Origin of the sequence: Rheinheimera faecalis (assembly GCF_021290965.1) — a bacterium.
Taxonomy (GTDB): Bacteria; Pseudomonadota; Gammaproteobacteria; order Enterobacterales; family Alteromonadaceae; genus Pararheinheimera; species Pararheinheimera faecalis.
Map to the genome: position 1 here is coordinate 1 of NZ_JAJOYT010000016.1, position 57671 is coordinate 57671.

Consider the following 57671-nt stretch of genomic DNA (forward strand, 5'->3'; position numbering starts at 1 on the left):
ACTTTCGCTGCGACCTGGGGTCGCCTTTTCTTTGGATAGCTTTCTTTTGGCGAAGCAAAAGAAAGTATCTCGCCAAAGGCGAAACGCTTTTAACGGAATTTCTGCAGATAGGACGTCAAGCAGTGATAAAAAAGAAAATAGGGCGCAGTAGCTTTCCCGCGCCCGGAGAAAATACCCGGCAAGCCGGGCAACGACAGGGTTCGGGAGGCCTATCTGAACAACACTAAATTCACCTGGTTTTCCAGCAATTCCTGACGGCCGCTGACGGCTTTCGGGCTTAACTGTTCGCGCTCAACCATAGCAGCCAGAGTTTGCAGTGAATGCTCGCTGCTCTGAATTGCTTTACCTAAAGAACCATTCCAGCCGGCATAACGCTCTGCTACGGCCTTACCTAAAAAGTCTTTTTCAACCAGAACTGCTGCACGTTTCAGTGCCATAGCCAGGTGATCCATACCACCAATATGACCATGGAACATGTCGGCGCGATCCATACTCTGACGGCGTAATTTGGCGTCAAAGTTGAAACCACCAGTAGTAAAACCACCAGCTTTTAGAATTTCGTACATCACCAGACTCAGCTCTTCTACGCTGTTCGGGAATTGGTCTGTATCCCAGCCGTTTTGTGCATCACCACGGTTCGCATCAATGCTGCCAAAAATGCCAAGAGAAATAGCAGTAGCCACTTCATGATGGAACGAATGACCAGCCAAAGTCGCGTGGTTGGCTTCAATGTTTACCGCGAATTCTTTTTCCAGACCAAATTGCTTCAGGAAACCATACACTGTCGCAGAGTCGTAATCGTACTGGTGCTTGGTGGGTTCCTGTGGCTTAGGTTCGATCAGTAAAGTGCCTTTGAAACCGATTTTATGCTTGTGCTCAACTACCATTTGCATAAAGCGGCCCAGTTGCTCACGCTCCTGACGCAGGTCAGTGTTCAGCAAGGTTTCGTAACCTTCACGACCGCCCCACAATACGTAGTTTTCACCACCTAAACGCTGAGTTGCGTTCATCGCATGGAAAACTTGCGTAGCGCCGTAGCTGAAAATTTCCGGATTTGGATTGGTAGCAGCACCTGCAGCGTAACGTGGGTTACTGAATAAATTCGCTGTGCCCCACAACAGTTTCACGCCAGTTTCAGCTTGCTTTTGCTCAAGCACATCCACCATAGCAGCGAAGTTGTTGATGTATTCTTTGATGCTGTTACCTTCAGGCGATACATCGATGTCATGGAAGCAATAATAAGGAATGCTCAGCTTGCTGAAGAATTCAAAAGCCACGTCGGCTTTAGCTTTGGCTTGCGCCATAGCGTCACCGGCTTCTAACCATGGACGGCCAAAAGTGCCCTGACCAAATACATCCTGACCATTCCAGCAGAAGTTGTGCCAGTAGCAGGCAGCCATACGCAAATGCTCTGCCATGGTTTTGCCCAGCACTACTTCACTGGCGTTGTAATGTTTAAAAGCTAAAGGGTTAGTGCTGTCGGCACCTTCATACGCGATTTTGTTAATCTGATCGAAATACTGAGCCATTTTGCTCTCCTGTGTTACATCAATTCCAATGCTGCTAATGGTGGGCATTGCTGGCTTTAATCACAATTATGTTTTTTCAGAGCAACCTTATTTATTCCCGTCGTCTTTGCAGCCGTGGCGTTGTTGGCTCGACACTCACCCCAGTCACATAGGTAAACTATGCTCCTGGGGTCTCGCTTACTTGCCGCCTAGCCACAACTGTAAATCCATAGGGAATATCCCAGATGCAGCTTTGTTGGCTCGAATTGCAATGACGCGGGGAAATAGTTGCAAGTTTAAAAATGCTCAGCCAATGACTGATACAAAGCTTTAAATTTGCTGTAGCGTTTGGCCAAAGCGGCGTGACGTTTAGCGTCCGGTTGATGCTGGCTGACCACTGGAGGTGGCGGACAAAGCACATTCAGTGCTGTATCAGGCTCCATAGCTAAGCGAGCAAGACGGGCGGCACCTAAGGCAGGCCCTACTTCACCGCCTTCTCTGAAAGTCAGTGGTTGGTTCATCACATCAGCCAGCAACTGCCGCCAATACGAGCTTCTGGCACCACCACCAATCAGATTAATTTCGGTAGGCATCAGGCCGCTGGCATGCAGCGCTTCTGCGCCCTGGAACAACGCAAAACTGACACCTTCAAGCACTGAATAGGTCAGGGCTTTTTGGTCTGTGTTGTAGTCCAGACCAAACCAGACACCTTTAGCATTGGGGTTGTTATGAGGCGTGCGCTCACCAGACAGGTAAGGTAAAAACAGCGGCATATCTTCAATAGCGCCAAGCCCCTGCTCCAAATCTGCCAGCAAAGTAGCAACAGGGGTTTTCACTAAATGTTCGGCGTACCATTGCAAACAACTGGCCGCACTTAATGTCACAGACATCAAATGCCAGGTATCCGGCAAAGCGTGGCAGAAACTATGAACTGCAGATTCAGGGTTCGCCAGAAAGCCATCACTGACAGCAAAATACACACCCGAAGTACCAAGGGATAACATGGCCTGACCCGGGCGCACTATGCCAGCACCCACAGCACCAGCGGCATTGTCACCACCGCCTGCAATTAAAGGCACAGCAGATAAACCCCAGCGTTTCGCAAGGTCTGGTAATAAGGTTCCGGTGATCTGATTGCCTTCATAAAGTCTTGGCATTTGGTCGCGGCTTAAACCACAAGCACACAACAGCTCGTCGTTCCAGTCCCGTTTGGCTACGTCCAGCCATAAAGTACCGGCAGAGTCCGACATATCGGAAGCAAAGTCGCCGCTTAAGCAAAAACGTAAATAATCTTTTGGCAGCAGTACTTTGGCTATTCTGGCAAAAGCTGTTGGTTCCTGTTGGCGTACCCAGAGTAATTTAGGTGCGGTAAAACCAGGCATCGCCAGATTGCCGGTGATCTGTGGCAAATCGGCAACTTTCAATTCCAGCTGCTGGCATTGCTCAAAAGAGCGGCCATCGTTCCATAAAATAGCTGGGCGAATAATCTGGTTCTGATCGTCCAGTAAAGTAGCACCGTGCATCTGACCCGCTAAACCTATAGCTTTAACCGAAGCTAAAGATTGACGCTGACTAAGCTGATCCATACAAGACTGCAGCCCAAGCCACCAGTGCTCCGGGTTTTGCTCTGACCATAAAGGCTGGGGCCGGCTGACTAACAACTCAGCACTGGCGCTATCTATTACTTTGCCGTTCTCGCCAAGCAAAATCACCTTGATGCCCGAAGTGCCTAAATCTATGCCTATGTACATAATCTGAAATCTGTTCTGACTTTTGGTGAGCTAATACTTGGCGACGGATTGCTGAGCAGCAATTACGAAAATTCATAATTAGCTGCTGAATTATGATTTATCGTTTGCCAAAAAAGCCTGACTGGCTAATATTTAACCCGCTTAACCAAAAAAACAAAAAAAGATAACTATAAATACCCAAAGTAAATGAGGTTGCAGTCAACACCATCGCAGCTCCAGCTACAAAGAGTATAAAAATTGACAAGACGGGGATAGGAAATATGTTTAAGGCCAAACACAGCATTACACTTCTGTTTAATGCCAACAAGGTTTTCGACAGGCAAGTGATCGAAGGCATAGGTCATTACCTGCAATCATCTAAAGTCGACTGGGATGTCTATCTTGAGGAAGATTTCCTCTGTCGTCTCGAACATATTCATGAATGGGGTGGCGACGGTATTATCGCCGACTTCGATGATATGAATATTCAACGCGCTTTGGCCGGGACCACCAAACCTATAGTTGGAGTGGGTGGTTCTTACAGCAAAGCGGCAGATTACCCTGAAGTTCCTTATGTCGCCACAGACAACTATGCGCTGATGCAAGCCGCTTATGAGCACCTGAAACGCAAAGGTTTAGACCGTTTTGCCTTTTACAGTGTGCCTACCGATGAACAACACCGCTGGGCCAGCGAGCGCGAAAGTGCGGTGAAAAAATTAACAGCTCAGGATGGTTACGACTGTCAGATTTATCAGGGGCACTGCACCAGACCTGAAACCTGGCAATATGCGATGAACCGCCTGACCGACTGGATCCAAAGCTTACCTAAACCTATTGGCATTATTGCCGTCACAGATTCCCGCGCCCGTCATCTGCTGCAAGCCTGTGAACATTTGGGTGTGGTAGTACCGGATAATATTTCCATCATTGGCATAGATGACGACGATATAGCCCGCTTCCTGAATAGAATCAGCTTAAGCTCGGTGACTCAGGGTTGTTTTGAAATGGGTTATAAAGCCGCCAAGCTGCTGCATACCCAACTGAATAATATCGAAGTAGGCCAAAAACGTATTTTGGTACCGCCTGTGGGCGTGGCCTCACGCCAATCGACAGACTTTAAAGCCTTGCGTGACCCTTATGTGATTCAGGCCATGCACTATATCCGCCGTCATGCGACTCGGGGTGCAAAAGTAGAACAGGTCACTGATTTTGTGGGGATTTCACGCTCTAACCTGGAACAGCGTTTCAGAGCAGAACGTGGCCATTCAATCCATACCGAACTGCATAACCAAAAACTGGTAAAAGCCTGCAAAATGCTGGTCGATACTCAGGTCAACCCTATCGCCATCGCCAATATCTGTGGTTATCCGTCGCTGCAATATATGTATGCGGTGTTTAAACGCCATTTTGGCCAGACGCCAAAAGAATACCGTGAAGCACGGGGTGAAATGCTGAATAACGTGGCGGTCAACGACTAAATAACAAACAAATTTGTAGGGGCGGGTCTTGTACCCGCCCGTCGTGACGATACCCCGATGGACGGGCCGGGACAAGCCGCGGCCCCTACAACCCGTCCTTCTAAATGCCAATCCAATACCAGGGCGCGGTTAATCCGCGCCCTTATCGTTTTTAAAGCCTTACCTCCGAAAAAACGCACAAAGCTGACGTATTTTCATAAAGCCGAAGCCTTTGATGGTCATGGTATTTTTCTGTTCAGACCTGACGCAACCAGTCAAAGGAACAGATAAAAATGAAGACAATCTACGCTTCTGCGCTGATGGGCTTGAGCCTGTTGTTCAGCGGATGTCAGCCGGAAAAACCAACGGATGAAATCAGCACCATAGCGACTTTTCACTGGTTTGATTATCAGGGGCAAGACGCTGTTTTTGCCGAACCTTTAGCCAAAGGAAGCTATCAAAACCCTGTCGCAGCAGGCTTTTTCCCTGATCCCAGTATTACCCGCCGTGGCGATGACTATTACATGGTGTTGTCTTCGTTTTCCTATACACCTGGCTTACCGATTTTACACAGCACTGATCTGGTGAACTGGCAATTAGTTGGCCATGCACTCAGCCGCGCCTCGCAGGTCGATATGTCAGGTATGCAGGTGTCGCGTGGTATTTTTGCCCCTACGATCCGCTATCACGACGGTACTTTTTACATCATCACCACTGTAGTGGATAAAGGCGGTAACTTTATTCTGACCGCGACAGACCCTGCCGGGCCATGGTCTGATCCGATCTGGTTGCCGGAAGTGGAAGGCATAGACCCGGATATGTTTTTTGATGACGACGGCAAGGTCTATATCAGCCATAACGGCGAAGCGCCGGGTGAGGCTTTGTATGAAGGTCACAGAGCCATTTGGATGTGGCAATACGATCCGGTGAAAAAAGCCGTGTTGCCAGAGTCAAAAAAACTTCTGGTGAATGGTGGCGTCGATTTAAGCACCAAGCCGATCTGGATTGAAGCTCCGCATATTTACAAGCATAACGGCTGGTATTATCTGGTCTGTGCTGAAGGCGGCACTGCTGATCAACATTCAGCCGTGGTATTCAGAACCCGTAGCCTGAAACAACCTTTTGTGCCTTACAGCGATAACCCTATTCTGACGCAACGTGATTTACCAGCCGACAGAGCCAACGCCATCACCACAGCTGGCCATGCCGATTTAGTGCAGTTACCGGACGGTCAATGGTGGGCGGTATTCCTAGCCACCCGCACCTACGACCAAACTTTTTTTAATACAGGCCGCGAAACCTTTTTGCTGCCCGTCAGCTGGAAAGACGAATGGCCAACAATTCTGCCTAAAGGACAAGAAATACCTTATCGCCATCCGGCCCCGACAGGCTTAATCAGTAGCTCTGGGGCAATGACACAAACAGGCAATTTTAACTGGCGTGATGAATTTGATAGCCAAAGCTTAAAGCCCGACTGGAACCTGTTGCGTGAATTTGATCAAAGCTGGCTCACTTTGGATGGACAAAACCTGCTGCTGAATGCCAAAGCTGTCGGCATGGATTCCTTATCTCAACCTGCTTTTATGGGGCGTCGCCAGCAACATACCAGCTTTGAAACCAGCACCAGCCTGGTGGTGCCAAAAGGCAAAATTTCAGCTGGTTTGGTGGCTTTTCAGAACGAGCAATATCACTACTATCTGGGCGTAAAAACTGCTGCTGGTAAAACAACTGTATTTCTTGAGCAAGCCAAAGGTGCTAAACCCAACTTGATTAGCAGCCAGGACTTAGCCACAAATACAGAGCAACTTCGGCTCAGGATCCAAGGCAAAGCAGGAGAAATCAGCTTTTATTACGCCGATCAAACTGGCGAATGGCAACAGTTGGGTGAGGTTCAGGATGCCAAAATCTTAAGTACTCAAGTTGCGGGTGGATTTGTTGGCACCACGCTAGGTGTGCATGCACGACAGGAAAAAGAGACCATCCCATGAACAGCCAGGCCATGAAAACCGCTTTTACTTTCTTGTTCGCACTGTTAAGCACAGCAGCGCTAGCTTTACCTGGTGATTATCTGGCGCAACAACCAACCAAAGGCGACTTTGCTTTGGTTGGTAAAAGTTCTGTGGCAACCATTCTGCTGGATGAAAAGGACCACAAAGGCTTAAAACGTGCCGTACAAAGCCTGCAACAGGATATTCAAAAAGTCAGCGGCAAAAGTTTAAGCATCAGCCCCAAAGCGGATGCCAAACAACTGCTGATTATCGGCAGTCTGGGTAACAATAGGGTACTGGACCAACTGATAACCACAGGAAAGCTGGATGTAAGCGCCATTCAGGGTCGCTGGGAAGCCTATTTAATTCAGGTGATTGAACAGCCTTTGCCAGGTGTAGAGCAAGCATTGGTCATCGCTGGCAGCGATAAAAGAGGCGCTATTTTTGGGGTTTATGATCTGGCCGAAACCATAGGGGTATCGCCCTGGAGCTGGTGGGCCGATGTGCCGGTGAAAAAGCAGGAGCAGCTTTATATCAAAGCGGGCACCCGCCTGACTGATGCGCCCAAAGTAAAATACCGTGGCATCTTTTTAAATGATGAACATCCGGCTTTAACCAATTGGACCAGCGAAAAATTTGGCGGCTACAACAGCCAGTTTTATCAGCATGTGTTTGAGCTTTTACTGCGGCTGAAGTCGAATTTCCTCTGGCCTGCGATGTGGAATAACGCCTTTGCCGATGACGATCCACAAAACGCTATTTTGGCCGATGAAATGGGCATAGTGATGAGCAACAGCCACCACGAACCTATGATGCGCGCCGACAAAGAATGGAACAGATACGGCAAAGGACCATGGGAATACTCCAGCAACCGCGACAATATTTATAAGTTCTGGCAAGAAGGCGCGAAGCGGCATAAAAACCTGGAAAGCATTTATACCCTCGGCATGCGTGGCCAGGAAGATGAGCCGATGAGCGAAGGCGAAAACATCGGCTTGCTGGAGCAAGTCGTAGCCGATCAACGCCAGATACTAACAGAGACCTTTAAAGACAAACCAATAAGCCAAGTGCCACAAGTCTGGGCTTTGTACAAAGAAGTACAAGGCTTTTATGAGCGCGGCATGAGAGTGCCGGACGATGTCACTTTGCTTTGGGCTGATGATAATTACGGCAATATCCGCCGCCTACCAACAGCAGAAGAACGCGGCCGGGCCGGTGGCGCTGGTGTGTATTATCACTTTGATTATGTCGGTAGCCCCCGTTCTTACCGCTGGATCAATACTGTGCCTATGGCAAAAATCTGGGAGCAGATGAATTTAGCCTGGCAATTTCAGGCTGATCGTATCTGGATAGTGAATGTTGGGGATTTAAAACCGATGGAGTTTCCTATCGACTTTTTCCTGCGTATGGCCTGGAACCCACCGGCTTTTAAAGCCGATAACTTAGAGCAATTTGCCGTCAGTTGGGCCACACAACAATTCAGTGCAGGGCATGCGGCGACTATAGCTGAGCTAATCCAGGGCTACACCACACACAACGGCCGTCGTAAACCTGAAGCTGTGGAACCTCATACCTACAGCATTTTCCATTATCAGGAAGCAGAGCGCGTCAGTCAGGAGCTTGCTGCTTTAGTGAAAAAATCCGACGAGTTGTTCCGTCAACTACCGACTGAACAAAGGGATGCTTATATCCAGCTGGTCTCGCATCCACTGAAAGCCAGTCAGGCTGTGTATGAATTAAACCGTGCTGTGGCGATGAATAAATTGCATGGCGAACAAGGCCGGGTCACCACCACGTATTGGGCAGAGCAGGTGCGCTTCTGGTTTAAACAGGATGCAGAGCTGACCAACATTTATCACAACCTGGGCGATGGCCGCTGGAACCATATGATGTCGCAGCCTCATATTGGTTTTACCTACTGGCGTAACCCACCGGCTAACTTAATGCCTGTGGTCTCAGTCGCAGAACCTATGCCAGTGGCCGATATGGGTGTGGCGCCTGAAGGCTCGGCTTTTTCATGGCCTATCAGCGAATACAAAGGTCAGCCGCTGGAGCTGGACCCTTTTTACCCGCACGGCCAAAAACAGCGCGCTATTGAAGTATTTAACAAAGGCAGTTTGCCCTTTGAATTCAATGCCAAAGCATCAGCCGACTGGATTCAGTTAAGCCAAACGAAAGGCCAGATTGAGGTTGCTCAGACCATTCAGGTCAAAATCGACTGGAGCAAAGTGAAAACAGGGCTGAATGTCGGTGAAGTGCATGTGCAAGGCACAGGCTGGGGCGGCGCAAAAATTAAAGTGTCGGCCGTTAAACCTAAAACAGAGCCGACTTCAGGCTTTGTTGAAGCGGATGGTTATATAGCGCTGGACGCCGCCAGTGCAAAGGTACAAGGCAATAATAAACACAGCTGGTGGCAACTGATCCCGGGGCATGGTCGTGGTGTTGCCTCAATGGCAGCTATGACTGAACTGGATTATCAAATCAAAGATATCGGCAAAGCTCCTTATCTGGAATACCCGCTGTATTTCCATTCCACTGGCGAGTTCATTTTACATAGTGTGATAGCCCCTACTTTGGATCTGGTGCCTGGCCGTGGTTTGCGTTTTGCCGTCGCGCTGAACAATGACGCCCCCAAACTTGTAGACAGTCTGGCAAATAAAAACCCTGCTGTGTGGGATAACGCAGTGTTGGATGGGGTGCGGGTGATCAAAACTGCTATCAGAGTGAAAAAGCCTGGCGAACACAAACTACGAATTTATTTGGTCGACCCGGCCTTAGTGCTGCAAAAACTGATGATTGATACAGGCGGCCTGAAACCTAGTTACTTAGGGCCAGAGCAAAGCCAGCGTATACCCGTCGTCCTTGAAGCTGCAGCTTTGTTGACTGCGCCATTCGCCCCAGTCACATAGGTTAACTATGCTCCTGGGGTCTCACTGGCTTGTCGCCTCGCCGCAACTCCAAGTGACTTGGGTATAAAAAATGAATAGATAAAACCTAAACGGATACAGATGATATGAATCAGCTCGAACAACTCAGCAAACTAACCACAGTAGTGGCTGATAGCGGTGATATTGCCGCTATACAGCAGCTTCAACCTACAGAAGCGACCACTAACCCATCGCTTATATTGCAGGCCAGTCAGCAGGCGGATTATCAGCATTTATTGCACAGCGCACTAAAAGGCAATGAGCAGGACATTGCGGCAGCTTGTGAACAAGTCACGGTGAATTTTGGCTGCGAAATTTTGCGCCATATACCGGGTCGGGTATCGACTGAAATTGACGCCCGCTTGTCTTTTGATACCGAAGCCAGTGTCACCAAAGCTTTGAGTATTATTGGTCGTTATCGCGCAGCAGGTGTGGACTCCAACAGAGTGCTGATCAAACTGGCGGCCACCTGGCAAGGTATTCAGGCTGCAGCCCGGCTGGAGAAGTTAGGTATTCACTGCAACCTGACGCTGATTTTTAGTCTGGCTCAGGCCAAAGCCTGCGCAGATGCTGGTGTGACGCTAATTTCACCTTTTGTTGGCCGCATTCTGGACTGGTACAAACAAAATCAGCCAGAGCAGGATTTTTCCGGCGACAAAGACCCTGGCGTGCTGTCAGTCAAAACTATTTATAACCATTACAAAAACCATGGTATTCCGACCGTAGTGATGGGTGCGAGCTTTCGCAATGTCGATCAAATCCACCAACTGGCAGGGTGCGATCTGCTGACCATAGCTCCTAACTTGTTACTGCAATTAAAAGACTCGATTGACCCTTTACCAGCAGCCTTGCAGCCAGTGAGCACCCAAAGCTCTGCCACGCCAAAAGCTCTGAGTCAGGCTGAATTTTTATGGCAACTGAATGAAGACGCCATGGCTACTGAAAAGCTGGCCGAAGGTATTCGCAAATTTGCAGTGGATCAGCGCAAGCTGGAACAACTGTTACAAAACCTGAACCAACAGTCTTAGGATATTGCCATGCATTCTAATCATCAAACTGATCATAAAACCCGCGCTAATGCCATTCGCGCTTTAGCTATGGATGCAGTACAAAAAGCCAATTCAGGCCACCCGGGCGCACCTATGGGCATGGCCGATATTGCCGAAGTACTCTGGCTGCAATTCTTAAAACATAACCCGGCTAATCCGTCGTTCAGCAACAGAGACCGTTTTGTTTTGAGTAACGGCCATGCTTCTATGTTGTTGTATTCCTTGCTGCATTTAACAGGTTATGACTTGTCCATTGAGGATTTAAAGTCTTTCCGTCAGCTGCATTCCAAAACTCCTGGTCACCCTGAATTGGGTTACACCCCAGGCGTCGAAACCACCACTGGTCCTTTGGGTGCTGGTATTGCCAATGCCGTGGGGATGGCAATCGCCGAAAAAACTCTGGCGGCACAATTTAACCGGCCTGATTACCCTGTAGTGGATCATTTTACTTATTGTTTCCTCGGTGACGGCTGCCTGATGGAAGGTTTATCCCATGAAGCCTGTTCACTGGCTGGCACTTTAGGTTTGGGTAAGCTGATCGCCTTTTGGGATGACAATGGTATTTCTATTGATGGTCATGTCGAAGGCTGGTTTACCGATGACACGCCAGCTCGTTTTCACTCTTATGGCTGGCAAGTGATCCGGGTGGATGGCCATAACCCAGCTCAAATTGCCGATGCCATCACACAAGCTCAGGCAGAAACAGACAGACCCACGCTGATTTGCTGTAAAACTATTATAGGTTTTGGTAGCCCGAATAAATCCGGCTCTCATGACTCTCATGGCTCGCCACTAGGCGACAGCGAAATAGCTAAAACCCGTGAATTCCTGTTGTGGTCGCATCTTCCTTTTGAAATTCCGGCCGACATTTACTCAGCCTGGGACAGCAAAACTAAAGGCGCAGCGCTTGAACAGCACTGGACAGAACTATTTGCCGCGTACAAAAACGAGTACCCGGAACTGGCCGCTGAATACCAACGCCGTGTGATAGATCGGGTGTTACCAGCCAACTTTGAAGCTGCCACTCAAAGCTTTATCGAAAATTGCCAAAACCAACAACAGGATATTGCCAGTCGCAAAGCATCACAGCTTTGTATCGCTCACTTTGCTGCATTAGTTCCTGAAGTTTTAGGTGGCTCAGCCGATTTGGCAGGTTCTAACCTGACCTTATGGTCGGGCAGCAAAGGCCTGACCAAAGACGATAGCTCCGGCAACTATATTTATTACGGTGTACGCGAATTTGGTATGGTCGCCATAATGAACGGCATTACAGCTCATGGTGGTTTCCGCTGTTACGGTGCTACTTTCCTGATGTTTATGGAATACGCCCGCAACGCAGTGCGGATGTCGGCCTTAATGAAGCTACCCAATATTTATGTTTTTACTCATGATTCTATAGGTCAGGGCGAAGATGGCCCAACGCACCAGCCGATAGAACAGCTGACGAACTTACGGACCACGCCAAATCTGGTGACCTGGCGGCCTGCTGATTTAACTGAAACCGCAGTAGCCTGGAAAACAGCCTTAACCACCACAACGTCGCCTACAGCTTTGGTCTTCAGCCGGCAAAATCTGCGTCAGTTCCAGCGTAATTCGGAGCAAATCAGGTTAATCAGCAAAGGCGGTTATATTTTAAAAGACTGTGGCGCAGCGCCTGACATAGTGCTGGTCGCTACAGGTTCTGAACTGCAACTAGCCTGTGATACAGCCGACAAACTGAGTGCCGCCGGTAAAAAAGTGAATGTGGTGTCTATGCCAAGCACCACTTTATTTGACCAGCAATCCGAGTTTTACCGTGATTCGGTGCTGCCTGATCAGGCACAAATTGTTGCAATAGAAGCTGCTCACCCAGACTTCTGGTACAAATACGTCGGTAAAAAAGGCCTGATTATTGGTATCAGTAGTTTTGGTGAATCAGCGCCTGGCCCTGCCTTGCTGGATTATTTTGGCTTTAATGCAGAGGTCATAGCAGCTAAGATTCTGGCTTAACCCCATAAATCTAAAAACAAAGACTTCAGCCTTATCAACACAGCAAGGTTGAAGTCTGACTCCCTGAAAAAGGATTTTGTTATGCGCCTGGCTTTTTCTGTGCTTTGTCTTGTCTCTGCCGCCAGCTCCTACGCGGCAGAGCCAGCAGCTTTGCTTAAAGTGAATCAAAGTGGCTACCTCAGCCAAGGCCAAAAACTGGCGGTGATCCCCGGAAAAAGCCAACAATCCTTTCAACTGGTCGCCTTGCCATCAGGCCAGATTGTGTTTAAGGGCCAAAGTTCGGAAGCACAACTTTGGGCTCCGGCAGGCGAAACCGTCAGTATTGCTGATTTCACGAAAGTACAAAGCAATGGCCGTTACCGGCTGGAAGTCGCAGGCTATACGCCAGTTGAACTGCAGATTGCAGCCCAACCTTATGCCCAATTGCATGATGCGGCTATCAAAGCCTATTACTTTAATCGCGCCTCACAGCAACTGGACACTGCTTATGCAGGCGTCTGGGCACGCCCTGCCGGACACCCGGATAACAAGGTTAAAATACATGCCTCTGCAGCCTCGGCCAGCAGACCCACAGGCACTGTAGTTCAGTCAGCCAAAGGCTGGTACGACGCTGGTGATTACAATAAATACATAGTGAATTCCGGCATCAGTACTTTTACCTTGTTAGATGCCTGGACAGATTTCAAAGACTTTTACCGCCAGCGGCAATGGACTATCCCAGAATCTGGCAACAGCATGCCGGACTTACTGGATGAAGTGGTATGGAATCTGGACTGGATGAGCAGTATGCAAGATCCGGCGGACGGTGGTGTTTACCATAAACTGACAACACTGAATTTTGAAGGCGCCGTTATGCCACACCAGGCAGTAGCACCACGTTATCTGGTGCAAAAAACCACGGCAGCAGCGTTAAACTTTGCCGCGGTAATGGCCAAAGCCAGCAGAGTCATGGCCGAATTTGGCAAAGAACAGCCAGGTAAAGCAGCTTTGTTCAGGCAACAAGCGATACAGGCTTGGCAATGGGCCAGCAAAAATCCGGCTATTTATTATCAACAACCTGCAGATGTCAGTACGGGCGCTTATGGCGATAAAGAACTGGCGGATGAATTTGCCTGGGCTGCCGCAGAGCTTTATTTACTCACGGGTGAACAGCCTTATCTGCAGCAGTTTTTCCAGCTGGCTCAGCCAATGCAAACCGCTTCATGGGCTTCGGTCGCCGCTTTGGGTTATTTTTCTTTGGCAAAAGAAGCAAACCGGCTGACACCAGAGCAACGCCAGTTAGTGTTCAGCGCTATTACAGCAGTGGCTGATCAGTTTGTAGCTCAACATCAGGCTTCAGCTTACAAAGTGGCTATGGTGCCGGAAGATTTTGTCTGGGGCAGTAATGCGGTGGCGATGAATAAAGCCATCTTGTTGTATAAAGCCAATCAAATTACGGAAAAAGCCAGTTACATGGAGGCAATGCAAGGCCTGCTGGATTATGTGCTGGGCCGCAATCCACTCGATTTGTCTTATGTCACAGGCTTTGGCGTTAAAAGCCCACAACATATCCATCATCGCCCTTCTGAAGCTGACAGTATAAAAGCACCAGTGCCGGGTTGGTTGGCAGGGGGAGCACAACCTGGACAGCAGGATAAATGTAAGTACAACAGCAAATTACCAGCCAAATCTTATGCCGATGACTGGTGCAGCTATGCCAGCAACGAAGTCACCATCAACTGGAACGCGCCTCTGGTGTATATGCTGGCCGCTTTTTCTCAGCCTGTTGTAAAGCCTTGATAAAACAAAGCAGCCTGAGTTATCAGGCTGTTTGATCTAAGGCTAACAGGAGTCATTGACCAACTTCCATCGCATTAAGCAACAGCAGGAAAGTCGAGCACTGTATCGTTGATACGATTCACCAGATTGGTAAAGGTAATGGCCGAGATCACAAAGGAAATTTCAACCACTTGTTTTTGCGTGAAGCCGGCACTGAGAAATTCAGCCAGATCTTCGGCTGCCAAAGTACCGACAGAAAACTGGATCTTACGGACAAATGTCACTAAAGCGTCACGTTTGGCATCACCGCTAGGAACACCCAAACGGATTTGTTTAGTTACGTCTAAAGACAGACCAGCCATTTTGCCAATCATGGTATGTGCAGCAACACAGTAGTCACAACCTGCAATCTCACTGACCACCAACTTAATGGTTTCAATCTCAGCTTTAGTTAAAGTGCCTTTGCCTATGGTTTGATCCATCGACAACAACGCCAGCAAAGCGTCTGGACTTTGGCTTCCGATTGTCGCGTATGCATTAGGTACCATGCCTACCGCTTTTTTGATGTTTGAGAAAATACCGGCCAGATCACCTGTTGCTTCTGTTACTTGTAAAGTGTGTAAACGAGTCATAATTGTAGCTCCTGAATGAATGTTGTTGATGGCTGGCTGATTCGCTGCCATGTGGTTATAGTAAGACAGGAAACTGACATCATTAATGCTCTAAAGTGTGACTAAAATGCTCAAAAGTACCATATGGATATAATTTCACATTTACTCTCAGTAACCCCTGTTCGTGGCAGTCTGGATATTCGTTGCCAGTTTGGCCCTGCATGGCAAATTGAACAGAGCAATGCCCCGGAACAGGTGATGCAATACCATATTGTGCTCAAAGGTCAGGCGCAGCTCGACGTGGAAGGCGTTAGCTCACACCAGTTGTTCGAAGGGGACATAGTGATGTTTCCGGCAGGGCAAGCCCATAAGTTGTATGACGGTAATCCGGCTTTGAAAGCTGAAACTATTCAGCAGGGTGCTGGAGGCATCACCATCATTACAAACGATAGCCATTATTCGGTAGAGATATTATGTGGGCGCTTCACCTTGCCACGTTTATCTTACCGTTTGATCAGCAACTATTTGCCGACGACCGTGGTTCTGCATACGGATATCACAAAAAACGAGGCGGTAACGGACGACGCCATTCGGCTGCATAAACTTATTCAACTGATGCATGAAGAAACTGCGGATCAAAAAGCGGGCAGCAAAATCATACTGGACCATTTATCAGGCGCACTTTTTGGGCTGGTGATCCGTAATACCTATCACAAACCAGCGCAGGAACCAGGTCTGTTAAAACTTTCGCAAAACTCAAGGCTCAAACCAGCGCTGATGGCGATACTGGACCAGCCAGAACAGCCCTTTTCTTTGCCTCAGCTGGCGTCTTTATGTTTTATGTCCAGAACCACCTTCGTCAGACAATTTCAGCAAGCTATGGGTAAAACTGCAGCCGAATTTATTCTTGAAATCCGCATGTTAAAGGCAGCAAAAAGCCTGGAAGAAACAGATTTATCTGTCGATGCCGTAGCAGAACAATCAGGTTATCAGTCTGTTGCTGCATTTCAGCGCATCTTTAAAAAGGTAACTGGCTTATCTCCCGCCTTATGGAGAAAGCAGCTGCAAAAAACCTGAAGTGACACAGGTAAAGATTCTGAGCTCAAATCCGTGGTCTTACCCAGAGGTACTACAGCTGGAAGTAGCTGCGGTACCTCCGGTATCGGTTTTCTAGCAAGCAGGAACCGGGCTTTGTTGGCGTCGTTGCTGACGACTACGCATAAACCAGAACACCATAATAAGTCCAAGCAGAGCTGTACCGGCGCCCGCCAAAGGCACATAACCTAAGCCTAAACCTGTTTTGATAATGGCAGCACCCAAGACTGCGCCCAAAGCATTACCCAGATTAAAAGCACCTATATTCATAGCAGCGGCTAAATTTGGTGCGGCTTTGGCTTCTTGTACCACCAGGGATTGCAATGGCGGCACCAGCGCAAAACTGGCAATTCCCCATAAAAAAATCAAAGGCGCAACCAGCAACTGTGATGACAGCACCATGGAGAACACAGCTAACAACAGAGTCACAGCCACTAAAGAACTGATCAGGGTTAAGTTCAGCGAGCGGTCGGCAAAACGGCCACCTAAATAATTCCCTACCGCTAAACCTATACCGTACAACACCAGCATAGAGGTGACAAAAGCCGTTGAGGCATGGGTTTCATCCTGCAATATAGGCACTATGTAAGTGAAGACAGTGAACATCGAACTTGAGCTAACCACTGTTAACAACAGCGCCGCTAACACCGGGCCTTTGGCCAACACTCTGAGTTCATTACGCACATTGGCTTTACCTTCGTTCGCCAGTGGTGGTAATGACAAACGCAGCGCCAGCATAGTAACTAACCCTATAATGGCCATAGCAAAAAAGGCAGGACGCCAGCCAATGACTTCACCAATATAAGCAGCCAGAGGCACACCGCCTATAGTTGCTATGGTCAAGCCGGAGAACATAGCAGCTACGGCAGCAGAGCGCTTTTCTGGCGGCACAATACTCATAGCAACAACAGAGCCAACACCAAAAAAAGCACCATGATTAAATGACGTGACAATACGCCCAAATAACAACAGGTTGTAGCTATCCGCCATAGCGGAGATCAGATTACCCAGGGTAAAAATGCCCATAGACAACAGCAGCAGGTTACGACGGCTCATATTGGCAAAAACTAAGGTCATTAAAGGTGCGCCAATCAGCACACCAAAGGCATAGGCACTAATTAACATGCCAGCTGTTGGAATAGAAACAGCTAAGTCATTGGCAATCACAGGTAACATCCCCATAGGGGAAAACTCGGTCACACCTATACCAAAAGCCCCCAATGCAAGGGCCAGTAAAGGAATATTGATTTTCATGCAAAGTCTCGCTAATTTGTGATGCGAAGGAATATAAACAATCACAACACTCAGAAAAAGTAGCGCAGGATACATTCAGTTTTGCTTCGGAGTCACAAATGAGCGCTGAAAAGACAGGAAAGACAGATCGAACAGCTGAAATGGAGACCTTTTTGTCCGTTGCCTGCACAGGAAGTTTAAGTGCAGCAGCCCGTGAATTAGATCTCACACCATCCGCAGTCAGCCGTATTATGACCCGTCTGGAAAAACGTCTGGGAGTCAGGCTTATAGTTCGCAGCACCCGCAAACTGCGTTTAACCAGTGAAGGGGAATCTTATGCACTGGCAGCCCGACGGATTTTAAAAGATCTGGAGGACACCGAAAGTAGTATTGCCAGCAGGGGCAGTCCAAGTGGCATGATCAAAGTCACCACAGCGACAGCCCATAGCCGCCTGACCATAGTGCCGTTGCTAAAAGAGTTTTTACAACGCTACCCGGATATCCGCATTGAAATAGATGTATCAGACCAAATCCGCGATGTTCATGCTGGCCATGTCGATGTAGCTATTCGTTTTGGACAGTTGCCGGATAGCGGCCTGCATGCCCGTCGCTTAGGTGAAACAGGCCGGGTTGTGCTTGCTTCCCCTGAATATCTGGCCAAAGCCGGAGTACCACAAACACCAGCTGATTTAACAAAGCACAATTGCCTGGATTTCAGTTTCAGACGGCTGGAGCCGGGCTGGCCATTTCGTGAAAATGAACAGGACTATATGCTCGCAGTCAGCGGCAATGTGATAGCTAACAATGGCGAAACCTTGGTTGAGCTGGCCCTGCAGGGTATAGGTATTACCCGTGTTGGCCGTTTTCATGTGCAGCAGGCGCTGGCAACAGGTCAGCTTGTAGCTTTACTTGAAGAGTACAATCCGCAGGACCGTGAGGCCATTCACGCGGTGTTTATTGGTGGTCACACTATGCCAGCCAGAATACGGGTATTTGTTGATTATCTGGTGGAGAAGATGACGGGTACTACTAGAACTGCTGATTAAGATCATCAAAGCGGGCATCTAGCCCGCTATTGCTCTGGTGATCAGCTTTAAGGTTTGATGCTACGGTCTAAAAACTCCAGCATAGCTGCTGCTATTTCATTGCCGTGAGTTTCAATAGCGAAGTGGCCACTATTCAAAAATTGCACCTGGGCTTTTGGATTATCACGCTGGAATGCTTTAGCGCCAGCTGGTAAAAAGAATGGATCTTTTTCACCCCAAATCGCTAATAAAGGTGGCTGTTTGCTGCGGAAAAATTGATGCAACTCTTTGTATTTCTTCACGTTGCTGCCATAATCCAACAGCAAATCCATCTGCACATCAACACCAATGCGTTCAATTGCAGCATGAGCTAACTGATAAGGTTCAGGCGCTATCACTGAGGTATCTTCAACCCCTTCCGTATATTGCCACTTCAGCATCTCTGCTGTGTTGAACTTGCGCAGGGCTTCGCGGTTTTCCGCTGTTGGGTTCGCCCATGCTTTGCGCATATCTGCCCAACCGTCACTCAGGCCTTCTTCGTAGCCATTGCCATTTTGGGTCACAATAGCTGTGATCTTTTCCGGGTTTTTCACCGCCAGGCGCCAGCCGACCGGAGCGCCATAATCAAACACGTACATAGCATAACGTTCGAGCTTTTTAGCCACTGTGAACGCATCAATAACAGACGCCAGATTGTCGAAGTTGTAGTTAAATTTAACGCCGGGTTTGACCGTGGTTTGGCCAAAACCAGGCAGATCCGGTGCGATCACATGATATTTTTCTGCCAGTTTTGGCATTAAATCTCTGAACATATAGGACGAAGCACCAAATCCATGCAACAACAGCACAGTAGGAGCTTGTGGCGACCCTGCCTCGCGGTAAAACACATTCACGCCCTGCACATCCAGGCTTTGATAACGCACTTGCGTTTTATCTTCTGCAGCTGTGGCAGAAAGAGATGCAGCTAAGGTTGCAGCTGCGAGCAGTATTTTTTTCGTATTCATGGTTACTCCGTGAAGTTAAGGTTGGCAATATCACTTAGTAACCCATATAATCAACATTAATTGGTTACTTGAGACAAGTCTGGCTGAAGATAAGTAACCTGTCAAATTTATTTTTAGAGGTTACTCATGGTTATTTCTGCAATTCTGCACGGCGAGGCTCAAAGTGGCGCTCCGATGCTTGGGGATCATTTGGCAATGGACTTGCTGAATACAGAAGCACGTGACAATGATCAGGCTATTGAATTCTGGAACAGTGATGCGGAGGTACTGCAATGGCTGGCACGTTACGGCATAGCTTCGGCAGCAGAAAACAGCTCATTTGCTCCGACTGAGTTACTAGCGCAAGCCAAAGCACTGCGCACGCTGGCACGTAAACTGATCACAGGGTTTAAAGAGGGTAAATCGCAGGACATCAGTGAGTTAAACCAGTATTTGCACACTTTCGATACTACGCCTTCTCTGGCAATGAATGCAGAGGGCAAGCTAACATTAAGCCGAATCTCTCGCAGTACCAGTATTGGCTCTTTATTAGGCCCTGTCGCAGAGGCTGTTGCTGAACTATTGGTTGAAGGCAACTTTGATTTGGTTAAACAATGCGAGCACCCGGACTGTATTTTGTGGTTCTACGATAGAACCAAAGCCCATAAACGCCGTTGGTGCAGCATGGCTTTATGTGGCAACAGGCATAAAGCGGCGCAGTTTAGAAAAAGAAGCAGCAGTTCAGATTCTGTATAGAAATAAATGACATAAAAAAGCCTCTGATTTCAGAGGCTTAATTTTATAGCGAACAAACCATACTCATCAGAACGGAATATCGTCATCAAAGTCGATTGGTGGTTCCATTGGACCACGTTGTTGTGGTGCTGCCTGATTAAAACCGCCTTGTGGCTGGTTAAAATTGCCCTGAGGTTGGAAGCCGCCCTGAGCTGGACGTTGCTGGTAACCACCTTGTGCCGGTGCTGCAGCAGCTGGAGCCTGCGGAGCGTAACCGCCCTGAGCCGCTGGAGCCGCTTGTGGCATACGTTGTTGTGGTGCAGCTGCAGGTTGTTGATAGCCACCCTGGTTACCCATAGGAGCACCGCCGCCCATAGCAGGAGCCTGACCCATGCCAGCGCCCTGACCTTCACCACGGCCGTCTAACATTTGCAGCTCGTTCGCAATGATTTCAGTGGTGTAACGTTCAACACCTTGCTGATCCTGCCACTTACGGGTGCGTAAACGACCTTCGATATAGACCTTGCTGCCTTTACGCAGGTATTCACCAGCAATTTCAGCTAAACGCTGATAAATCACTACACGGTGCCATTCGGTATTTTCTTTCTTTTCATTGGTGGTTTTGTCCGTCCAGCTCTCGCTGGTAGCAATAGTCAGGTTAGCGACTGCGCCACCTGTAGGCATATAACGGACTTCCGGATCGGTACCTAAGTTACCAATCAGGATTACTTTATTAATTCCACGAGCCATGCGACTTCTCCTTAACTTTTTTGGCTGCTCTCAACCAAAGACTGTGCCTCTGCCAAATCAAAATGTTGCTGGCCGACTTTTAAATACAAACGTTGTTCCGCAACCACCACTGTGACTTCCAACACACCTTTGAGTTGGGTCAGGCGCTCTGCCAATTGGGCTGCGGCGGCTTCATCGGCCACTTTGACAGGCAATGACAGCCGTTGCGATCGCGCTGGCACTGTCATGCTGCTGGCATAAGCCAACCATAGTAAACCAATCAGGGCAGCCACGGCAAACAAGGATTCACCGCTGCTGAAACTAGCCACAGCACCGCCTAAAATACCGCCAGCGAAGGCGCCAAAAAACTGCGCACTGGCATAAGTACCCATAGCAGTACCTTTTAATCCAGCAGGAGCAATACGCGACAACAAAGCAGGCATGCTGGCCTCTAAGTAGTTAAAGCCAACAAAAAACAACAACAGCGCCAGGGCGATCGACCACAACTGCTGATTGATTAAAATTAACACAAAACTAACAATAAGCAGGCTTATTGCCAGTAATAAATAACCTTTTTCCTGTTGTTTGCGGCTGGCCAGAATCATCAATGGCACCATCAAAATAAAAGCACCAGCTAAAACAGGCAGATACAACTGCCAGTGTTGCTCTGATACAAAATTTTGCTGCAGCAACAAAGTAGGCAACACTACAAAAATAGCCGTCAACAGTAAGTGCAGTACCAGCACACCAAAGTTCAGTCTTAATAATTCGGGATGACGAAATAGCGCCGCGATTTGGCCTTTGGTGGCCAGTGTTTCAGAAGCTGGCGCTTTACTGACAGCCACCGGCACCACTTTCCATACCAATAGCAAACCGGTAATAGCCATTAACGCTGTGCACCAGAAAATACCACTTAAACCACTGGCTGCTGCTATCGCAGGGCCTGCCACCATAGCTATGGTGAAAGACAAACCTATGGTCATGCCAATCACAGCCATCACTTTGGGTCTTTGTTCTTCACGGGTAAGGTCGGAAGCCAGCGCCATCACAGCACCAGAAATAGCGCCCATGCCTTGCAATACCCGGCCAAAAGTCACCATATAAACTGAGTCAGCCAAGGCGGCTACTACAGAGCCCAGCACAAAAAAGCTAAGGCCCAATAGCATGACTGGCTTTCTGCCCCATTTATCCGACAGCCAGCCCATAGGAATTTGTAACAGTGCCTGAGTTAAACCATAAGCACCTATAGCTAAGCCTATCCACAAAGGCGAAAAGCCAATCAGGTCTTTACCAAAAATGGCAAAGACGGGGATCAGCATAAATAAACCAAGCATCCGGAAAGCAAATACCAGTGCCAAAGACCAGGCGGCACGTTTTTCCAGTGGATTCAGATGGGACATCCGCGACTCTTCTCCGGGTTAAAGCGGGCGGCGATTGTAGCACAGCTCGCCTCGCCTGCCATCACCGAACTACAGAGTGTCTGTCGCAAATTCGATGCGGTCACGGCCCCTTGCTTTAGCCTGATATAAGGCATGGTCAGCGCGGCGTAGCTGGCAGTCAAAATCGAAGTCAGCGTCAAATACTGCTATACCCAAACTGATGGTTAAATTTTGCGTTTGTGTAGATTGTGGCAAATGCATGTTGCGCACGGCCAGTAATAAACGTTCAGCCGCTAACTGCGCGGAATCTTTGTCAGTTTGAGGTAAAAACACAATAAATTCTTCGCCGCCATAACGTGCCAGCACATCACTTTGCCGTAGTTCCTTTTGCAGCACTTCGGCCACAGCAATTAACACTTCATCGCCACCGTCATGGCCGATTTTGTCGTTAATTTGTTTGAAGTGATCTAAATCAATCATAAAAAGTGCTGCACTGTGGCGCTGACGCTGTAAATAAGCCAGGCAGCCCTGAATCGCATTGGCTAATCCCCGACGGTTCAGTAAGCCAGTTAACGGATCATGCAAAGCTTCGTTTTTAAACTTTTGTTGGGTTTCTTCCATATAACCCGTTAGCGCAAAAATACAGTAACCCGCTGATACAGCTGGCCAAAAAGACTGTGAAATAAGCAAACCCGATAATAACCAATCCGGTGCTATCAGTAACATCAATGAGCGAAGCAAACAAATCAGCAGCCAGGCCGCAAAGACTGCAGCCATCATAAAATCAGACAAAGTAGGATTTGGTTTGAAATAACGGAAACACCAAAAGCAGGGGCCTATCAGCAAAAATGCAAACAAGGTCATCAAATGCAAGCTGATCTCTTGTTGTCGATGATAAGAAAAATAGCTATAAGAAACTCCCAACGCTAGCCCGACAGGAATAATCCACCACCAGGGTACAGCCCGACCCGCGCGCTTAAAACAAAATGCCGTCAACAAACTCATACTCAGCGCAGACAAACTTAATGACAGCACTAAACTCAGGCCCACTGCAGGCCAAAAATAGAATAACCAACTAAACAATTCAGCACAGATAGCGCCTTGCAGCAGTGGTAAGGCTCTGCTGCTTTGGTCTGTCGCACGCAAACGAAAGCTCGCCAGTAAAAACACCAGCAACACCTGGAACATGGCGAAACAGTAGAGTTGTTCTGAGGTCATAGTACGTCTGAAACTAAGAAGACACTTTCAACTTAGCTTCAACTTATTCAATCCGCAAATCTGGCTCAAAAACGGCGAAAATCCTACCTGCTACTTTGTTGTTTTTCTAAGCTGCTGGCTTGCTATAAAGCATGTATTTATATACAGTATCGCCAATTGAATTATTGCTTTACTGATCCGGTTAAAGCTTTGCCGCATAAAGCTTCAGCCAAAGTCAAACTGACTGCCTCATAGCAATTTTTGCGATAATTCGTTTTCCCCAAGCCGACTCAACAGGCAAGAGACCCAAACCTATGGATAAAATAGATATTCGGGGTGCCCGCACCCACAACCTGAAAAATATTTCACTGGAAATTCCACGTGACAAACTGGTGGTGATCACTGGTTTATCCGGTTCAGGTAAATCCTCTTTGGCCTTTGATACGCTGTACGCTGAAGGTCAGCGCCGTTATGTTGAGTCTTTGTCGGCCTACGCCCGGCAGTTTTTAAGCCTGATGGAAAAACCTGATGTCGATCATATCGAAGGTTTATCACCGGCTATTTCTATTGAACAAAAGTCGACCTCGCATAACCCACGTTCCACTGTCGGCACTATCACTGAAATTTACGACTACCTGCGGTTGTTGTTTGCCCGGGTTGGCGAACCGCGTTGCCCTACCCACGATCTGCCGTTAACTGCACAAACAGTCAGTGAAATGGTGGATAAAGTAGTGGCCTTCCCTGAAGGCACCAAGCTGATGGTATTAGCGCCAGTGGTGCAGGAACGTAAAGGTGAACACGTCAAAACCTTGGAAACCTTAGCGGCTCAGGGTTATATCCGCGCCCGTATCAATGGCGAAATTTGTGATTTGTCAGATCCGCCCAAGCTGGATTTACACAAAAAACACACCATTGAAGTGGTGATCGACCGGATTAAAGTACGCGACGATATTAAACAGCGTTTGGCTGAAAGTTTTGAAACCGCGCTTGAGCTGTCTGGTGGTATCGCCAAAGTAGCGTCCATGGACGATGAAAAAGCACCTGAACTGATTTTTTCTGCCAACTTCGCCTGCCCGACGTGCGGTTATTCCATGGCCGAGCTGGAGCCGCGTTTGTTTTCCTTTAACAATCCGGCCGGTGCCTGCCAAAGCTGTGATGGCTTAGGCGTAAAACAGTATTTTGATGCCAATAAAGTCATTGTCAGCGACGAGCTGAGTTTATCCGGCGGCGCTATCCGTGGCTGGGATAAACGTAACTTTTATTATTTCCAGATGCTGAAATCCTTAGCCGACCATTATGGTTTTGAGCTGGAAGTGCCTTTTGCCAGCCTGACCAAACAGCATCAACAAGTGATTTTAAACGGCACAGGCAAAACCGATATCGAGTTTAAATACCTGAACGACCGTGGTGATATCATCAAACGTAAACATCCGTTTGAAGGCATTTTGCCGAATATGGAGCGGCGTTATCACGAAACCGAGTCCAATGCGGTACGGGAAGAACTGGCCAAGTATTTGGCGTCACAGTCTTGCCCAACTTGTAACGGCTCACGTTTACGTGAAGAAGCCCGTCATGTGTTTATTGGCAAAACCACTTTGCCTGAAGTGGTGGAACTGTCGATAGGTGACTGTTTGGAGTTTTTCCGCCAACTGACCTTAATGGGCCAGAAAGCGCAGATCGCCGAAAAAATTCTGAAGGAAATTCAGGACCGTCTGATGTTTTTAGTTAACGTCGGCCTGAATTACCTGAACCTGTCACGCAGCGCCGAAACCTTATCAGGTGGCGAAGCCCAACGTATTCGTTTAGCCAGCCAGATTGGTGCAGGTTTAGTCGGGGTTATGTATGTGCTGGACGAGCCTTCTATTGGTTTGCACCAACGCGACAACGACAGATTATTAGGTACCCTGACGCATTTACGTGACCTGGGTAACACCGTCATAGTGGTAGAACACGACGAAGACGCAGTGCGCGCAGCCGACCATATTATCGACATTGGCCCAGGTGCGGGTGTGCATGGTGGTTATATTGTGGCGCAAGGCAGTCTGGAAGATATTAAAAACACCCCAGAGTCGTTAACAGGCCAGTATTTATCCGGCGTGCGTAAAATTGCGGTGCCAGATAAACGCCATGAAGGCAAAAAAGGCAAAGAATTACGGGTGTTAGGCGCAACAGGCAACAACCTGAAAAACGTCGATTTAGAAATTCCTTTTGGCGTCATGACCTGTATCACAGGGGTGTCGGGGTCTGGTAAATCCACCTTAATTAACGACACCTTATTCCGTGTCGCCCACCGTGTACTGAACAAAGGCGAAGGCGACGAACCTGCGGCGCACAAAGCCATTCAGGGCATGGAACATTTTGATAAATGTGTCGACATAGACCAAAGCCCTATAGGCCGCACGCCACGCTCTAACCCGGCCACTTACACTGGTATTTTCACTGCAGTACGGGATTTATTCGCCGGTACTCAGGAATCCCGCTCCCGTGGTTATCAGGTCGGCCGGTTCAGCTTTAACGTCAAAGGCGGCCGCTGTGAAGCCTGTCAGGGCGATGGCATGATCAAGGTAGAAATGCACTTCCTGCCAGATGTGTACGTGCCATGCGACGTCTGTAAAGGCAAACGCTACAACCGCGAAACGCTGGAAGTGAAATACAAAGGCAAAAACATTCACGAAGTGCTGGAAATGACAGTGGAAGACGCTCACGAGTTTTTCGAAAGCATTCCGGCCATAGCCCGCAAATTACGCACCCTGATGGACGTAGGTTTAACCTATATCCGCCTCGGCCAGTCGGCGACTACCTTGTCGGGTGGCGAAGCCCAGCGGGTTAAACTGGCGCGTGAACTCAGTAAACGCGACACAGGCAAAACCCTGTATATCCTTGATGAGCCGACCACAGGCCTGCACTTCTTTGATATCCAGCAACTGCTAAACGTACTGCATAAACTGCGCGACCACGGCAACACCATAGTCGTCATTGAACACAACCTCGACGTAATCAAAACCGCAGACTGGGTGGTCGATTTAGGCCCCGAAGGCGGCAGCGGCGGCGGTGAAATCCTGATCGCTGGCACACCAGAACAAGTAGCTGCTTATGAGAAATCCTACACAGGGCATTATTTGAAGCCGTTGTTGGGGATGTAAACCCAGACACTGCTTACTAAAACGCCCGTATTACGGGCTTTTTTATCACAGCAGATGTGTGCGTACGGCCTGCGCCGTGTAATACAGTGGGTACACCAGATGTTGCTGCTCAAGCGGTGACGAGCCCTGAGTACCGGTCAGTTTAATGGTTTTGACCGGACTACATTTTTCAATATAAGACTGCAGTGACCTGGCTCTGGTGCGTTTACCACTTTTTACTTCCAGCGGTATCACATTGCCGATGATATCGGCCAGAATAAACTCTATTTCCGCCCGAGCATCACCCCAGGAAAAGGTTGGATCAATGCCCAGTGCAGCTAACTCCTGCTGCACAAAGTTTTCTGCGATGTAACCCTTGTAGTCATAATTTTGCTGCTTTATTTCCAGATAGCTGACACCCAGCATATGGTTAAGTAAGCCAACATCAAACAGAAACAGCTTTACCATATTGTCTTTTTTGTAAGCAGCTAACGGGCTGCGTGGTGTGCCTTCAACAGGATAGTTTTTTAAGATCAGCCGGCACTTCTCCAGCCAAATGATGCCGCTTTCCAGCTCCTGATAACGGGATTTACGCTCATACACCTGTTTGAACTTAAAGCGTTGAACAGATTCATCCATTACTGCAGCAAGCTGAGCTGGCACTGCAGTAAACACAGCTTCGATTAAACCGGCATCCACCTTGCCAGAGTATTTACCAAAATCCCGCACATAACCGGCCAGCAAATCGGCATGTACCTGTGACACCGCTTTTACACGCTCCAGTATGCTTTGCTCAGCCAGTTCAAACCAGAGACTAACGGCCTCTGGCATACCGCCAGTAAAGTAGTAATCTGTCAGCTTATCAAACAGCTTAGTGTGTGCTGCTGCTGAGTTTTGCCCGGCATCATAGGCTTTTAACAGCATCGCCTCGCCAGAGGCTAATAAGAACTCGCGGAAGGTTAACGGCCTTAAGTTGTATTGCTCAACCTTGCCTACCGGAAAGGTATTCAGCAAACCTATGTTAGAGCCACTGGCGGCAATAAACGCCTGCGGGGTTTGCTCGGCAAAGTACTTTAATGCCGTCACCGCACGTGGGCATTCGCCAATTTCATCGAGGATCAGCAAGTCAGTTGCCATATTAAACGGCTGGCCTGTTAGCAGCTCTATATTACTCAGTATATCGCTTGGGGTTAACGAACCAGCAAAAGCATCCTGCATCTGCGGCGACTCAAGAAAATCCACCCGCAGTACCTTTGCAAAGTGTTGGCCAAATAACTCTTTTAGCAAATAGGTTTTACCCGTTTGCCTTGCACCATCAATCAGCAGAGGCTTACGATCATGCTTCAGTTTCCAGCCCAGCAATGCTGTCAATAAATCGCGTTCCATAGCTCCACCTTAATGTCGTCACCTTGCGCCAAGGTTACACTTTTATGCGGATAAAAACAAACAGTCAAACACTTTTATGCGCACAAAAGTGTTAATTAATACATTTAAATGCGCATAAAAGTGTAGGAACTTCGGGGGGATTAGCGGAATAGTATTAAAAATCAAGCGACAGGAAGTTCAATAAAGCTGGAGCCATGTGTTTACCTCTAACTACCTAGACATGTACGTCGATCATCCTCTTCGCAATGAAAACAGCTTGCCGAGCTTATGATTCCAGACTTACTCACCTGAGGTTAGCGATTAACCTTAAAACCTCTTCTCAAAAATTGTTTCTCTATGCATCGCTAAAAACTCGACCTGAGGGCTGAACTTGTCTGGTAAAAAGATACTTTTGCCATGAAAGCTTTTTATAGACGAATCAAAGAATTGGTCATTTTTATGATTAATTTGACTCGACACTACCACACGAAAATTTTCATCAATAGTCATTAGCCCCAAATCAAAAGCTTTATCATGCAAAGCCGACAGAGCTAGGCCATTACCTGGATTTAAACGGTTATGAATATCCTGGCTCCAAGGCACAATATGGCTAGCTATCAATAACTTAGGTACAGATAAGCCACTGATACAGCAACGGTTGTTATAAGCGCTTAATACCGCAGCTCTAAAATATGATTGGCCTAACCGAACCTGAGTGATAGTTTCTTTGCTCATTCCTTGATAGTTAATAGGCGGCTCTTCTCGAACATCAGGCCAAGCTTGATGCAAAGGACCAGCTAATAGGGAAATGGCAGCGTCCATCTGTGCAGAAAAAGCCAACCAATCCGTCTTCATTTCCAACCACATAGCACGGTCAGCGTTAGAAGCGCCCTTCAAACCAACACGTCCCGTTGAAGTGATAGCAGGATCTAAACTAGCGATATTGGTTAACTTCATCGCTAATGAAGAGGGGGTTCGGCCCATGAGAGTAGCGTACTGAATAATTTCAGGGTTGCGTGCATGCAGCCTCCCAAAAGGTATACGAACATACAAGCTAAATGCCACCAACAGCTGCGGCCTAACCCATGGTTTTGACTCTGCCAACCTAAACGTCCTTTGTTTTGATGCCTAATGAAGTTACTTTGCCAGGTTAAGTTCATTTTTCAAAACAAATCGTTGTTTTAGATAGCTATATTCTTCACCCCGGCCAAGGCAACTGCCCATCCAGCAGAAACAAATCCAGCGGATAGACATAAAGCTCTGCTTCACCTTGTTGTTTAAATACCACCAGATCGGCGCTAAGTTCGCAGAGCCAAGGGCTGGTGTGATCTGGTTTGGGGCTGGTGAAAGCTTTGGGAGAAAACAGACCAACACAAATACCTTGATTTGGGTCGCGGGCGGATTGGTATTCGAATAGCTCGACTCCGGCTTTTCGCATAGCTGTGCCTAGTTGCTGGCTGTGTTGGTAATTGGTTTTGGCTGTTAGCTCTGTGCTGTAAGCGTTAAAAGGGGGCTGATGCAAAGCCACTGCTTTGGCTGAACTATAGCCGACACTAAGCAAGCTGTGTTGTGATCTCAGGCTGTTTTTCGGTGCTGCGGCCTCTATCGAATACCAAAAAATAAATCTGTAGTAAGCCGATTCAGCAAGGGTGGTTGTGACAGAACAAGCACCATAAAAAATGCCTGGCTCAAAAACAGAGCCAAAACGTGACCCCCATTGCAGCGGCGGGTAACGGAAAGGCGATTTCAGCAAATAATGCAGCGACTCTGTCGCTTCAGGTAACGCAGGTTTGACGTTTTCCAGCAACTGTTCCAGCACAGCCTGTTCGGCCAGCGTGTCGACATAACTTAAAGTGGCCACTTGTTGCTGGCTTTCGACCAGCCGGAACAATTGCCCGTGGACCTTTTTGATCTGCTTTTGTCCTTCGCAGCTTGTCCACAGCGCATCTGATGCCACAGCAACTGACACTATAATTTGCCCCGCATCGCATCCACAAACTGCAGCACCTGCATCAGGCCCTGAATACTCTGCACCTGCTGTGCTGGTATGCCGCCTGTGACTTTATTGGGGCTATGCATAAAGTGTTTAATCCAGTCCGGGTCGCCACCAGCCAGACTATATAAAGCGCGGGCGACACGAATAAGCAACAAAGCCAGTTCACCTTGCTTTGACTGAGGATCCAGCGTCGGATTCTGCTTTAAACGGCTGACCGCAGTGCGATGCACACCCAATACAGCAGCTAATTCTGCCTGCTTCAAACCCAGTTGATCGGCAGCATTCAGTACAGCTTTGGCCAATACCAGTTGGGGTTGTGGGGCTTGTTGTAGCAATGCGGTCATAACACACCTCGCTGTAAGAGCGAACCTAATCAGTTAGTCGCTTATGCACAAAGTATACGCTTAATGTGCATAATGCACAAATTTATCACTTCAATGTTTTTAATAACGCCGCACTAAACTCAATCTTTTCATTACTCAGTTGGCGGTAATCAAAATAAGGCGTCACCAGCACTTTGTTGCCTGGGTCTATCGCAAACTCTTCATTCATCCAATGCAGCTGACAGCCTAGACCTTGTTGGATCAGTTGCTTAGCATGGATGCGGCCAGCAATTAAATGAATAGTGTTATCGGCAGGGTTTAGCAGCGGCTGGTCAAATAACAGGGCTGTGCCTGAAGATTTTTGTAGTAAAAATTGGTCACGATACTGCTGCCAGCTAGCGGCCTGAGTCGGGAAGGTAAATAGCTTTGGATCCAGAGCCCATAACAACTTGGCGTAGACATTAAACACCTTGCGCCAACCATTACCGCAGTGCTGATAAATCAGATCTATATCACCCGTTTGCATTGCTTCGCAGTCAAACAACTGCTGGTACTGTGGCATTTTGGGTCGGTTTTCCACATAGACCCTAAAGCTGGCGTTTTGATCCCCTAGTCCAATCACGTTTTTCTGTCTCATCCGATAAAAACTGCTGTTATGGTAACGGATTTTATCTGCTTTGCCTTCAGGGAAGACGCGTATAGGCTGCTGGAGTCACACCCAAAAACTCTTTAAAGTCGCGAATTAAATGCGACTGATCGGTATAACCTAAAGATTCCACCAGATCGGCAATCTCCACAGATTGTTGCTCCAGCAACAGCAGCGCCTGATGCAGACGGTATTTACGGATCAGCCATTTTGGGTTTATGCCTAAATACTGACGGAAACAACGCTGAATGGCCTGCACCGAAAGATTGCTGCGTTCAGAGAGCAACTCAACCTTGGTTATGTCTGATTGCTGTTTGATAAGGCTAACCAGTTGCCGCACTCTGGCACCATGTTCAGATGGCGCAATAGCAAAGGGTTTAAAGCAGGATTGCAGTATGGCTACCCGTTGTTGATCTGAGTTTGCCGCCGACAACTCAGACAGCAGCCGACTGGTATCCAGATTAAAAACCTGCTCTACCTCAAGCTGTTTATCGATAAAGTCAGCAGGTTTAAAATTCAATCGTTCAGCCAATGCACCCAACGCAAACTTAACGCCAATAATCTGGCCTCTGCCTTGCATTTCATAACTATAACTTTTGCTGACAGGCCCAAGCAGAGTGACAGTACCTGTGTTGATCACTAAGTGGAAATTCGGGTCTGGTAAGTTTTGTTGAATATGAGCGGCTTTACCGCGTAAGTCCCAATCGACCAGCCAAAATTGCTCAATCAATTCAGCAAGCGCTGCATCAGGGAGATAACGCCGTAGTTGGTAGAGCTCAGCACTTTGGCGTTGGTGTAGCACCCCAGTGATTGGATTGTGATTGCTTTGCAAAACCCTACTCCACAGCAAAACCTCTGAATGACGTGTTTTTACAATACCTTAGATCTGCCGCATGATACTGTTAAATCAGCACAATTAATCAGGCAAGGCAGAACAATTAATGCAATTGAAAGGCACATTCCAAATTACCGAATGGCAAGAATCGGTCACCCAATCTTTTGATCATGGAGCCAAACTCAGCAAAGCTCTGGTGAATCAAAGCTACAGTGGCGACATCACCGGAAGCAGTGAAGTGCACTACCAACTGAACTATGAAACAACAGGCGATGCCAGCTTTAACGGCTTTGAATTTATTACCGGCAGTATTGGTGATACGCCTTGTCAATTCACGCTGAAACACTATGGCGCTTTTGAAAAGGGCGTCGCCAAAAGCCAGTTTGTCATTATCAGCAGCGCTACCCATGCTGAACTGCTGGGCCTGAGCGGCAGTTTTACCTCAGGTGAAGCTGGACAAGCGAGTTATGTTATTGGTTAAACAACAAAGCTCTACCTGCAAGTACGACTAATGAATACCCTAAGTAATTGCTGTCACAGCGCGGCGGCAAGTGAGTGAGTCCCCAGGAGCATAGTTGTCTATGTGACTGGGGCGAGAGAGCGCAGCCAACAAAGCAGTGGCTGCAAGTACGACGGGTATTGTCAGTCTGCAAACTGCTGGCGCACCGGCGCACTCATCAAAGCATCCCACAGCAAATGCAGGTTTAGCCTGATGCTGTTGGCCTGATCTTCAGCAAAACGCTCCAGCTGTTGCAGCACAACTTGTGGATACCAGTGACCTGCCAACACCACAGCTTGTGGTTCACGCATGGTCGCTAAATCCAGCAAGGGGTTATGATTTAGCAGCAGTAAGTCGGCCGTTTTACCTACAGCCACTGAACCTGTTTCTGCTGCCATGCCAGAAAAAACAGCAGGATTGATAGTGGCGGTTTGAATCACTTCTAAAGGGGTTAAACCAGCCTGCTGATAAAGCGCCAGCTCGTCGTGTAAACCAGAGCCTGCAAAGACAAAAGAGTCGGGTGTATCTGTGCCCGCCAGAATTTTTACTCCGGCTTGCTGAGCTTGTTTGACCTGCTGCTGCGCTAAAACCAGCAATTCGGCATGTACATTCAGTCCTTTGCTATCGTAAGCCTTTTTCAACATGGCATCGGCGTCGCCCTGCCAGAGTAACTGCAGCAGATAAGGCACAAATTTCAGCCTGCTGTCTTGCCGGAATGCTGTGTCCCCTGCTTTCGCGCCTAATTGCAAAGTGAGTAAGGTTGGGCTCCACCAGGTGTTGGATAACGCCATGTGTTGCATCAGTTGTTGGCACAACTCCGGGTTTTGACTTTGCAGTAGTTCACGCCATTGCTCTGGCTGAAAACTCCGGCTAAGTGGCTGTTGTTTATAGACTTTGATCGCATCGGCACATTCAAAAATAAAGACGCGGCCATGTTCCACACTACGCTGCCCAGCTTCTAGCATCTGCTGAAAAGACACCAGCCAGGGTTGATGCCCGGCCAACGCCATATCAGCCTTATCAGCTGCTACCACTAACCACTGGTATTGCTGCAGGCTAAGTTGTTCATAGACTTTAATAAAATCAGTGCCTTGTGCCTGATAATGTTCAACCAAGGCTTTAGCATCTGCAGCAGATTGCAGCTTAAAAAATGCAGGATAGCTCGCTGGTACTTCAGGCCCGCCATTTAACTGATAACTGCTGTGTAACCAATAGTTTGGACTGGTTCTTCGACCAGCATGCAGCTGCTGCGTCCAGCGTTTTCTGTCTGCTGTGCAGGCCTGAAAACTATCAGGCTGCAGCATACAACCCGATAGATCCCGCACTGCAGTGACGCCTGCAGCTATCCACAGCGGATGATGCAGTTGAGGCGAAAGCTGTAAGGAATGAGTGTGCATATCGCTCAGGCCTGGCATTAAAAACCGACCTGCTGCATGTACTTTTAAGCGGCCGTCGGCCATCAGTTCGGTGCGAATTGTTGTGTTTTTATCCGTTACCACTGCATCAGAAGCAGCAATCTTGCTGATCCGCCCCTGATCAATCCACACAGCCTGATGCGGATGAATTTGCCCTGTTTCCACATCCACAATACTGACATCATCCAACAACAAAGGAGCTGTGCTGGCTGGACCAGGTGCTTCAGGTGAAGGCCAACTGACGCAGCCAACCAGTACAACGAAACAGCTCAGCAGCACCACAAGCAACACCAGTGTGCTTTGTTTTAACAGATAAAATAGCCGATACATAAAAAGCTCCACTTGATGAATCATCAGCAGAATAGAAGAAAAGATGTGAAAAAAACGTCAAAGTTGTGGCCAGACAAGCCTGACTATCAGTTGCTGTTCTGAGCGGTTTAACTGAAGCTCCAGCCCGGTTTGTTGACAGAGTCGCTGCACTATGCCAAGCCCCAAACCATAACCGCTACTTTGTCGGCCTTTAGCAAATAAAGCAGTCAGTTCTGTGGGCTGATCGTCGTCTTGCAGCGGGTTACGGATCAGCAATTGCTCTGAGTTAGCGCTGATATAAATAGTACCGGCAGCGCTATGTAAAAAAGCATTTTGCAGCAAATTGGTTAGTACCATCTGCAGCAATACAGGGTTCAGTTGCAGCTGTAAGTCTGGCGCTACCTGCAGCTCCAATTCAATGTTTTTACCATCTAACAAGGGTGATAAGTTCAGGATTAGTTGCTCTAACAAGCCCGCTAATTTGATGTTTTCAGTCTGGCCCAAATGCTGCTCTCGTGACATCGCCAGTAAAGTGCTGATCAGCTGATTCATTTGCCTGCTGCTGTGCTGAATTTGCTCTAAGCGTTGTTGCTGTTCTGCTGGCCATGCTTGTGTGGACATCTGAGCAAGCAACAACTCGCAGCTGCTTTGGATCACCGCCAGTGGTGTACGTAGCTCGTGGCTGGCATCACGGCTAAAAGCTTGTTCCCGTTCAATAAAAGCCTGCACTCTTAACCAGTTTTGCTCTAAAGCTTCGGCCAATACACCAATTTCATTGGCCGGAAAAGCTTTGGAAAACCCCGGACTAAACTGATCCTTTTGCACCAGCTCTGCCAATTGAGTTAAGGGCCGCGTGGCCCGACGGGCTAAGGCAAAACCCAAAGCTGCTGCCAGCAACAACATCACTAAAGTGCTGATGCCATACAACAAAAACATTTCATCCCGAATAGGCCGCACCACCAGTTGCTGACTGACTTCGGCGACTAACCAAACCGGCTCTTTGGCTGAGGGGTGACTAAAAGAACGAATATGGTAATGCCGGCCTTCAAGGCCACTGTACTCAGTGCGTTTGGTATCGGGTTCAAGCTGCTGCTGTAAATCGGCAGGGAAATCCTTCACGCTGTGGAAAATCTGCATGCCAGTAGATAAAGGTGCGATTAACTGCGGCTGTTGTAACTGGCGTTTTTCTTCATCCATTAACTGATGGCGGAAAAACTGATCTTCCACCGTGTAGACAAAAATCACGTTAAAAAAGCTAAATAACGAAGCACAAAGCAGCGCCAGAATGACACAAGCCCAAACAATACGTTGGCCTAAACTACGGGCAGGTTTATGCATCAGCTTGCTCCTGTGGCAACATCAGCTTAAAACCTATGCCGTAGACGGTTTGCAACATGGCGTCTTTAAAAGGTTTATCCAGTTGCTGGCGCAGCAGGTAAATATGAGCACGCAATGCATCAGAATCCGGTGGCTCGTCACCCCACAGCTGATAACTTAAGTCAGAGCGGCTGACCAAAGCCGGATAAGCTTCGGCCAACACCACTAAAATACGATAACCCAAAGGATGTAAATCCAGTTGCAGTCCTGCGCGGCTGGCTTGTTGTTGCGATCTGTCGATCAGTAGTGGCCCAAGTTGCAACTGCGGGTCAACGCTCAATAAATGGCGACGACTTAAAGCCAAACAACGCACTGCCAATTCAGCCAGTTCAAACGGCTTCGTCAGATAATCATCAGCACCAGCAGCAAAACCCTGCAACTTATCATCCAGACTGTCCAAAGCCGTTAACATCAACACAGGCACAGTTTTTAGCCACAACTGGCGCAGCTGTCTACAGAGCTGTCGGCCATCCGTATCAGGCAACATCAAATCCAGCAGCACTAAGTCATAGCTATGCTGTTTCGCCAGCTGCAAGGCTAAAGCACCAGTAGCCGTATAATCCAGCTGATGCCCTGCTGCGGTCAGATAATCGATGATATTGCAGGCCAGCGCCTGCTGATCTTCCACCAGCAGAATACGCAGGCCGGGCTGGCTTTGATTTTTCAAGTTATCCCTTCACTTTACTCAGCAGCTGTTCTGCTGATTTAGAGTCTGGTTGTTGTTTTAGCACAGCTTTTGCCAGTTCAACAGCGCGAGTTGTATTACCCAGCTGCAATTGGCCTTGTGCCAGAGCCATTAAAAACTGTGGATCGGTAAAGCTGCCGCTGACTAACTCCATCACCTGCACTGCTTGCTTACGCTCTGGATCTGCTTTGGCAAATTGCAGGTAGTAATAACCCCAAATGGCCATCAGTGGGATATCCACCAGCTTTTCATCCAGCTGTGGCGGGATAGGCTGACCTGCTAAAAACTGCTGAATTAAAGTGACAGCCTGTTCATCTGGAAAAGCCTGACGTTGTGCAGTTTTCAGTTCCAAATGACTTAACATCGCATCCACCAAAGCCGGAGTAGAAAACGGGTTTTGGCCTGTAATGAGTTTGCCATCCTGCACCACCAAAGGCAGCATAGGGCCGGTGTGCTGATACAAAGCACCTGCTTTGGTTAAGCCATCCTGCAATAGAAACGGATACAACTGCAGCATCTCTTTAGCAAACATGCTTTCTTCCTGATTACTAAAACCCGCTACTTTTTTGCCCTGCAGTAATAATGAACCGTCGGGATTTTTCACATGAAGTAAAGCCGCAGGACCATGACAAACCGCAGCTATGATTTTCTGCTGTGCCGCCATATCTGCCAGCAGTTGCTGTAAAGGCTGGTGATCAGCCAAATCAAACATAGCGCCTTTGCCACCCAGCACCAGCACAGCCTGATAGTTCTTGGCCTGGATGTCGCTGAGCTTTTTGCTGTTGGCAAGTAAACGCATAGCCTCGGGGCTGGCTAATACTGCAGCGTTATAAGGCTTAGCCTTGTTGTATTCACCCACTTCCACTTTACCGCCTTTGGGGCTGGCCAATTCAAGCTGAACTTGTGGGCTGAGCAACTGATAAGCCATGGAGTACTCATCAAACTCCATGCCTGGCTTTGTTGGGTCGTCGGCCACGCCATAACTGCTGGCGACTAATAATACCTTGGGTTTATCAGCAGGTTCTTCAGCTTGAGCCATGCCGAACAGTGACAAAGCGGCCAGCAGCATAAGACCGGCCTTTTTAAAGCCAGCTTTTTTAAAGAGTGTTGATTTCATCTTTTGTTACTCCATGTTCAGGATTCGCCTGCAGAGTGACAAAACAAAAGTGAAAAGGGCGTGAAAGACGGCCAATCCTTCTACAAGCCATACTGAATTTTTCATCAACACTGGCATTCACCAGAAACGGGACTAGCATTGATTTGGTCTTCAATATCAATAGCAACTATCAAAAAACAGATAAAGGAACCACAGCATGAATCGTTATTCTTTAATTGTTTTCAGTACTTTATTACTACTAAGCGGTTGTAGCCAGATAGCGGCAAATTATCGGGTTGATCCTGTATTAAAACCTGTCGGCTCCCTCAAACCTTACATCAAGTTTAACGTTGATACAGGTGAAGCTTATGCCGAAATCAATACCGAAAGTTTTCAGGAGGTTTTAGCTGCAGCAAACACCAAAGAAAAAAAAGAAGCGCTGGCTTTTGAACTGATGAGCTTGTCTGATGAAAGTTGCGAGCGGCACAAATCACTGATTATTTCTAATGCTAATACCTGGAATATCAGTACAGGCACAGTCACCAATGTGTTGGCCGGATTGGGAACTGTAGTGGGCGGCGAAAGTGCCAAAGCGGCATTATCAGCAGGTGCAGCCTTATCAAATTCCAGCCGATCTTTAGTCAACGAACAAATTTATGCCAACGCTTTGGCCACAACCATACTGCGCTCTATTGAGCTGAAAAGAAGTGAAGTAAAAAAGCAGATTTATAACGGTTTAGCAGCTAACCAGCAAAGCAGCTACAGCGCATACCAAATGCTATACGACATAGATTATTACCATCAACAATGCTCCTTTATGGTCGGCATGGTAGAAATAACCAAAGCACTGGAAAACCGTAAACCGACTCAGTCCGACATTAAAGAGCAGATAAAATTTGTTGAGCAACAGTTAAAAAGTCCCAACAGCAATACTGAAGTGCTGAAAGGCGAGCTGGAAAAACTGCAGCTTGAGTATAAAAATGCTACTCAGTAGCACGCTGATGGTCGTACCGAATAAGGCCGGATTAACTCCGGCCTCAGCCATTAACCCGCTTTTTGTTCCAGCTCAAGCTTACGTTGTTCGGCTTGCTGTAACAGCTGATCCAATGTGGCGCGGTTATACACTTTGCCCTGATATAACAGAGTTTCAATACTGCGGCTGGCTTTGATATCCAGCAGCGGGTTTTGATTCAGCAACACTAAGTCTGCTTTTTTCCCCACAGCTATGCTGCCGTAGTCTTGGTCCTGATGCATAAAACGCGCACCATTGATGGTGGCCGTCTGCAGAATTTGTGCTGGCGTTAAACCTGCCTGCTGAAACAGTTCCAGTTCGTCATGTAATGCCTGAGCCGGATACACATAAGTGTTCAGCGCCGCCGAGTCACTGCCGGCCAGCAAGGTCACTCCGGCTTGAAGCAGATAAGGTAGCTGGCTGGCGATCAGCTGCTCTTTGTCTTTACGCTGTTGTTGCTGTTCCGGCGTTTCGTTGGCCATACGGTCGATACGCCATTGATAGTTAGAGGTAAAATCTTTAGTCAGATACTTTAAAAATTCATCATGACTATGGTCTGTGTCATGTAAATGCGCCAGTTGTCGCCCGCCAATTAAAGTAGGGGTCACAGCAACATTCAGCTGTTTTAACATGCGGTAGCCTTGTAGCGCCTGCTGCAGGTTAAAGCCTGTTTTGTAGTGTTCTGCTGCCTGTTGATTCGTCATTGTTCCGGCACGCACCTGTGCAGCCACAGCAGCTTCGTCTGCAAAACCAAGGCGTAGCAGATAAGAGGCATGTTCAAGGCTAGATAAACCCGCCTCGGATAGTTGCGCAATACTGGTGCCATAAGGCACATGGCTGGACACTAACAAACCACGTTTTTTTGCTTCTTTAATAGTCGCCAGATATAAATCAGGTTGCAGGGTATTTTCAGTGATCTTGATAAAGTCGACCTGCATCTGCTGCAACTTATCCATACCAGCGAGCATATCGGCTTCGCTGCCTATTTCTAAGTCGCCATCCCACAACGAATTGATGCCTTCAAACTTTTGGCCAGCCGTGAAAATTTTAGGCCCAAGTAGCTTTTGCTGATTCACCTGCTCACGCCAATTCAGCACTACAGGAGCCAGATTACTGGCAGCCTCTCGCACGCCGGTAATGCCATAAGCCAGATAAACAGGTAATAACAGCGCGTTATCTTCCACTAAATCACGGCCTTCAAAATGCACATGCATATCCCATAAACCCGGAATTAAATAGCGGCCACCACCATCCAGTTGCTGCGCTTGTGGGTAATCACTTAACTGAGCTTCGGGCAAAATCGCCTGAATACGGTCTTGTTTGATCACCAGCAGTTGATCCTGCACCAACTGACCTGTGGTCACATCCACCAACTGAACATTATGCAAAACCAGCAGAGGCTCATTCACTTTAGGGGTGCAACTGAATAAAGCAACAGCAGCAGTGGCAATCAACGAAAGGCGAATTAATTTCATCACAAACTCACAACAAATAATGATGACTTTATAGTGCCGCAATACTGCGGCTTAAGGCCAGATCGTCAAACGCGGCAATAACTACGCTGGTCTTATTACTGTCTAGTGTCCGCTTGTGCTGGATCAAAGACCAATCAGATAAAAGGCGTAGCATGAGGGACAGAGCACAGACAGCACTACTGTAACAAAGCAACATAAAGCTGTACTGCCTGCGCCGGAGCATGTTTTACCGGCACAGCACACAATAAAACAACGGGGAAAAACTATGCCAGAAAAACACGATTTACATTCTGAATTTCCAGAATTTAAAGAACAAATTCATCAGTTAAAACAGCACAATAACCACTTTGCAGTGCTGTTTAGCCGCTACCATGAAATTGACCACGAAATACACCGCATTGAGCAAGGCGCGGAAGTATGCAGCGACGATTATCTGGAGCAGCAAAAAGTACAACGTTTGCATTTAAAAGATGATTTATTCAGCATGCTAAAAGCTGCTGAGACTACTGTTTAACCGCTCTGATACCAATAGAACGGGCCTGTGCTGGCCCGTTTTCTTATGGTTGCACAGTCCTCTTCACCGAACAAAAACCTCCGACTTTGAAACACTTAGGGAAACAGTGTTATTACTTTGAGCCAGGCTGTGTTTTGCCATAAAAGCTTTACCATAGCGCTAACCCGAAGCAGTGGATCACGGCGATGCAGCAGTGGTGGTTATTTTTTAGTATTGCGTTGGTCACAACCTTTTCGCCTGGCCCTGCCGTATTGTTTGCCGTCAGTAATGCCTTGGGCATGGGCGCACGCACAGCCGTCTTTGGCTCTTTGGGCAATGTACTGGGCTTAAGCTTATTGTCTTTGCTGGCTTTTGTTGGTTTGGGTGTGGTGCTTGCGACTTCTCCGTTAGCATTTTTAACACTGAAAATAGCCGGGGCCGGTTATCTGGTCTATCTGGCGTTACAGCAATGGCAGCAGAGCCGGCAAATCAAAAACCTACAGGCTGGTGCACCGCAAAAACGTCGGCAAATATTCCGTCAGGGTTTTGTGGTGGCCATCACCAACCCCAAAGCTATTTTGTTTTTCTCCGCTTTATTTCCGCAGTTTATTCAACCCGATCAGGCTGCATGGCCGCAGTTTAGCTTGCTGACCGCTACTTTTATTCTCTGTTCTTTGATTTCGCATGGCAGTTATTTACTGCTGGCGCATAAGCTTCAACCTTACCTGCAACAAGCTAAACCGGCACGCTGGCTGAACCGGATCAGCGCTTTGTTATTGCTACTGATTGGCGTCAGTTTGTTATGGACTGAAAGCAGCCACTGGTAAAAAGCCACGTTATGTTTTTTCACAAAGCGACTTCATCTTTTTCCTTTGCAAAGGGTTAATCGTTGTATTGTCCTACAATAGGATGTATAAAAAACCCTCACCACCCAACCGACAGCACAAATCAAACTCCATACAAATCAACAGGAGAACTCGATGCGAGTTATAAAACCACTATTGCTGGCCCTTGGTTTTGGCCTGAGCGCTACAGCTCTGGCCGCCACACAAATTCAGCTCGATAGCAGTGCCAAAGGTGCTGTGATCAATAAAAATATCTATGGTCAGTTTGCCGAACATTTAGGCCGTGGCATTTATGAAGGCCTTTGGGTAGGCCCGGATTCTAAAATTGCCAATACCAAAGGCTTTCGTAACGACGTTTTAGCCGCGTTAAAAGACTTACATGTACCTTTGATCCGTTGGCCAGGCGGTTGTTTTGCCGACGAATACCATTGGCGTGATGGCGTAGGCCCACGAGATAAAAGACCAGTCAAATTAAACACCAACTGGGGCGGCGTCGAAGAAGATAACGCTGTCGGCACTCATGAGTTTTTTGACCTGGTGGAATTGCTGGGCGCCGAAGCTTACGTCAATGGTAACCTCGGCACAGGCACACCACAGGAAATGGCTGAATGGCTGGAGTATATGACGGCCGAAGGCAAATCCACTTTAGCCGAATTACGCCGTAAAAATGGCCGCGATAAGCCATTTAAAGTGCATTATTTTGGTGTAGGCAATGAAGCCTGGGGTTGCGGCGGCAACATGTCGGTGGAGTACTACACCAATTTGTATAAGCATTACACCACCTTCCTGAAAACTCCGGCCAACAATACGCCAAAATGGATAGCCAGCGGCAGCCACAGTGAAGACACCTCCTGGGCTGACTATATGACAGCCAATATCAAACAAAAAATGGATGCTGTCAGTTTCCACTACTACACCCTGCCCACAGGTAAATGGGATGTGAAAGGCGCGGCGCTGCAATTCCCGGAAAGCGAGTGGATCAGCACCATGCAGCGCACCCTGGCAATGGACGGTTTTATCACCAATAACAAAAAGGTGATGGATAAACATGATCCTGAGAAAAAAGTCGGCTTTTATGTCGATGAATGGGGCACCTGGTTCGACGTGGAAAAAGGCGAGAACCCGGGCTTTTTGTATCAACAAAACAGCTTAAGAGACGCCATAGTGGCGGCACTGAACTTCAATATTTTCCATAAGCATGCCGACCGGGTGCATATGACCAATATTGCGCAGATGGTGAACGTATTACAGGCCATGATACTGACGGATAAGGAAAAAATGATCCTGACGCCTACCTATCATGCTTTTAAAATGTATGTGCCGTTTCAGGACGCAACAGCCTTACCGCTGAAGCTGAGTAATGTACCGGATTACAAACTGGGTGAGGTGTCAGTACCAGCAATTAGCGCCACAGCAGCCAAAGCTAAAGATGGTTCTGTCTATCTGGCGCTGGTGAATGCCAATCCAAATAAAGCGGAAACAGCGGAGATCAACCTGGATGGTATTACGATTAATAGCGTATCAGGCCAGTTATTAACTGCTGAAGCTATGGATACCCACAATACCTTTGCTAAACCAGAAGCCATCAAGCCAACAGCCTTCAGCGCCAAAGGTAAAAACGGCAAACTAAGCCTGGAACTGCCTGCGAAGTCTATAGTGGTGGTAAAAGTACAATAAGCTGAGGGGTCAGTCACAGCAATCAAAAGGGCAATTCAGTTTGCCCTTTTTTATATGCCAGAGCTACCGCAGAAAAGAAAAACCTTCCGGATACTGATGCCAACCATCAAAATCACCTTTAGTTAAAGGCACTTGCTGAGCCCGGGCTATGGCGTACACCATGCCGTAGTGAAAGTAAAAATTCGGCAAAGCATAGAGATACAAAAACTGCTCCCCTGTTAGTTCCAGCTCTGCAAAACCAGCGGTAGTTTCAATACGCTTTTGCTGCCAACCAACAAAATCATGAGGCTGAAGCGACTGTAAGAACTCTACGGTTAAATGGATTTGCTGCTCTAGATCAGCCCAGCTTGGTTTGGGCTTGCCGAAAATTGGTTTTTCCTTATCAGCCAATGGACTACAAGCACGCAACGAAAAACAAATAGCGGTTTGCGCCTGCTGCCATAACGGAAATTGTTCAGCTGTTAAAGCCGCATCCAGCAAAGCAGCATCATGCTGCTGAATTTTCTGCAACGACAAAGCCAACTGGCGCAAAGGATGAATAAAAAGCACATTGGGTAACATAGAGTTGTCCTTTCTCAATGCTAAAAGTCTTGGAGTAAATTACGGAGCAAACCTTTATTTAGGGTCAACCGCCAACACCTGCAGCATAACGCCAAAATGGGTTTATTACATCCCGCTAATGTTGATGGTATCGATATATTTGGATCTACACAAATACCCTAAGGCGATCATACAGGTCGCCCCTACAGCACTATCCCAAACAAATATCTCACCACCGCGACAAATGTCGCAGATTTTGCTTGACCTTAATGTGACATTTGTCGCACTCTAAAAGCATAGTGAAATCACAGACTCAATTTTATGCACCAACCTACTGCTCCTGAGCTGGAAATTCTGAAATTACTTTGGTTAAAACAACCTCTTACTGCGCGTGAATTGCATGACGAGCTGGAGTCTGTATTGGGCTGGGGTTACTCCTCTACCCGCAAAACTCTGGAGCGTATGGGCGAAAAAGGTTTTGTCGCTTGTGAAACTTTGGGTAATAAAAACAGCTACAAAGCACTACTGGATAAAATGCCGACGCTGGCGGCTTTTGCGCAGGATTTTGCCCGCAGAGTATTTGAATTGAATGGCCCTTTGCCAGTGGCCATGTTTGCCAACAGCAAGCTGGTGAATGCAGATGAAATGGCTGATTTGGAAAAACTGCTGGCTGATTTAGCGCAGCAGCAAAAGGCTCCAATCAACAATGGGGAGGCTTAAGATGGCTGAACAATTGTTGTTGTCCTTGCTGCTTTGTAGTCTTTGGTCTGGCTTACTTTGGTTTTCCAGTCAGTTTTTGCTGAAGAAATTCAGCGCTTTGCAGCATTGGCCCGCTTTGTATTGGTGTTTACTGGCGTTAAGTTTTTTACCTTTGTTGCCTATGCCGGAGCTGTATCAGCACTGGACAGTGCCTTCGGTACTCCTGCTGGATACGGTCAGCTCTGTGCAAGCTTTAACGGCTCAGCCACAACACCCGTCTTTAATAGAGCCACCCGTTGATACCGCCTTTTACTGGCGTATGGCCTTGGGTTTGATTGCCATTATCAGCCTGTTATCACTTTGGCGTTTAGTAAAACAATGGCAGAAGGTGCAGCAGCTGATCCAGCTGTCCGAACCTTTAGACAAGGCTTCGCTGCTCAACAAAACACAACTGGAATTCTTACCCATTCAATTTGAAATTCGCCAAACCCAGGCCGCAATTTCGCCTTTTGTTGCTGGCTGGAACCGCATGGTCTTAGTGTTACCCGCTTATATAGGAGATATGTCAGAGCAGCAGCGCCAGTTATTGATCGATCACGAACTGACTCATTTGCAAAGACGCGACCCACAGCAGCTTTTACTGCTTCGTATTCTGGTGGCTTTATGCTGGTTTAACCCTGTATTACGACTGATTGAACAGGCCTTTATTCGCAGTATGGAATTGGCGGTGGACAAAGCTGTACTTCAAAAGCAGCCAGAGCAAGCTCTGTTGTACGGTCAAACCTTGCTTTGCAGCTTAAAGCAAAGTCAGGCAGAGCAGATGCCAGCGCTGATGCCGGGTTTTATTCAAAGCAATGCCAGCCAAAGTTTTTATCAGCAGCGTTTGCAGCAGTTATTTCAGCCAATTCCTGTGTTGTCCTTCTGGCAAAAATGGCGCGCTACAGCAATGTTATGCAGCACGGCTTTACTGCTGAATGTGGGCTGTGCTCAGCTTAGCTTCAGCTCGCCGCCACAAGAATGGGTCTTACCTGTTGGCAAAGTGCCTATCAACTCTTTTTATGGTGAAAAACACCCGTTTCGTAAAAACCGCCCACACCAGGGGCTGGACTTTGGTGCCAAACGTGGCGCCACAGTCAAAGCAGCGCAAAAAGGCAAAGTGTTGATAGCGGATGCCAAAAGCTTAAATGACAGATATGGCAAAGCTGTGTTGATTGACCATGGTCATGGTTATCAAACGCTGTATGCCCATCTGGATGATTTTTACATTGAAGCAGGCCAGACAGTAGAACCGGGCCAGCCTATAGGCAAAGTGGGCTCGACAGGCCGGGTGACAGGGCCACATTTACATTTTGAATTGCTGGTTGACGGCAAACAGCAAGATCCAACTCCTTATCTGAAGTTGTAGTAGTTAAGGTTAATGATGAAAAAAACTCTTAAAACGACACTGTATTCGTTGCTGTTCTGTAGCTTTTCAACCTCAGCACAGGTGCAGCAAACTGAACTACTGCAAGGGCTGGATTTGCAGTTTAGGGTGCAGCTAAACAAAGCCAAAGTGCCAGGCGGTGCTTATGCCGTAGTGCGGGGTAACCAGATTATTGCCACCGGCAGTTATGGTGTGCGTGCTATGGGCAAGCCAGAAAAAATTGATGCCGACACTGTATTTCGGCTGGCTTCGGTATCCAAAACTTTTACCGGTGGCATCAGCGTATTGGCTGCTCAGCAAGGCAAAGTGAATTTAGACTTGCCGCTGATTAACTATGTGCCTGAATTTAAATTAAAAACAGCTGCCGTCACCAGGCAAATTAAAGTGGATCAGGTATTAAGCCAAAGCACAGGGTTAATGCCTCATGCATATGAAAACCTGTTGGAAGCTAAACAAACACCAGAACAAATTCTGCCGAAATTTCAAGAGCTGGCGCCAGGCTGTAAACCAGGTACTTGTTACAGCTATCAGAATATTGTGTTTGCTTTGCTGGATCAGGTATTAAGCCGTGGCACTGGCAAAGCTTACGAAGAATTACTGCCGGAACGTATTTTTAAACCTCTGCAAATGAGCACAGCCTCTGTCGGTTATGCACCATTTTTAGCTACTGAAAATAAAGCAATGCCGCATAAAAGAGGGGGTAAAGGCTGGCGTCCGGTCAAAATAGACCCGAACTTTTATTGGGTCAATCCGGCTGCTGGTGTCAATGCCAGCGTTAATGATATGGCCAAATACCTGATAGCCATGCTGGGTCATAAGCCTGGCGTATTCAGTGCTGAAGCTTTGGCGCAGTTGCAGCAACCTATGGTGAGGTTACGAGGCAAACCCCGCTGGCCGGTTTGGCAACAATTCAAGCAGGTATCCAGCTGGTATGGCCGTGGTTGGCGGGTGATCCAATATGATGAAAACAAACTGTTTTATCACGGTGGTGTAGTGGATGGTTTCCGGCCTTATATCGCTTATTCACCAGAGCAGGACATAGGTTTAGTGCTGCTGACTAATGCCGAAGCTGATATCACAGGCGATTTAGCCAAATGGTTCTGGCAACAGGTTTTAAGCTCTTAATTCATAAGGATTCGATATGAGATTGTTTATAGTTCTGTGCGCATTATTCAGCCTGAACTTATCAGCAGAAGAACAATTCCCGGCATGGGAATTACCTAATACCCAAGTGCATCAGTTGCCGGCTCAAAACACTGGCCGTCAGTACGAAGTCTGGGTGGAACTGCCGCCTTCCTATGGCAAAACAGAAAAGAAGTTTCCGGTGCTTTTTGTGTCTGATGCTAATTACGCCTTTCCTCTTATTCGCAGTATCCGTAACAGGTTAGGCGCTGGCGGTCAGAATATTGAAGACTTTGTCATTGTAGGTTTGTCCTACGCCAAAGAAGATAACCCAACAGACAGTCGCAGCCTGGATTACACCCCAACCAATGTGCTGGCCAAAACCAAGAAACCAGCTAAACATTTAACAGCTAAAGCTTATGGCGGCGCGGCTTTATATGCAGAGTATCTGCGACAACAAGTGATCCCTTTTGTGCTGAACACCTACCAGGTGGACCCAAAACGTAAGCTTTTTGTTGGTCATTCGTATGGTGGCTTATTAGGCGCACAAATCCTGCTGACCCAGCCCGATACTTTTGATACTTATATTTTAAGCAGCCCATCCTTGTGGTTTGACAATAAAACCATGTTCAAGCTGGAACAGCAGTACGCGGCCAACCACAAAGATCTAAAAGCTAAAGTGCAGCTCTATGCCGCTGAATTTGAACAACTAAAGCCAGGACCACGTTATGCCAACAGAGTGAGCATAGTCGACGATACGCTGTTGTTTGAGAAAACCCTGAAAAGCCGTAATTACCCTGGCTTACAGATTCAAAGCCAGATTATTGCTGACGAAGATCACCTCTCAGTGTTTCCGTCCATGATAAGCCGGGCTTTGGTTAAACTCTTGCCAGGTTATGGCCCTTACACGCCGGGCTAAACATTGCCAAACCAGGGTGTAACTGCTGTAATGCTTTTATCTTGATTCAGGTGGGTCTGTTATGGAAATTCTGGATTTATCCGCTTTAGCTTTGGCTTGTAAGTCCTTGTCTGAAGCAGTGCAGGACAGCAAAAATCAGAGTTTTATCGCCAGCTTATCTGACAGCCAAAAACGTCTGATCGTAGCTGGTGTGATCCAAAATTTTGAGTTTTGTTATGAGCTTTGCGTCAAAATGATTAAACGCCAGTTGGAACAAGATGCGGCGGCATTAAGCGATATAGACCAATACTCTTTTCGGGATTTAATTCGTACCGCTATGGAAAAAGGTTTGCTGGACGACCCAGAGCTTTGGTTTGAGTTCAGGCGGCAACGCAATATAACGTCTCACACTTATGATCAGGACAAAGCTTCTGTTGTGTATCAAGCTGCTTTGAGTTTTGAAACGCAGGCTTTATCTGTACTACAGCGGTTGCAGCAACGTAATGCTTAATCTGTCAGATGCTCAGCTGTCTTTGTTGCGACAATTGCTTAGCAGCCATGTACCTGATGTTAGGGTTTGGGCTTTTGGTTCCAGGGTCAAAGGTACAGCAAAAGCCTGGTCTGATTTAGATTTGGTTTTGGTCGCCAAACAAGCTTTGCCACCGCACCAGATCTTCAAGCTACAGGATGCGCTGGAAGAGTCTGATTTACCTATTAAGGTGGATCTGGTGGACTGGCATGATATTTCGGCTGAGTTTCAACAACTGATCCTGAAAAATTATCAGGTTATCCAATAAATTAGCTTAACAAGGTGCATGATGAACTTACGAAAAAAGCTGTTTTTGAGCACAACTCTGGCCTTGCTTACTTTTACCGCAGCAGCCGCAAATTTTGGTGCTGTGGTTGATAAAACCAAGCTGGTAGAAGTTGCTGATATTCTGGCTAAACCACAAAGTTATCTGCAGCAACAAGTGACAGTCAAAGGCACAGTGGAAGCTGTCTGTCAGAAAAAAGGCTGCTGGATGCAATTCGCCGCTGATGCAAACCAACCCACTTTTCGCATTAAAGTAAAAGACGGCGATATGGTGTTTCCGGTCAGCGCCAAAGGTAAAACGGCTTATGCCAGTGGCAAGCTGGATCCTATAGAAATGGATTTAGAGTCGACCCGTGAATATCTGGCGCATAAAGCACAAGAGCAAGGCGAAGCTTTTGATCCGCAAAGCGTGACTGAAGCTATCACTTTGTATCAGTTGGTGCCTGTTGCCGTTGAAATTTCCGATTAAACAACAATTCTGATCGTAAAAATGACCATTCAGCCCACGCCGGAACAGCTGGCTTTTCAACAAAATAGTCAGCTGTCTGCTTTGGGTTTTAGTCAGCGCCAACCTTGTGTACAGCTACAACAATGGGTGCAATTGTATTGGGCTGTGCAAGTGCCAGAGCAGGCCGATGTCAGTCAAGCTCATGCTTTGTACCCGGATGGCGGCAGTAATCTGACCTTCGATTTTATCCCCAACCAGCTGCCTGCGGTGTATTTTCAGTACACTCAACAGCTAAGCCAACGCTGTTTTTCTGCCGGCCAGCACCAGCTCAGCGTGCGTTTTCATGCCACCGGAGCTTTTCAGTTATTGGGCATTAGTCCTGCCGAGCTCGCAACAGAGCAACTGGATTTACGCCTATCCAACCTGGTCGGATTGAACTGGCTGTTAGAGCAATTGGCCAATAGCAGCGATTTGCCTACCCAGCTGACAGCTGTTGAATGCTGGTTATTGCATCTGGCCGAACGGATGATGACCAACACCAGTCTGGTGCAAAAAAGCCTGCAACTGTTACAGCAGCCCGCCGCAGATCTGCAGCATCTCTATCATCAGCTGCCGAAAAGCCGCCGACAATTTGAACGGCTGTTTAAGCTGGAAACAGGTTTATCACCAGCGCAATTACAACTGCTGTTTAAAGTAAAACTGGCGAGGTTTTTAATCAGCAAGAATCCGCTGAGTGATTTAGCCACTGTGGCGCAACAAGCTGGTTTTTACGACCAGGCCCATATGCATCAGCATTTTGTCCGCATCACAGGCCAAACCCCGGGTCAGTATAAAAAACGCAAGATGTCGCAATTCTCCAATTCTGCCGGATAAGCCCTTTGTACACTGAAGACCTCAACCAATGGAGGTGTTTATGTCAAAACGTATTAGTCGTACAGCAGTCTATAAAGGCCAGCCAGCCATAGTGCAGCATCTGGTCGGTTTGGCCAAAGCAGCCGAAGATTCTGGTCTTGATAAAAGCCTGATCCACTTAATGAAAATTCGAGCTTCCCAACTCAATGGCTGCGCCTTTTGCCAGCATATGCATGCCAATGAAGCGAGAAAAGATGGTGAACAACAGCATCGGCTGGATGTGTTGCCGTCATGGCAGGAAGTGAAATCAGCGTTTACCGCCCGTGAGCAGGCAGCGTTAGTCTGGACTGAAGCTTTAACTTTAGTGGCAGGTAAAGGCGTGTCTGATCAGGATTACGCTACTGTTGCAGCAGAATACTCAGAACAGGAAATTTTGAACCTGACTGCGCTCATCGTCACCATCAACAGCTGGAACCGTATCGCAGTGGCTTTTCATTTTCAGCCAGAGTTTTAAGTTTTCGTTAGATGAACGCTGTGATAAACCTTTCTGGTTTTGTATTCATCGAATAGACGGGCGGGCACAAGGCCCGCCCCTACGTCTTTTCCATCAAAATTACCGTAGGGGCGACCTTTATGGTCGCCCGCCCGAATTACAAATCCATATCATCCGACATTCACCACACGGCGCTGCATTTGTACCAGCGTGATCAGATAACAAATCACAGTGACCAGAGCCGCGGCAGCTATGGAATTCAGCGGCAGCCACATAAACGCGGCAAAAAGGCCAAAAGCACGCATTAATAAATGCTGCAACCCTAAACTGTGTTGAATAATCCAGCCGTATAAAGGCCAGTGAATGGCTAAACCTAAGGCCAAACTATAAGGCACCAGTTTAGGCTGGACGAACAGCAGGATGATATGCAAAACCCAGAGTGAGTTGGCCATAATCACACCGGTCAGCATCAACTTGCCTAAGCCGTGGTCTTTCATAAAAAAGTCTTCATTGCGCCATTTGGCAAATAACAAAGCCAGCGGAAAAATACAGCCTGAACCAAATAACATCACCAGCAAGACGGTGTTATAAGGCAATACAAAACTCAGCCCCAGCACTACAGACCAAAACACTGTGCCCGCCAGCGGCATAGACATAGATCGGTTTGTTCTTTGTTCAAAATTTTGCCGCAGCTGACCTAAGGTTAACTCCATCACACACTCCTTTGTTTAAAATTATGTAAACAAACTAGAGTGTAATTTTGTAACTGTCAAATTTTAAATTGTTGATTTAAAAGGAACAATCAGGCTTCCGGGCGGCGCCATAACCAGATAGCTACACCACAAAGAAAAGGAGGTAAGGCAAGTTTAAGCCAGAAAGGCGCGGCGGATAACAGCAACATGACCACCGACAAGGACATCATCACAGTCGCCAGATATTTGGCTTTACGGGGTACAGCGCCCTGTTCACGCCAACGTTTTAGGGGCGGACCAAAGCTGGGGTGTGCTAATAACCAGAGTTCTAACCGAGGCCAGCCTTTACCTGCAGACCAGGCTGACACCAGCAAAAAAGGCACCGTAGGTAAACCGGGCAACACCACACCTATTAAACCCAGCAGTAAACTAATACAGGCCAATAAACGCCAGAAGGAAACTGTCAGCAGTTTTAACATTACAGCTTCACCCGCTTTCTTTTCCTATTTATCGGATCCAACCTTTGCTGATGGTACGGAAGTTATCTGTACCGGCTTTATCCAGCCACTCAAAGGCCAGCATTTCTTTACTGATAATTTGTGCACCAGCCTGCTGTAAACGTAACAAAGCTAACTGACGATTTTGTTCAGTACGGGAGCCAACAGCTTCTTCAACTATAAACACCTGATAACCAGCAGCTAAGGCATCCATAGCAGTTTGCAGCACACAAACATGAGTTTCAGTGCCAATCATCACCAGTTGGGTTTTGCCGCTTAGTTTTAAACGCTCAGCGATCAGAGGTTCACGCAAAGCACTGAAATGGATTTTCTCCATCACACAATCTTCAGGCACTAACTCGGCCAAAGCGGGCAAAGTGACACCTAAACCTTGTGGATACTGTTCAGTGGCAAGGATAGGCACACCAAGCTGCACGGCGATTTGTAAGACCCAGGCTGCGGCTTGTTCCACTTCTTTGCCTTGATCGATCACCGGAGCCAGTTTTTCCTGCATATCAATCAGCAGAACCAGACTATCACTTTGTTTTACCAACATGTCTATCCCCTTCATACTTGAAGCCGCAGCATTGTTGACTGCGCTCTCTCGCCCCAATCGCATAGACAGCTATGCTCATGGGGTCTCATTCACTTGTCGCCGCGCTGCAACTCCAATTATCTTGGGTATAATCTTTTTCTAATCCGGTTCATTGGCGGCCTGTTGCCGTTCTTTGCGTTCCTGCATTTCAGCAAAAGCAGCGTTGATTTCATCCAGCACAGCGCCAACATCAGCGGCCTGTTCTGCTTCAGCGAATTCGCCTGTCAGTTCTGTATTTGGATTTAAATTACCGGCTTCAAATAAGGCCCAGATTTCTTTGGCATATTTAGTGGCAGCAAGTTCAGGTGCAAACTGAGCGTAGTATTGGGTGATATTATTGACATCCCGCTCCAGCATCCACTGCGCATTGTTATTGGCGGCGGCATCTACGGCTTGGGGTAAGTCGATAATGACAGGGCCTTGTGGGTCCTGCAGTACGTTAAATTCGGATAAGTCGCCGTGCACTAAACCTACGGACAACATACGCAGAATATCCTGCATCATGGTTTTATGGTCGCGCCGGGCTTGTTCTGCCGTCAGCTGAATATCATTTAAACGTGGGGCTACATCACCTTCGGCATCTAAAATCAGTTCCATTAGCAAAATGCCGTCAAAGCAGCCATAAGGCACAGGCACCCGCACACCGGCGTCGGCCAGTTTGTATAAAGCGTCCACTTCAGCGTTTTGCCAGCTTTCTTCTGCTTGCTCACGACCAAAGCTGGAGCCTTTTTCCATAGCACGGGCTCGTCTGGAGCTGCGTACTTTGCGGCCTTCCTGATACTGCACTGCTTTTTTAAAGCTGCGCTGACTGGCATCTTTATAAACTTTGGCGCAGCGAATATCGTCCCCGCAACGTACCACGTATACGGAGGCTTCTTTGCCACTCATCAGTGGCCTGAGTACTTCATCCACCAGACCTTCGTCGATCAGGGGTTGAATGCGTTTTGGAGTTTTCATTGCGCACTTATACCTTGTTTAACGCAGGGGTAAAAGAGTAAATCAGGATTTTTATCAAGGCAAAGAAAGAGCCGCTGATTAAGGCGGCTTTCTAAGGCGAAAGTTCAATTAGTACTTAATGCTGCAACCGTAGGGTTTCGTTACCGCAGGACTAGCCGGATTACCTGCTAATACTGCGGTTAAAGCGTCAGAAAAATAGGGGGTGGCTTTGGCGATATCATCCACTTTGGCTGACGGAATGCTGTCGATACCACCCATATATTGCAATACACCCTTTTTATCAATCACATACATATGAGGTGTAGTTTTCGCATCGTAAGCCTTGCCCGTGACACCTGTTTCATCAAAGAGCACAGCGTCCGGCATCGCATTGCGGCTTGAGGTCAGCTCATCAGCTTTGGCGCCAGTGACATGACCTTGTTTGCCTGGAGCTGAGGAAATCACAGTCAGCCAGACCACATCGTCTGTACCAAATTGTTTTTGTAAACTCTGCATATTGCCGCTGTAATGTTTCACGACAAAAGGACAATCGTGATTGGTCCATTCCAGCACCACGGTTTTACCAGAAAAATCGGCTAACGAATGGTTTTTGCCTTTGCTGTCAGTCAGATTAAAGGCTGGCGCAGCCTGACCTACCTGGGGTGCTGCAAACAAAGAACCGGCAAAAAATAATGCAGATAAACTTAAAGCAAGCTTGAGTTTCATGGTTTAACTCCTGTGGCTATTGACTGGTAATTAAGGGTTGTTTACTGCTCAATTGCTCCAACGCCTGACGTAATGAGTCCGGCGTTAAAATTTGTGGCAAGACTTCAGGCGGCTGTCCAGGCCAATACAACACATACAAAGGCACACCGTCGCGCTGAAACTGCCGTAAATACGCACTGATGGCTGGATCTTTATTGGTCCAGTCACCTTTTAAATACTTCAGATTATATAAAGCCATAGCCGCCTTACTGCTGTCTGTGTCCAGGGCCACACGCTCATTGACTAAACAGGTAATACACCAGTCGGCTGTCATATTGACCAGTACAGGCTGACCTTCCTGCACCAGTTGTTTTAAGCGTTGCTCCGACCAGACTTCAGCATGATCAGTTTTGACAGCTTGTTGCGTAGCAGGCTGTGGATACCATAACAAAGCAAAGGCACCCAGCAGCAGCACAAATGCGAGCAGGCTACTGATTTTTCCTGCCTGTTGCAGTTGTTGTTGCCCCCATAACCAACAAGCAGCGCCAACCAGGACCAGCCCCACTAACGCCAGAGCCAAAGCATCTAGCCCTTGCTGGCGACCATAAACCCACAATAACCAAACCGCACTTAAATACAGAGGATAAGCCAGCCATTGCTTCAGCTTTTCCATCCAAAGCCCGGGTTTAGGCAACAAAGCGGCAAAACCTGGCCACCAGGCCAAGAGCAGGAAAGGCAACGCCATACCCAGACCTAAAGCGGCAAAAATAGCCAAAGCAGCTAATGCAGGTTGAGTCGCGGCATAACCTAAAGCCGTGCCCATAAAGGGTGCTGTGCAAGGGCTGGCGACAACGACGGCCAACACACCGGTAAAAAATGAGCCTTTATGACCTTGCTGTTGGGTCAGTTGCTGGCCTGAGTTCATCCAGCCTAACCCCAGCTGAACTACACCGGACAAACTTAAACCCAATACAAAGAGCAAGTATGCCAGTACGCCAACCACAAAGGGGTTCTGCAGCTGGAAACCCCAGCCTGCGGCCTGGCCTGCAGCTCTGAACAGCAGCAACAAAGCAGCTAACACCACAAAACTAAGCACCACACCAGCGCTGTACCATAAAGCTTCGGCCTTGGTTTGCTGTGCAGTATTTTGGTTGTTGACCAGGTTGAGCGCTTTTAATGACAACACAGGAAATACGCAAGGCATTAAATTCAGGATCAAGCCACCCAAAGCGGCCAGCACCAGCATCCCAGCCCAATCCAACAAGCTGAAACTTGCCAAAGTAACTTCAGAGATCTGTGGCGCACTTTCATGCTGCAATTGCAGTAACACAGGGCCTGCGGCCGTATTCAGTACCAAATCAAACTGGGATGGAGTCTGGCTAAAGTAGGTGTTTTGCTGCTGACGTAATAATAATTCACCGTCCACCCAATCAATTTGCTGAGGTGCGGCATGATCAACCAGCTCAGGCGCAGAGACAAAAAAGGCAGATACTTTTAAATCTTCCGGCATTTGCACAGCAGCAGAAAATTTCTGGTTTTGCACATCATAACGGCCTTGCAACTGCAGCAGTTTTGGCTGTTTTTGTGTGGCTTGTTCAAAAAGCGCCAAATAGTCATTGGCCTGCATTGCGGTCTGAGTCACAGGCAAGTTCAGCTCAAAACTGGCATCGGCCGGAATACAAATCTCTTTGCAGACCAGCCAGTCCACTTTGGCTTTGATCAGCAGTTGGGAACCGCTGAAATCGGCGGGAATGGTAAGTTCCGACACTAAGATAGTCGGGCCTTCAAAACCATAATTCACCAGCGGTGGCACTGAAATGGCCATTGGAGCCGGCCACTGAATAGCACCAGCTTCGACACCTTCCGGCAAATCCCATTCAATGCTGGTGGCTAAACCTGAGTCACCGGGGTTTTGCCAGTAGGTATGCCAATGGTCATCCGGAATAAAATGCAGCGCCAGCTTCAGTCTTTGGCCTGGCCGGACATCCTGATGATCACTAACCAGTTCAGCTTTTAAATGACTGGCCTTGACCCAGCCACTGGTTTGCGCCTGAACTGGCTCAACGGCCAGAGCCATTAAAACTATCCATAAAAAAAGAAAACGCGGAAACAGAATCATCAGAAAATTTTTGCTCTCAAATTATCTATAACTTTAGTGTACGGCAATACCGGAACAGCGATCAGCCGTCAACCGCAGCTGGTTGGCTTTCTGCCTTGTTCGTTCAGCTGTTGCAGGACAAAACAATACCCAGACATCAGACAAGATAGTACTGGCCAGATCTTGATTTTATCTGGCTCAGGCTTTAGCGTGGCTTAACACCAAAGCTCTGAAATCATAAGGATATGCGCCGGATGTCGTTGCAGTTTAATACATTTGATCAATGGCTTATGTCCGTTAGAGCACCAACAGACAGCTCATCCGTACAGCGGTTTTGTTGGGAGTTTTTGTTTTTTGGCATCAAGCAGGCCCGGGCCTGTTTATTTGTTGGTTTGTTTTTCCTGTCTGTGTTGCTGATCCCACGGCAAGGAGTAGCAGGTATCAGTCGTTATGATGTGTTGTTGCTGCTGGCACTGCTGATCCAAATATGGATGGTCTGGGCCAAACTTGAAACCTGGGATGAAGCCAAAGCCATTAGCCTGTTTCATGTCGTTGGCTTTGCGTTGGAAGTCTTTAAAACCTCGGGAGCTATCCAGTCCTGGAGCTACCCCGATCCGGCTCTGAGCAAAGTGTTTGGGGTGCCACTTTTTGCAGGTTTTATGTACGCAGCAGTCGGCAGTTACATTATTCAAATCTGGCGTTTAATGGAGCTTAGGGTACGGCATCATCCCCCCTATTGGATGGCAACTCTGATTGCATCACTGATTTACCTGAATTTTTTCAGCCATCATTACATTGGTGATTACCGCTGGTATCTGGCCGCTATTACTTTAGGTTTGTATGCAAGAACTGTCGTTTATTACCATCCACTGGAAAAAGAGCGGCAGATGCCCTTATTGCTTGGTTTTGTTTTAGTTGGATTTTTTATTTGGCTTGCGGAAAACATCAGCACTTTTATGGGCTTATGGAGTTACCCAAATCAGTTGGGCGCCTGGTCTGTGGTGCATGTTGGCAAATGGAGCTCCTGGTCTTTGTTGGTGATTATGACCTTCACTATAGTGGCGCAGCTCAAGTATGTGAAAGCACGTATTCATGTGCCTGAATAAAATTAGGGGGATTCAGGGAATATATCTCTGTCACTCAAAGCTTGAACAAGGTTATCAACCACTAGCCTGACTCGTTCCGATACAGGCCCGCGTTGTGGTCTGTAGACGGATAATGGCCAGGCTTTGGGTTCCAATTCAGGCAATAAACGCACCAAAGCACCAGTACGAATATGCGGAATAGCACTATAAGAAGCCAATTGCGAAACCCCCAGTCCAGCAAGGGTTGCTTCAACTTCGGCCTCCGCATCATCAACAATAAAGCTGCTACGTTTCGGTGACCATAAAGCACCGTCTCTGAAATACCAGTGCCATGGCCTTCCCGTTGCCCTGTCCATCAACTGAGTAACCGGCATCAATGTCAATTGTTCCAGATCAGCAGGCTCGCCATACTCAGCCAGCAAAGATGGGCTGGCCGTCAGATACAAGCCAACCTGAGCCACGGTGCGGGCGATAAAGCTATTATCCCGCACTGAACCTATCCTTACTCCAACATCGATCTGCTCATCTACTACATCCGCAATTTGGTCGGAAAAACGCAGATCCAGTTGTAATGCCTGATGACGTTGCGCCAGGGCTGTAAATACTGGCATCAAGATTGGCCGCAGAACCTTAGGAGCTGCAACCCGGACCAGACCAGCAATCACATGCTCCCGATCAGTCTGACGCTTTTGAAACAAAGCATCCAGCTGAGCCAGACTAGCTTGAGCCTGTTGCAGAAACTCTTCTGCAAAACGCGTGAGTTTGATATGGCGGGTACTGCGATGAAACAGCACCTCACCGGTATTTTGCTCCAATTGCTGCACAGCTCTGGTGACTGCCTGTGGCGAAATATGCAACCGAACAGCAGCAGCCTTAAAACTATCGCTTTGCGCCGCGGTGCAAAAAATTCGCAGTAATTCAACTTTGTTCAACATCAATTATTCCAAAATAAGGAATTATAAAATCAAAATATTTCCATTTTTTGGATTTGTCTATCACTTCATACTGACCAGGTCGAAATTAACCCGAAATTAACCCAAAACTAACTAAGTGCAACCCGACTGAGGACAAAACCATGAGTCAGAATATTTCAGGAAAAACAGTAGTGATCACAGGCGCAAGTAGCGGTTTAGGTGAAGCCACGGCTTACCACCTGGCCAGTCTGGGTGCCAAAGTGGTATTAGGCGCGCGCCGTGAAGACAAACTGCAAC

54 protein-coding genes (1 of these 54 running past the window's edge) are annotated in these 57671 nt (G+C 47.7%); 27 read left to right on the forward strand and 27 right to left on the reverse strand.

Features of this window, described 5'->3' with window-relative positions:
* Positions 1 to 227: hypothetical protein (locus LSG34_RS18825; RefSeq protein ID WP_233010814.1), on the forward strand; the 227-nt coding region annotated here is incomplete at its 5' end.
* Here the strand turns inward: LSG34_RS18825 and xylA are convergent.
* The gene (gene xylA / locus LSG34_RS18830; RefSeq protein WP_233010816.1) at positions 210 to 1529 is read right to left on the reverse strand and encodes a xylose isomerase; all 1320 of its coding nucleotides are present in this window, start codon (positions 1527 to 1529) and stop codon (positions 210 to 212) included. The genes LSG34_RS18825 and xylA overlap by 18 nt on opposite strands.
* 275 nt (positions 1530 to 1804) lie before the next feature.
* Positions 1805 to 3259 carry a xylulokinase gene (gene xylB, locus LSG34_RS18835; protein WP_233010818.1) on the reverse strand — a complete coding sequence of 485 codons (1455 nt, stop codon included), beginning with the start codon at positions 3257 to 3259 and terminating at the stop codon, positions 1805 to 1807.
* A gap of 260 nt (positions 3260 to 3519) precedes the next feature.
* Here xylB and LSG34_RS18840 point away from each other — a divergent pair, with 260 nt between their 5' ends.
* From LSG34_RS18840 to LSG34_RS18865, 6 genes are all read left to right on the forward strand, one after another.
* The gene (locus LSG34_RS18840) at positions 3520 to 4716 is read left to right on the forward strand and encodes a XylR family transcriptional regulator (protein ID WP_233010820.1); all 1197 of its coding nucleotides are present in this window, start codon (positions 3520 to 3522) and stop codon (positions 4714 to 4716) included.
* A gap of 272 nt (positions 4717 to 4988) precedes the next feature.
* Positions 4989 to 6683: a glycoside hydrolase family 43 protein gene (locus LSG34_RS18845; protein WP_233010822.1), complete on the forward strand. Its 1695-nt coding sequence runs from the start codon at positions 4989 to 4991 to the stop codon at positions 6681 to 6683.
* Positions 6680 to 9592, forward strand: a complete 2913-nt coding sequence (locus LSG34_RS18850) for a glycosyl hydrolase 115 family protein (protein ID WP_233010824.1) — start codon at positions 6680 to 6682, stop codon at positions 9590 to 9592. The genes LSG34_RS18845 and LSG34_RS18850 overlap by 4 nt, the downstream gene beginning before the upstream one ends.
* A 104-nt stretch (positions 9593 to 9696) precedes the next feature.
* A complete protein-coding gene (gene tal, locus LSG34_RS18855; RefSeq protein WP_233010826.1) occupies positions 9697 to 10638 on the forward strand; it encodes a transaldolase in 942 nt (313 codons plus the stop codon).
* A 9-nt stretch (positions 10639 to 10647) separates the two neighbouring features.
* Positions 10648 to 12648, forward strand: coding sequence for a transketolase (gene tkt / locus LSG34_RS18860; RefSeq protein WP_233010828.1), 2001 nt, complete (start codon positions 10648 to 10650; stop codon positions 12646 to 12648).
* Between the two features lie 81 nt (positions 12649 to 12729).
* Positions 12730 to 14427 (forward strand): glycoside hydrolase family 9 protein, encoded by a 1698-nt coding sequence (locus tag LSG34_RS18865; RefSeq protein WP_233010830.1) that lies wholly within the window; start codon positions 12730 to 12732, stop codon positions 14425 to 14427.
* Between the two features lie 74 nt (positions 14428 to 14501).
* On the opposite strand, the gene LSG34_RS18870 is transcribed toward LSG34_RS18865, so the two are convergent.
* A complete protein-coding gene (locus LSG34_RS18870; RefSeq protein WP_233010832.1) occupies positions 14502 to 15038 on the reverse strand; it encodes a carboxymuconolactone decarboxylase family protein in 537 nt (178 codons plus the stop codon).
* Positions 15039 to 15161: 123 nt separating this feature from the next.
* Between LSG34_RS18870 and LSG34_RS18875 the strand changes: the two genes are divergently transcribed.
* Positions 15162 to 16094 (forward strand): cupin domain-containing protein, encoded by a 933-nt coding sequence (locus LSG34_RS18875; RefSeq protein WP_233010834.1) that lies wholly within the window; start codon positions 15162 to 15164, stop codon positions 16092 to 16094.
* A 93-nt stretch (positions 16095 to 16187) separates the two neighbouring features.
* Here LSG34_RS18875 and LSG34_RS18880 read toward each other — a convergent pair whose 3' ends face one another.
* Positions 16188 to 17366, reverse strand: coding sequence for an MFS transporter (locus LSG34_RS18880; protein WP_233010836.1), 1179 nt, complete (start codon positions 17364 to 17366; stop codon positions 16188 to 16190).
* Positions 17367 to 17506: 140 nt separating this feature from the next.
* On the opposite strand from LSG34_RS18880, the gene LSG34_RS18885 reads away from it, so the two are divergent.
* On the forward strand, positions 17507 to 18391 hold the full coding sequence (locus tag LSG34_RS18885; RefSeq protein ID WP_269822975.1) for a LysR family transcriptional regulator: 885 nt from the start codon (positions 17507 to 17509) through the stop codon (positions 18389 to 18391).
* 47 nt (positions 18392 to 18438) lie between these two features.
* Here the strand turns inward: LSG34_RS18885 and LSG34_RS18890 are convergent, their stop codons facing one another.
* Positions 18439 to 19374 (reverse strand): alpha/beta fold hydrolase, encoded by a 936-nt coding sequence (locus LSG34_RS18890; RefSeq protein ID WP_233010840.1) that lies wholly within the window; start codon positions 19372 to 19374, stop codon positions 18439 to 18441.
* A 126-nt stretch (positions 19375 to 19500) separates the two neighbouring features.
* Here LSG34_RS18890 and LSG34_RS18895 point away from each other — a divergent pair, with 126 nt between their 5' ends.
* Positions 19501 to 20109, forward strand: coding sequence for a CGNR zinc finger domain-containing protein (locus tag LSG34_RS18895; protein WP_233010842.1), 609 nt, complete (start codon positions 19501 to 19503; stop codon positions 20107 to 20109).
* A gap of 66 nt (positions 20110 to 20175) precedes the next feature.
* Here LSG34_RS18895 and ssb read toward each other — a convergent pair whose 3' ends face one another.
* The 3 genes from ssb to LSG34_RS18910 form a co-directional block, all read right to left on the reverse strand.
* Complete coding sequence (gene ssb, locus LSG34_RS18900; protein ID WP_233010844.1) at positions 20176 to 20838, reverse strand: single-stranded DNA-binding protein; 663 nt, start codon at positions 20836 to 20838, stop codon at positions 20176 to 20178.
* An 11-nt stretch (positions 20839 to 20849) separates the two neighbouring features.
* On the reverse strand, positions 20850 to 22217 hold the full coding sequence (locus LSG34_RS18905) for an MFS transporter (protein ID WP_233010846.1): 1368 nt from the start codon (positions 22215 to 22217) through the stop codon (positions 20850 to 20852).
* 69 nt (positions 22218 to 22286) lie between these two features.
* Positions 22287 to 23414: a GGDEF domain-containing protein gene (locus tag LSG34_RS18910; protein WP_233010848.1), complete on the reverse strand. Its 1128-nt coding sequence runs from the start codon at positions 23412 to 23414 to the stop codon at positions 22287 to 22289.
* A 293-nt stretch (positions 23415 to 23707) separates the two neighbouring features.
* Between LSG34_RS18910 and uvrA the strand changes: the two genes are divergently transcribed.
* Positions 23708 to 26536 (forward strand): excinuclease ABC subunit UvrA, encoded by a 2829-nt coding sequence (uvrA, locus tag LSG34_RS18915; RefSeq protein WP_233010850.1) that lies wholly within the window; start codon positions 23708 to 23710, stop codon positions 26534 to 26536.
* Positions 26537 to 26581: 45 nt separating this feature from the next.
* On the opposite strand, the gene LSG34_RS18920 is transcribed toward uvrA, so the two are convergent.
* The 6 genes from LSG34_RS18920 to LSG34_RS18945 all read right to left on the reverse strand — a co-directional run bounded on the left by LSG34_RS18920 (position 26582) and on the right by LSG34_RS18945 (position 31677).
* Positions 26582 to 27901 (reverse strand): ATP-binding protein, encoded by a 1320-nt coding sequence (locus tag LSG34_RS18920; RefSeq protein ID WP_233010852.1) that lies wholly within the window; start codon positions 27899 to 27901, stop codon positions 26582 to 26584.
* 306 nt (positions 27902 to 28207) lie between these two features.
* A complete protein-coding gene (locus tag LSG34_RS18925; RefSeq protein WP_233010854.1) occupies positions 28208 to 28984 on the reverse strand; it encodes an HNH endonuclease in 777 nt (258 codons plus the stop codon).
* Between the two features lie 94 nt (positions 28985 to 29078).
* Positions 29079 to 29849: an RES family NAD+ phosphorylase gene (locus tag LSG34_RS18930; RefSeq protein WP_233010856.1), complete on the reverse strand. Its 771-nt coding sequence runs from the start codon at positions 29847 to 29849 to the stop codon at positions 29079 to 29081.
* Positions 29849 to 30220 (reverse strand): MbcA/ParS/Xre antitoxin family protein, encoded by a 372-nt coding sequence (locus tag LSG34_RS18935; protein WP_233010858.1) that lies wholly within the window; start codon positions 30218 to 30220, stop codon positions 29849 to 29851. The genes LSG34_RS18930 and LSG34_RS18935 overlap by 1 nt, the downstream gene beginning before the upstream one ends.
* A gap of 85 nt (positions 30221 to 30305) precedes the next feature.
* Positions 30306 to 30836 (reverse strand): DUF6942 family protein, encoded by a 531-nt coding sequence (locus tag LSG34_RS18940; protein ID WP_233010860.1) that lies wholly within the window; start codon positions 30834 to 30836, stop codon positions 30306 to 30308.
* A 46-nt stretch (positions 30837 to 30882) separates the two neighbouring features.
* Complete coding sequence (locus LSG34_RS18945) at positions 30883 to 31677, reverse strand: helix-turn-helix domain-containing protein (RefSeq protein ID WP_233010862.1); 795 nt, start codon at positions 31675 to 31677, stop codon at positions 30883 to 30885.
* A 109-nt stretch (positions 31678 to 31786) separates the two neighbouring features.
* Between LSG34_RS18945 and LSG34_RS18950 the strand changes: the two genes are divergently transcribed.
* A complete protein-coding gene (locus LSG34_RS18950) occupies positions 31787 to 32161 on the forward strand; it encodes a DUF3224 domain-containing protein (protein WP_233010864.1) in 375 nt (124 codons plus the stop codon).
* 161 nt (positions 32162 to 32322) lie between these two features.
* Here the strand turns inward: LSG34_RS18950 and LSG34_RS18955 are convergent, their stop codons facing one another.
* Genes LSG34_RS18955 through LSG34_RS18970 form a run of 4 tightly spaced genes read right to left on the reverse strand, consistent with a single transcriptional unit; the run spans position 32323 to position 37082 of the window.
* Positions 32323 to 33924: an amidohydrolase family protein gene (locus LSG34_RS18955; protein ID WP_233010866.1), complete on the reverse strand. Its 1602-nt coding sequence runs from the start codon at positions 33922 to 33924 to the stop codon at positions 32323 to 32325.
* Between the two features lie 57 nt (positions 33925 to 33981).
* The gene (locus tag LSG34_RS18960) at positions 33982 to 35241 is read right to left on the reverse strand and encodes a sensor histidine kinase (protein ID WP_233010868.1); all 1260 of its coding nucleotides are present in this window, start codon (positions 35239 to 35241) and stop codon (positions 33982 to 33984) included.
* Positions 35234 to 35947, reverse strand: a complete 714-nt coding sequence (locus LSG34_RS18965; protein WP_233010870.1) for a response regulator transcription factor — start codon at positions 35945 to 35947, stop codon at positions 35234 to 35236. Before LSG34_RS18965 ends, LSG34_RS18960 begins: the two co-directional genes overlap by 8 nt.
* Before the next feature lies 1 nt (position 35948).
* The gene (locus LSG34_RS18970) at positions 35949 to 37082 is read right to left on the reverse strand and encodes a type 1 glutamine amidotransferase domain-containing protein (RefSeq protein WP_233010872.1); all 1134 of its coding nucleotides are present in this window, start codon (positions 37080 to 37082) and stop codon (positions 35949 to 35951) included.
* A 196-nt stretch (positions 37083 to 37278) separates the two neighbouring features.
* On the opposite strand from LSG34_RS18970, the gene LSG34_RS18975 reads away from it, so the two are divergent.
* On the forward strand, positions 37279 to 38055 hold the full coding sequence (locus LSG34_RS18975; protein WP_233010874.1) for a hypothetical protein: 777 nt from the start codon (positions 37279 to 37281) through the stop codon (positions 38053 to 38055).
* Positions 38056 to 38105: 50 nt separating this feature from the next.
* Here the strand turns inward: LSG34_RS18975 and LSG34_RS18980 are convergent, their stop codons facing one another.
* A complete protein-coding gene (locus tag LSG34_RS18980) occupies positions 38106 to 39548 on the reverse strand; it encodes an amidohydrolase family protein (protein WP_233010876.1) in 1443 nt (480 codons plus the stop codon).
* Between the two features lie 265 nt (positions 39549 to 39813).
* Between LSG34_RS18980 and LSG34_RS18985 the strand changes: the two genes are divergently transcribed.
* From LSG34_RS18985 to LSG34_RS18995, 3 genes are all read left to right on the forward strand, one after another.
* On the forward strand, positions 39814 to 40062 hold the full coding sequence (locus LSG34_RS18985) for a YdcH family protein (protein WP_233010878.1): 249 nt from the start codon (positions 39814 to 39816) through the stop codon (positions 40060 to 40062).
* 185 nt (positions 40063 to 40247) lie between these two features.
* The gene (locus tag LSG34_RS18990; RefSeq protein WP_233010880.1) at positions 40248 to 40868 is read left to right on the forward strand and encodes a LysE family translocator; all 621 of its coding nucleotides are present in this window, start codon (positions 40248 to 40250) and stop codon (positions 40866 to 40868) included.
* Positions 40869 to 41021: 153 nt separating this feature from the next.
* The gene (locus LSG34_RS18995; RefSeq protein ID WP_233010882.1) at positions 41022 to 42563 is read left to right on the forward strand and encodes an alpha-N-arabinofuranosidase; all 1542 of its coding nucleotides are present in this window, start codon (positions 41022 to 41024) and stop codon (positions 42561 to 42563) included.
* A gap of 63 nt (positions 42564 to 42626) precedes the next feature.
* Here the strand turns inward: LSG34_RS18995 and LSG34_RS19000 are convergent, their stop codons facing one another.
* Positions 42627 to 43124, reverse strand: coding sequence for a DUF1993 family protein (locus tag LSG34_RS19000; protein ID WP_233010884.1), 498 nt, complete (start codon positions 43122 to 43124; stop codon positions 42627 to 42629).
* A 300-nt stretch (positions 43125 to 43424) separates the two neighbouring features.
* Here LSG34_RS19000 and LSG34_RS19005 point away from each other — a divergent pair, with 300 nt between their 5' ends.
* The 9 genes from LSG34_RS19005 (at position 43425) to LSG34_RS19045 (ending at position 49873) form a co-directional block, all read left to right on the forward strand.
* The gene (locus tag LSG34_RS19005) at positions 43425 to 43823 is read left to right on the forward strand and encodes a BlaI/MecI/CopY family transcriptional regulator (RefSeq protein ID WP_233010886.1); all 399 of its coding nucleotides are present in this window, start codon (positions 43425 to 43427) and stop codon (positions 43821 to 43823) included.
* A gap of 1 nt (position 43824) precedes the next feature.
* Positions 43825 to 45207 carry a peptidoglycan DD-metalloendopeptidase family protein gene (locus LSG34_RS19010; protein ID WP_233010888.1) on the forward strand — a complete coding sequence of 461 codons (1383 nt, stop codon included), beginning with the start codon at positions 43825 to 43827 and terminating at the stop codon, positions 45205 to 45207.
* Between the two features lie 15 nt (positions 45208 to 45222).
* On the forward strand, positions 45223 to 46350 hold the full coding sequence (locus tag LSG34_RS19015) for a serine hydrolase domain-containing protein (RefSeq protein WP_233010890.1): 1128 nt from the start codon (positions 45223 to 45225) through the stop codon (positions 46348 to 46350).
* A gap of 16 nt (positions 46351 to 46366) precedes the next feature.
* The gene (locus LSG34_RS19020) at positions 46367 to 47266 is read left to right on the forward strand and encodes an alpha/beta hydrolase (RefSeq protein ID WP_233010892.1); all 900 of its coding nucleotides are present in this window, start codon (positions 46367 to 46369) and stop codon (positions 47264 to 47266) included.
* A 61-nt stretch (positions 47267 to 47327) separates the two neighbouring features.
* Complete coding sequence (locus LSG34_RS19025) at positions 47328 to 47756, forward strand: nucleotidyltransferase substrate binding protein (RefSeq protein ID WP_233010894.1); 429 nt, start codon at positions 47328 to 47330, stop codon at positions 47754 to 47756.
* Entirely contained in the window at positions 47749 to 48042 is a 294-nt protein-coding gene (locus LSG34_RS19030) for a nucleotidyltransferase family protein (RefSeq protein WP_233010896.1), read from the forward strand. The genes LSG34_RS19025 and LSG34_RS19030 overlap by 8 nt, the downstream gene beginning before the upstream one ends.
* 21 nt (positions 48043 to 48063) lie before the next feature.
* Positions 48064 to 48528, forward strand: coding sequence for a DUF4920 domain-containing protein (locus LSG34_RS19035; RefSeq protein ID WP_233010898.1), 465 nt, complete (start codon positions 48064 to 48066; stop codon positions 48526 to 48528).
* Between the two features lie 21 nt (positions 48529 to 48549).
* Entirely contained in the window at positions 48550 to 49380 is an 831-nt protein-coding gene (locus tag LSG34_RS19040) for a helix-turn-helix domain-containing protein (RefSeq protein ID WP_233010900.1), read from the forward strand.
* Positions 49381 to 49420: 40 nt separating this feature from the next.
* Entirely contained in the window at positions 49421 to 49873 is a 453-nt protein-coding gene (locus LSG34_RS19045) for a carboxymuconolactone decarboxylase family protein (protein ID WP_233010903.1), read from the forward strand.
* A 149-nt stretch (positions 49874 to 50022) separates the two neighbouring features.
* On the opposite strand, the gene LSG34_RS19050 is transcribed toward LSG34_RS19045, so the two are convergent.
* From LSG34_RS19050 to LSG34_RS19075, 6 genes are all read right to left on the reverse strand, one after another.
* Positions 50023 to 50565 carry a DUF7010 family protein gene (locus LSG34_RS19050; RefSeq protein WP_233010905.1) on the reverse strand — a complete coding sequence of 181 codons (543 nt, stop codon included), beginning with the start codon at positions 50563 to 50565 and terminating at the stop codon, positions 50023 to 50025.
* Between the two features lie 89 nt (positions 50566 to 50654).
* Complete coding sequence (locus LSG34_RS19055) at positions 50655 to 51023, reverse strand: YbaN family protein (protein WP_233010907.1); 369 nt, start codon at positions 51021 to 51023, stop codon at positions 50655 to 50657.
* A gap of 28 nt (positions 51024 to 51051) precedes the next feature.
* The gene (locus LSG34_RS19060) at positions 51052 to 51597 is read right to left on the reverse strand and encodes an isochorismatase family protein (RefSeq protein ID WP_233010908.1); all 546 of its coding nucleotides are present in this window, start codon (positions 51595 to 51597) and stop codon (positions 51052 to 51054) included.
* Positions 51598 to 51735: 138 nt separating this feature from the next.
* Positions 51736 to 52593 carry a PA4780 family RIO1-like protein kinase gene (locus tag LSG34_RS19065; RefSeq protein ID WP_233010909.1) on the reverse strand — a complete coding sequence of 286 codons (858 nt, stop codon included), beginning with the start codon at positions 52591 to 52593 and terminating at the stop codon, positions 51736 to 51738.
* Between the two features lie 108 nt (positions 52594 to 52701).
* Positions 52702 to 53298, reverse strand: a complete 597-nt coding sequence (locus LSG34_RS19070) for a thioredoxin family protein (protein WP_233010910.1) — start codon at positions 53296 to 53298, stop codon at positions 52702 to 52704.
* 16 nt (positions 53299 to 53314) lie between these two features.
* Positions 53315 to 55354 (reverse strand): protein-disulfide reductase DsbD family protein, encoded by a 2040-nt coding sequence (locus LSG34_RS19075; protein WP_233010911.1) that lies wholly within the window; start codon positions 55352 to 55354, stop codon positions 53315 to 53317.
* A 275-nt stretch (positions 55355 to 55629) separates the two neighbouring features.
* Here LSG34_RS19075 and LSG34_RS19080 point away from each other — a divergent pair, with 275 nt between their 5' ends.
* Positions 55630 to 56481, forward strand: a complete 852-nt coding sequence (locus tag LSG34_RS19080; RefSeq protein WP_233010912.1) for a DUF817 domain-containing protein — start codon at positions 55630 to 55632, stop codon at positions 56479 to 56481.
* Positions 56482 to 56483: 2 nt separating this feature from the next.
* Here the strand turns inward: LSG34_RS19080 and LSG34_RS19085 are convergent, their stop codons facing one another.
* Positions 56484 to 57395: a LysR family transcriptional regulator gene (locus LSG34_RS19085; RefSeq protein WP_233010913.1), complete on the reverse strand. Its 912-nt coding sequence runs from the start codon at positions 57393 to 57395 to the stop codon at positions 56484 to 56486.
* Between the two features lie 140 nt (positions 57396 to 57535).
* Here LSG34_RS19085 and LSG34_RS19090 point away from each other — a divergent pair, with 140 nt between their 5' ends.
* A protein-coding gene (locus LSG34_RS19090) for an SDR family oxidoreductase (RefSeq protein ID WP_233010914.1) crosses the window boundary here: on the forward strand, positions 57536 to 57671 show its 5' portion. 608 nt of this gene lie beyond the right edge of the window; only the first 136 of its 744 coding nucleotides appear in the window; the start codon lies at positions 57536 to 57538; its stop codon lies beyond the right edge, outside the window.

Coding starts and splice junctions, on each gene's coding strand:
- LSG34_RS19075 (WP_233010911.1), bottom strand. CDS start 55,354: ATGGCTCTGGCCGTTGAGCCAGTTCAGGCGCAAACCAGTGGCTGGGTC.
- LSG34_RS19050 (WP_233010905.1), bottom strand. CDS start 50,565: ATGGAGTTAACCTTAGGTCAGCTGCGGCAAAATTTTGAACAAAGAACA.
- LSG34_RS18850 (WP_233010824.1), top strand. CDS start 6,680: ATGAACAGCCAGGCCATGAAAACCGCTTTTACTTTCTTGTTCGCACTG.
- LSG34_RS19005 (WP_233010886.1), top strand. CDS start 43,425: ATGCACCAACCTACTGCTCCTGAGCTGGAAATTCTGAAATTACTTTGG.
- LSG34_RS18980 (WP_233010876.1), bottom strand. CDS start 39,548: ATGAAATTAATTCGCCTTTCGTTGATTGCCACTGCTGCTGTTGCTTTA.
- LSG34_RS18875 (WP_233010834.1), top strand. CDS start 15,162: ATGGATATAATTTCACATTTACTCTCAGTAACCCCTGTTCGTGGCAGT.
- LSG34_RS18975 (WP_233010874.1), top strand. CDS start 37,279: ATGAATCGTTATTCTTTAATTGTTTTCAGTACTTTATTACTACTAAGC.
- LSG34_RS18880 (WP_233010836.1), bottom strand. CDS start 17,366: ATGAAAATCAATATTCCTTTACTGGCCCTTGCATTGGGGGCTTTTGGT.
- LSG34_RS19015 (WP_233010890.1), top strand. CDS start 45,223: ATGAAAAAAACTCTTAAAACGACACTGTATTCGTTGCTGTTCTGTAGC.
- LSG34_RS18960 (WP_233010868.1), bottom strand. CDS start 35,241: ATGCATAAACCTGCCCGTAGTTTAGGCCAACGTATTGTTTGGGCTTGT.
- LSG34_RS18990 (WP_233010880.1), top strand. CDS start 40,248: ATGCAGCAGTGGTGGTTATTTTTTAGTATTGCGTTGGTCACAACCTTT.
- LSG34_RS18970 (WP_233010872.1), bottom strand. CDS start 37,082: ATGAAATCAACACTCTTTAAAAAAGCTGGCTTTAAAAAGGCCGGTCTT.
- LSG34_RS18995 (WP_233010882.1), top strand. CDS start 41,022: ATGCGAGTTATAAAACCACTATTGCTGGCCCTTGGTTTTGGCCTGAGC.
- uvrA (WP_233010850.1), top strand. CDS start 23,708: ATGGATAAAATAGATATTCGGGGTGCCCGCACCCACAACCTGAAAAAT.
- LSG34_RS19045 (WP_233010903.1), top strand. CDS start 49,421: ATGTCAAAACGTATTAGTCGTACAGCAGTCTATAAAGGCCAGCCAGCC.
- LSG34_RS19085 (WP_233010913.1), bottom strand. CDS start 57,395: ATGTTGAACAAAGTTGAATTACTGCGAATTTTTTGCACCGCGGCGCAA.
- ssb (WP_233010844.1), bottom strand. CDS start 20,838: ATGGCTCGTGGAATTAATAAAGTAATCCTGATTGGTAACTTAGGTACC.
- LSG34_RS18920 (WP_233010852.1), bottom strand. CDS start 27,901: ATGGAACGCGATTTATTGACAGCATTGCTGGGCTGGAAACTGAAGCAT.
- xylB (WP_233010818.1), bottom strand. CDS start 3,259: ATGTACATAGGCATAGATTTAGGCACTTCGGGCATCAAGGTGATTTTG.
- tal (WP_233010826.1), top strand. CDS start 9,697: ATGAATCAGCTCGAACAACTCAGCAAACTAACCACAGTAGTGGCTGAT.
- LSG34_RS18940 (WP_233010860.1), bottom strand. CDS start 30,836: ATGAGACAGAAAAACGTGATTGGACTAGGGGATCAAAACGCCAGCTTT.
- LSG34_RS19070 (WP_233010910.1), bottom strand. CDS start 53,298: ATGAAACTCAAGCTTGCTTTAAGTTTATCTGCATTATTTTTTGCCGGT.
- LSG34_RS19040 (WP_233010900.1), top strand. CDS start 48,550: ATGACCATTCAGCCCACGCCGGAACAGCTGGCTTTTCAACAAAATAGT.
- LSG34_RS18845 (WP_233010822.1), top strand. CDS start 4,989: ATGAAGACAATCTACGCTTCTGCGCTGATGGGCTTGAGCCTGTTGTTC.
- LSG34_RS18885 (WP_269822975.1), top strand. CDS start 17,507: ATGGAGACCTTTTTGTCCGTTGCCTGCACAGGAAGTTTAAGTGCAGCA.
- LSG34_RS19080 (WP_233010912.1), top strand. CDS start 55,630: ATGTCGTTGCAGTTTAATACATTTGATCAATGGCTTATGTCCGTTAGA.
- LSG34_RS18870 (WP_233010832.1), bottom strand. CDS start 15,038: ATGACTCGTTTACACACTTTACAAGTAACAGAAGCAACAGGTGATCTG.
- LSG34_RS19065 (WP_233010909.1), bottom strand. CDS start 52,593: ATGAAAACTCCAAAACGCATTCAACCCCTGATCGACGAAGGTCTGGTG.
- LSG34_RS18950 (WP_233010864.1), top strand. CDS start 31,787: ATGCAATTGAAAGGCACATTCCAAATTACCGAATGGCAAGAATCGGTC.
- LSG34_RS19060 (WP_233010908.1), bottom strand. CDS start 51,597: ATGTTGGTAAAACAAAGTGATAGTCTGGTTCTGCTGATTGATATGCAG.
- LSG34_RS18865 (WP_233010830.1), top strand. CDS start 12,730: ATGCGCCTGGCTTTTTCTGTGCTTTGTCTTGTCTCTGCCGCCAGCTCC.
- LSG34_RS18985 (WP_233010878.1), top strand. CDS start 39,814: ATGCCAGAAAAACACGATTTACATTCTGAATTTCCAGAATTTAAAGAA.
- xylA (WP_233010816.1), bottom strand. CDS start 1,529: ATGGCTCAGTATTTCGATCAGATTAACAAAATCGCGTATGAAGGTGCC.
- LSG34_RS19035 (WP_233010898.1), top strand. CDS start 48,064: ATGAACTTACGAAAAAAGCTGTTTTTGAGCACAACTCTGGCCTTGCTT.
- LSG34_RS19020 (WP_233010892.1), top strand. CDS start 46,367: ATGAGATTGTTTATAGTTCTGTGCGCATTATTCAGCCTGAACTTATCA.
- LSG34_RS19025 (WP_233010894.1), top strand. CDS start 47,328: ATGGAAATTCTGGATTTATCCGCTTTAGCTTTGGCTTGTAAGTCCTTG.
- LSG34_RS19055 (WP_233010907.1), bottom strand. CDS start 51,023: ATGTTAAAACTGCTGACAGTTTCCTTCTGGCGTTTATTGGCCTGTATT.
- LSG34_RS19030 (WP_233010896.1), top strand. CDS start 47,749: ATGCTTAATCTGTCAGATGCTCAGCTGTCTTTGTTGCGACAATTGCTT.
- tkt (WP_233010828.1), top strand. CDS start 10,648: ATGCATTCTAATCATCAAACTGATCATAAAACCCGCGCTAATGCCATT.
- LSG34_RS19010 (WP_233010888.1), top strand. CDS start 43,825: ATGGCTGAACAATTGTTGTTGTCCTTGCTGCTTTGTAGTCTTTGGTCT.
- LSG34_RS18955 (WP_233010866.1), bottom strand. CDS start 33,924: ATGTATCGGCTATTTTATCTGTTAAAACAAAGCACACTGGTGTTGCTT.
- LSG34_RS18910 (WP_233010848.1), bottom strand. CDS start 23,414: ATGACCTCAGAACAACTCTACTGTTTCGCCATGTTCCAGGTGTTGCTG.
- LSG34_RS18890 (WP_233010840.1), bottom strand. CDS start 19,374: ATGAATACGAAAAAAATACTGCTCGCAGCTGCAACCTTAGCTGCATCT.
- LSG34_RS18840 (WP_233010820.1), top strand. CDS start 3,520: ATGTTTAAGGCCAAACACAGCATTACACTTCTGTTTAATGCCAACAAG.
- LSG34_RS19000 (WP_233010884.1), bottom strand. CDS start 43,124: ATGTTACCCAATGTGCTTTTTATTCATCCTTTGCGCCAGTTGGCTTTG.
- LSG34_RS18905 (WP_233010846.1), bottom strand. CDS start 22,217: ATGTCCCATCTGAATCCACTGGAAAAACGTGCCGCCTGGTCTTTGGCA.
- LSG34_RS18935 (WP_233010858.1), bottom strand. CDS start 30,220: ATGACCGCATTGCTACAACAAGCCCCACAACCCCAACTGGTATTGGCC.
- LSG34_RS18895 (WP_233010842.1), top strand. CDS start 19,501: ATGGTTATTTCTGCAATTCTGCACGGCGAGGCTCAAAGTGGCGCTCCG.